50 protein-coding genes (1 of these 50 cut by a window edge) are annotated in these 54,807 nt (G+C 73.7%); 14 read left to right on the forward strand and 36 right to left on the reverse strand.

Annotation, left to right across the window (positions count from 1 at the left end):
- The 5 genes from ACGFI9_RS33090 to nadD form a co-directional block, all read right to left on the reverse strand.
- Positions 1–720: the 5' portion of an SDR family NAD(P)-dependent oxidoreductase gene (locus ACGFI9_RS33090; protein ID WP_393184401.1), read on the reverse strand. It extends 39 nt beyond the left edge of the window; the window shows 720 of its 759 coding nt (coding positions 1–720); it begins with the start codon at positions 718–720; the stop codon falls past the left edge of the window.
- An 88-nt stretch (positions 721–808) separates the two neighbouring features.
- Positions 809–1,663: a DegV family protein gene (locus ACGFI9_RS33095; protein WP_393184321.1), complete on the reverse strand. Its 855-nt coding sequence runs from the start codon at positions 1,661–1,663 to the stop codon at positions 809–811.
- A gap of 35 nt (positions 1,664–1,698) precedes the next feature.
- Positions 1,699–2,328, reverse strand: a complete 630-nt coding sequence (locus tag ACGFI9_RS33100; RefSeq protein WP_393184323.1) for a histidine phosphatase family protein — start codon at positions 2,326–2,328, stop codon at positions 1,699–1,701.
- Positions 2,325–2,729: a ribosome silencing factor gene (gene rsfS, locus ACGFI9_RS33105; protein ID WP_393184325.1), complete on the reverse strand. Its 405-nt coding sequence runs from the start codon at positions 2,727–2,729 to the stop codon at positions 2,325–2,327. Before rsfS ends, ACGFI9_RS33100 begins: the two co-directional genes overlap by 4 nt.
- Positions 2,730–2,839: 110 nt before the next feature.
- Complete coding sequence (gene nadD / locus ACGFI9_RS33110; RefSeq protein WP_393184326.1) at positions 2,840–3,436, reverse strand: nicotinate-nucleotide adenylyltransferase; 597 nt, start codon at positions 3,434–3,436, stop codon at positions 2,840–2,842.
- 141 nt (positions 3,437–3,577) lie between these two features.
- Between nadD and ACGFI9_RS33115 the strand changes: the two genes are divergently transcribed.
- Together ACGFI9_RS33115 and ACGFI9_RS33120 are read left to right on the forward strand one after the other, a co-directional pair.
- Positions 3,578–4,216: a PadR family transcriptional regulator gene (locus ACGFI9_RS33115; protein WP_393184328.1), complete on the forward strand. Its 639-nt coding sequence runs from the start codon at positions 3,578–3,580 to the stop codon at positions 4,214–4,216.
- Positions 4,217–4,382: 166 nt separating this feature from the next.
- Positions 4,383–5,579 (forward strand): FAD-dependent oxidoreductase, encoded by a 1,197-nt coding sequence (locus ACGFI9_RS33120; RefSeq protein WP_393184329.1) that lies wholly within the window; start codon positions 4,383–4,385, stop codon positions 5,577–5,579.
- 52 nt (positions 5,580–5,631) lie between these two features.
- On the opposite strand, the gene pepN is transcribed toward ACGFI9_RS33120, so the two are convergent.
- Positions 5,632–8,148 carry an aminopeptidase N gene (gene pepN / locus ACGFI9_RS33125; RefSeq protein ID WP_393184331.1) on the reverse strand — a complete coding sequence of 839 codons (2,517 nt, stop codon included), beginning with the start codon at positions 8,146–8,148 and terminating at the stop codon, positions 5,632–5,634.
- A 65-nt stretch (positions 8,149–8,213) separates the two neighbouring features.
- Here pepN and ACGFI9_RS33130 point away from each other — a divergent pair, with 65 nt between their 5' ends.
- Positions 8,214–8,432 (forward strand): DUF397 domain-containing protein, encoded by a 219-nt coding sequence (locus tag ACGFI9_RS33130; RefSeq protein WP_393184333.1) that lies wholly within the window; start codon positions 8,214–8,216, stop codon positions 8,430–8,432.
- 10 nt (positions 8,433–8,442) lie between these two features.
- Here the strand turns inward: ACGFI9_RS33130 and ACGFI9_RS33135 are convergent, their stop codons facing one another.
- Positions 8,443–8,838: a hypothetical protein gene (locus ACGFI9_RS33135; RefSeq protein ID WP_393184334.1), complete on the reverse strand. Its 396-nt coding sequence runs from the start codon at positions 8,836–8,838 to the stop codon at positions 8,443–8,445.
- A 263-nt stretch (positions 8,839–9,101) separates the two neighbouring features.
- Here ACGFI9_RS33135 and ACGFI9_RS33140 point away from each other — a divergent pair, with 263 nt between their 5' ends.
- Positions 9,102–10,349, forward strand: a complete 1,248-nt coding sequence (locus ACGFI9_RS33140) for a cytochrome P450 (protein ID WP_393184336.1) — start codon at positions 9,102–9,104, stop codon at positions 10,347–10,349.
- Between the two features lie 24 nt (positions 10,350–10,373).
- Here ACGFI9_RS33140 and ACGFI9_RS33145 read toward each other — a convergent pair whose 3' ends face one another.
- From ACGFI9_RS33145 to ACGFI9_RS33165, 5 genes are all read right to left on the reverse strand, one after another.
- Positions 10,374–10,832, reverse strand: a complete 459-nt coding sequence (locus tag ACGFI9_RS33145) for a hypothetical protein (protein ID WP_393184338.1) — start codon at positions 10,830–10,832, stop codon at positions 10,374–10,376.
- A 2-nt stretch (positions 10,833–10,834) separates the two neighbouring features.
- The gene (locus tag ACGFI9_RS33150; protein WP_393184339.1) at positions 10,835–13,282 is read right to left on the reverse strand and encodes a molybdopterin oxidoreductase family protein; all 2,448 of its coding nucleotides are present in this window, start codon (positions 13,280–13,282) and stop codon (positions 10,835–10,837) included.
- A 3-nt stretch (positions 13,283–13,285) separates the two neighbouring features.
- The gene (locus ACGFI9_RS33155) at positions 13,286–13,816 is read right to left on the reverse strand and encodes an HPP family protein (protein ID WP_393184341.1); all 531 of its coding nucleotides are present in this window, start codon (positions 13,814–13,816) and stop codon (positions 13,286–13,288) included.
- 63 nt (positions 13,817–13,879) lie between these two features.
- On the reverse strand, positions 13,880–15,058 hold the full coding sequence (locus ACGFI9_RS33160; RefSeq protein WP_393184343.1) for a zinc-dependent alcohol dehydrogenase: 1,179 nt from the start codon (positions 15,056–15,058) through the stop codon (positions 13,880–13,882).
- Positions 15,055–15,693 carry a cyclase gene (locus ACGFI9_RS33165; protein ID WP_393184345.1) on the reverse strand — a complete coding sequence of 213 codons (639 nt, stop codon included), beginning with the start codon at positions 15,691–15,693 and terminating at the stop codon, positions 15,055–15,057. The genes ACGFI9_RS33160 and ACGFI9_RS33165 overlap by 4 nt, the downstream gene beginning before the upstream one ends.
- Positions 15,694–15,844: 151 nt before the next feature.
- Here ACGFI9_RS33165 and ACGFI9_RS33170 point away from each other — a divergent pair, with 151 nt between their 5' ends.
- Complete coding sequence (locus ACGFI9_RS33170) at positions 15,845–16,159, forward strand: hypothetical protein (protein WP_393184347.1); 315 nt, start codon at positions 15,845–15,847, stop codon at positions 16,157–16,159.
- Between the two features lie 176 nt (positions 16,160–16,335).
- Here ACGFI9_RS33170 and ACGFI9_RS33175 read toward each other — a convergent pair whose 3' ends face one another.
- Genes ACGFI9_RS33175 through ACGFI9_RS33185 form a run of 3 tightly spaced genes read right to left on the reverse strand, consistent with a single transcriptional unit; the run spans position 16,336 to position 18,258 of the window.
- Positions 16,336–16,986 (reverse strand): DUF3618 domain-containing protein, encoded by a 651-nt coding sequence (locus ACGFI9_RS33175; protein ID WP_393184348.1) that lies wholly within the window; start codon positions 16,984–16,986, stop codon positions 16,336–16,338.
- Positions 16,983–17,447 carry a phage holin family protein gene (locus ACGFI9_RS33180; protein ID WP_393184349.1) on the reverse strand — a complete coding sequence of 155 codons (465 nt, stop codon included), beginning with the start codon at positions 17,445–17,447 and terminating at the stop codon, positions 16,983–16,985. The genes ACGFI9_RS33175 and ACGFI9_RS33180 overlap by 4 nt, the downstream gene beginning before the upstream one ends.
- A gap of 31 nt (positions 17,448–17,478) precedes the next feature.
- Complete coding sequence (locus ACGFI9_RS33185) at positions 17,479–18,258, reverse strand: hypothetical protein (protein ID WP_393184351.1); 780 nt, start codon at positions 18,256–18,258, stop codon at positions 17,479–17,481.
- 200 nt (positions 18,259–18,458) lie between these two features.
- Here ACGFI9_RS33185 and ACGFI9_RS33190 point away from each other — a divergent pair, with 200 nt between their 5' ends.
- Both ACGFI9_RS33190 and ACGFI9_RS33195 read left to right on the forward strand, forming a co-directional pair.
- Complete coding sequence (locus ACGFI9_RS33190; RefSeq protein WP_393184352.1) at positions 18,459–18,941, forward strand: DUF4383 domain-containing protein; 483 nt, start codon at positions 18,459–18,461, stop codon at positions 18,939–18,941.
- Positions 18,942–19,057: 116 nt separating this feature from the next.
- On the forward strand, positions 19,058–19,717 hold the full coding sequence (locus ACGFI9_RS33195; protein ID WP_393184354.1) for a DUF6766 family protein: 660 nt from the start codon (positions 19,058–19,060) through the stop codon (positions 19,715–19,717).
- Positions 19,718–19,770: 53 nt separating this feature from the next.
- Here the strand turns inward: ACGFI9_RS33195 and ACGFI9_RS33200 are convergent, their stop codons facing one another.
- The 14 genes from ACGFI9_RS33200 to ACGFI9_RS33265 all read right to left on the reverse strand — a co-directional run bounded on the left by ACGFI9_RS33200 (position 19,771) and on the right by ACGFI9_RS33265 (position 35,858).
- On the reverse strand, positions 19,771–20,220 hold the full coding sequence (locus ACGFI9_RS33200) for a GNAT family N-acetyltransferase (RefSeq protein WP_393184356.1): 450 nt from the start codon (positions 20,218–20,220) through the stop codon (positions 19,771–19,773).
- Positions 20,221–20,290: 70 nt separating this feature from the next.
- The gene (gene obgE / locus ACGFI9_RS33205) at positions 20,291–21,751 is read right to left on the reverse strand and encodes a GTPase ObgE (protein WP_393184358.1); all 1,461 of its coding nucleotides are present in this window, start codon (positions 21,749–21,751) and stop codon (positions 20,291–20,293) included.
- Between the two features lie 91 nt (positions 21,752–21,842).
- Entirely contained in the window at positions 21,843–22,097 is a 255-nt protein-coding gene (gene rpmA / locus ACGFI9_RS33210; protein WP_073838295.1) for a 50S ribosomal protein L27, read from the reverse strand.
- A gap of 11 nt (positions 22,098–22,108) precedes the next feature.
- Positions 22,109–22,423, reverse strand: a complete 315-nt coding sequence (gene rplU, locus ACGFI9_RS33215) for a 50S ribosomal protein L21 (protein ID WP_089005670.1) — start codon at positions 22,421–22,423, stop codon at positions 22,109–22,111.
- Positions 22,424–22,587: 164 nt separating this feature from the next.
- A complete protein-coding gene (locus tag ACGFI9_RS33220; protein WP_393184359.1) occupies positions 22,588–23,055 on the reverse strand; it encodes a hypothetical protein in 468 nt (155 codons plus the stop codon).
- A gap of 120 nt (positions 23,056–23,175) precedes the next feature.
- On the reverse strand, positions 23,176–26,244 hold the full coding sequence (locus ACGFI9_RS33225; RefSeq protein ID WP_393184361.1) for an Rne/Rng family ribonuclease: 3,069 nt from the start codon (positions 26,242–26,244) through the stop codon (positions 23,176–23,178).
- A gap of 131 nt (positions 26,245–26,375) precedes the next feature.
- Entirely contained in the window at positions 26,376–27,095 is a 720-nt protein-coding gene (locus ACGFI9_RS33230; protein WP_393184402.1) for a TIGR03936 family radical SAM-associated protein, read from the reverse strand.
- Positions 27,096–27,340: 245 nt separating this feature from the next.
- The gene (mycP, locus tag ACGFI9_RS33235; RefSeq protein WP_393184363.1) at positions 27,341–28,774 is read right to left on the reverse strand and encodes a type VII secretion-associated serine protease mycosin; all 1,434 of its coding nucleotides are present in this window, start codon (positions 28,772–28,774) and stop codon (positions 27,341–27,343) included.
- A gap of 10 nt (positions 28,775–28,784) precedes the next feature.
- Complete coding sequence (locus ACGFI9_RS33240; protein ID WP_393184365.1) at positions 28,785–30,194, reverse strand: hypothetical protein; 1,410 nt, start codon at positions 30,192–30,194, stop codon at positions 28,785–28,787.
- Between the two features lie 13 nt (positions 30,195–30,207).
- Positions 30,208–30,648, reverse strand: coding sequence for a hypothetical protein (locus ACGFI9_RS33245; RefSeq protein ID WP_393184367.1), 441 nt, complete (start codon positions 30,646–30,648; stop codon positions 30,208–30,210).
- A 181-nt stretch (positions 30,649–30,829) separates the two neighbouring features.
- Entirely contained in the window at positions 30,830–32,815 is a 1,986-nt protein-coding gene (locus ACGFI9_RS33250; protein WP_393184369.1) for a TIGR03960 family B12-binding radical SAM protein, read from the reverse strand.
- Positions 32,816–32,875: 60 nt separating this feature from the next.
- Positions 32,876–33,547, reverse strand: coding sequence for a TMEM175 family protein (locus ACGFI9_RS33255; protein WP_393184371.1), 672 nt, complete (start codon positions 33,545–33,547; stop codon positions 32,876–32,878).
- Positions 33,548–33,627: 80 nt separating this feature from the next.
- Positions 33,628–34,962, reverse strand: coding sequence for an FAD-binding oxidoreductase (locus ACGFI9_RS33260; protein ID WP_393184373.1), 1,335 nt, complete (start codon positions 34,960–34,962; stop codon positions 33,628–33,630).
- On the reverse strand, positions 34,959–35,858 hold the full coding sequence (locus ACGFI9_RS33265; protein WP_393184375.1) for an LLM class flavin-dependent oxidoreductase: 900 nt from the start codon (positions 35,856–35,858) through the stop codon (positions 34,959–34,961). Before ACGFI9_RS33265 ends, ACGFI9_RS33260 begins: the two co-directional genes overlap by 4 nt.
- A gap of 64 nt (positions 35,859–35,922) precedes the next feature.
- Here ACGFI9_RS33265 and ACGFI9_RS33270 point away from each other — a divergent pair, with 64 nt between their 5' ends.
- From ACGFI9_RS33270 to ACGFI9_RS33280, 3 genes are all read left to right on the forward strand, one after another.
- Positions 35,923–36,282, forward strand: a complete 360-nt coding sequence (locus tag ACGFI9_RS33270; protein WP_393184376.1) for a winged helix-turn-helix transcriptional regulator — start codon at positions 35,923–35,925, stop codon at positions 36,280–36,282.
- Positions 36,283–36,389: 107 nt separating this feature from the next.
- A complete protein-coding gene (locus tag ACGFI9_RS33275; RefSeq protein WP_393184377.1) occupies positions 36,390–38,336 on the forward strand; it encodes a hypothetical protein in 1,947 nt (648 codons plus the stop codon).
- Between the two features lie 85 nt (positions 38,337–38,421).
- The gene (locus ACGFI9_RS33280) at positions 38,422–39,891 is read left to right on the forward strand and encodes a cryptochrome/photolyase family protein (protein ID WP_393184378.1); all 1,470 of its coding nucleotides are present in this window, start codon (positions 38,422–38,424) and stop codon (positions 39,889–39,891) included.
- 103 nt (positions 39,892–39,994) lie between these two features.
- On the opposite strand, the gene ACGFI9_RS33285 is transcribed toward ACGFI9_RS33280, so the two are convergent.
- From ACGFI9_RS33285 to ACGFI9_RS33295, 3 genes are all read right to left on the reverse strand, one after another.
- Positions 39,995–40,684: a lysophospholipid acyltransferase family protein gene (locus ACGFI9_RS33285; RefSeq protein ID WP_393184380.1), complete on the reverse strand. Its 690-nt coding sequence runs from the start codon at positions 40,682–40,684 to the stop codon at positions 39,995–39,997.
- Between the two features lie 134 nt (positions 40,685–40,818).
- On the reverse strand, positions 40,819–43,965 hold the full coding sequence (ileS, locus tag ACGFI9_RS33290) for an isoleucine--tRNA ligase (RefSeq protein WP_393184382.1): 3,147 nt from the start codon (positions 43,963–43,965) through the stop codon (positions 40,819–40,821).
- Positions 43,966–44,372: 407 nt separating this feature from the next.
- On the reverse strand, positions 44,373–45,929 hold the full coding sequence (locus ACGFI9_RS33295) for an alkaline phosphatase D family protein (protein ID WP_393184384.1): 1,557 nt from the start codon (positions 45,927–45,929) through the stop codon (positions 44,373–44,375).
- Between the two features lie 252 nt (positions 45,930–46,181).
- On the opposite strand from ACGFI9_RS33295, the gene ACGFI9_RS33300 reads away from it, so the two are divergent.
- Positions 46,182–46,622, forward strand: coding sequence for a carboxymuconolactone decarboxylase family protein (locus ACGFI9_RS33300; RefSeq protein ID WP_393184385.1), 441 nt, complete (start codon positions 46,182–46,184; stop codon positions 46,620–46,622).
- Positions 46,619–47,503, forward strand: a complete 885-nt coding sequence (gene sigJ, locus ACGFI9_RS33305) for an RNA polymerase sigma factor SigJ (protein ID WP_393184386.1) — start codon at positions 46,619–46,621, stop codon at positions 47,501–47,503. The genes ACGFI9_RS33300 and sigJ overlap by 4 nt, the downstream gene beginning before the upstream one ends.
- A gap of 51 nt (positions 47,504–47,554) precedes the next feature.
- Here the strand turns inward: sigJ and ndk are convergent, their stop codons facing one another.
- Complete coding sequence (gene ndk / locus ACGFI9_RS33310; protein ID WP_393184387.1) at positions 47,555–47,980, reverse strand: nucleoside-diphosphate kinase; 426 nt, start codon at positions 47,978–47,980, stop codon at positions 47,555–47,557.
- A 144-nt stretch (positions 47,981–48,124) separates the two neighbouring features.
- On the opposite strand from ndk, the gene ACGFI9_RS33315 reads away from it, so the two are divergent.
- The gene (locus ACGFI9_RS33315) at positions 48,125–49,372 is read left to right on the forward strand and encodes a VOC family protein (protein WP_393184388.1); all 1,248 of its coding nucleotides are present in this window, start codon (positions 48,125–48,127) and stop codon (positions 49,370–49,372) included.
- A gap of 30 nt (positions 49,373–49,402) precedes the next feature.
- Here ACGFI9_RS33315 and ACGFI9_RS33320 read toward each other — a convergent pair whose 3' ends face one another.
- The 3 genes from ACGFI9_RS33320 to ACGFI9_RS33330 form a co-directional block, all read right to left on the reverse strand.
- Complete coding sequence (locus ACGFI9_RS33320; RefSeq protein ID WP_393184404.1) at positions 49,403–49,813, reverse strand: DUF4233 domain-containing protein; 411 nt, start codon at positions 49,811–49,813, stop codon at positions 49,403–49,405.
- Positions 49,814–49,941: 128 nt separating this feature from the next.
- On the reverse strand, positions 49,942–51,276 hold the full coding sequence (locus ACGFI9_RS33325; protein WP_393184390.1) for a bifunctional folylpolyglutamate synthase/dihydrofolate synthase: 1,335 nt from the start codon (positions 51,274–51,276) through the stop codon (positions 49,942–49,944).
- Positions 51,273–53,891: a valine--tRNA ligase gene (locus ACGFI9_RS33330; protein ID WP_393184392.1), complete on the reverse strand. Its 2,619-nt coding sequence runs from the start codon at positions 53,889–53,891 to the stop codon at positions 51,273–51,275. Before ACGFI9_RS33330 ends, ACGFI9_RS33325 begins: the two co-directional genes overlap by 4 nt.
- 69 nt (positions 53,892–53,960) lie before the next feature.
- On the opposite strand from ACGFI9_RS33330, the gene ACGFI9_RS33335 reads away from it, so the two are divergent.
- Complete coding sequence (locus tag ACGFI9_RS33335) at positions 53,961–54,641, forward strand: hypothetical protein (RefSeq protein ID WP_393184394.1); 681 nt, start codon at positions 53,961–53,963, stop codon at positions 54,639–54,641.
- The last annotated feature ends 166 nt before the right edge of the window (positions 54,642–54,807 follow it).

The raw sequence follows: 54,807 nt of genomic DNA on the forward strand, positions 1-54,807 counted from the left end.
CCCGTCCACCGGCAGGGTCGCCCCGTTGACGAAGGTGGCCTGCCCGGACAGCAGGAACGCCACCACGTCGGCCACCTCCCCGGTACGCCCGATCCGGCCCACCGGGTGCAGCCGGGCCAGTTCCGCCTCGACCCGGTCGGCCTCGCCCGGTGCCAGGCCGGCCAGGAAGGCGGCGTGCCGCTCGGTGTGGATCGAACCGAGCGCGACGGCGTTGGTCCGGATCCCGTGCCGGCCGTACTCCACGGCGAGCGCCCGGGTCAGACCTTCCACGGCCGCCTTCGCGGTCGCGTACGGCAGGGCTCCCGGCACCGCCCGGCGGGCCTGGTGGGAGGAGACGTTGACGATCGCGCCGCCGGCGCCGGCGGCGAGGAAGCGGCGTACCGCCGTGGCGGCGCCGACCACGGCGGGGCGCAGGTTCCGGTCGATCAGCGCGCACACCTCGGCGGCGGGGGCGGTGTGCAGGGCGGCGTCCCGGAAGACGGCGGCGTTGTTGACCCAGCCGGCCAGCGGCGCGGCCGCCTCGGCCTGGTCGGCGGCCCGCCCGGCGACCTCCTCGTCGGACGCGTCGCCAGCGAGCGGGAGCAGCCGGTCGGCAGCCGGGTGGTCGGCGAGCCAGGCCAGCGCCGCACGGTCGTGCTCGATCACGACCACGGTGCCGCCGTCGGCGGCGAGCCGTTCGACGACCGCCCGGCCGACGCCCCGGCCCCCGCCGGTCACCACGTAGGAACGCCGGCCGTCCCGGCCGCCGCCGAGCAGCCCGGAGGAAGGTTCGGCGCCGGGACCGCCGCCAGGTGCGGACGACACCGGATCACCCGGCCGGGCGGCGGTGGATGACCACGCAGGCCAGGCCCGGTCCGGCGTGCGCGGCGACCACCGCCCCGGCCTCGGTGACGTACGTGTCGTGCAGGCGGTCGCCGAGCCGCTCGGTGAGCGCCGCCACCAGTTGCTCGGCGCGTTGCGGCGCGGCCAGGTGGTGCACCGCGAGGTCCACCTGGGCGTCGCCGGCCGCCTCGACCGCCAGGTCGACCAGGCGGGCCACGCCCCGGCCGGCGGTACGCACCTTGTCCCGGACCACGATCGCGCCGTCCGGCATGTGCATGATCGGCTTCACCGACAGGGCGGTGCCGAGCAGCGCCTCGGCCGCGTTGATCCGGCCGCCCCGGCGGAGGAACTCCAGGGTGTCCACGTAGAAGAATATGGTGGTCCGCGCGATCGCGTCGACCGCCGCCCGGCGTACCCCGTCGAGGTCGGCGCCGCCGTCTGCGGCCGTGGCGGCGGCGAGCACCGGGAAGCCGAGGCCCATCCCGGTCGAACGGCTGTCGACCACGGCAACCCGATCGCCCAGCTCGGCGGCGGCCAGCCGGGCCGCCTCGACCGTGCCGGAGAGCTCGGCCGACAGGTGCACCGAGACCACCGCGTCGGCGCCGCCTGCGAGGAGCGTGCGGTAGACCTCGGCGAACTGTTCGGGCGCGGGCCGGGAGGTGCTCACCGAGACCCGCCGGCCGCGGAGCACCCGGGTGGCGTCGTCCGGGAACGTCTCGACGCCCTCCAGCCCCTCCGCGCCGTTGAGCACGACGGTCAGCGGGACGACGGTGAGCCGGTGCGCGCGCACCAGCTCGGGCGGGAGGTAGGCGGTGGAGTCGGTGACGACCGCGACGGGCATGCCCGGCACGCTAGCCGATGTCGGGGCGGCGCGCCTCAGACGGCGTCGGCCGGCGCGGGCTGCGTGACGAGGCCGACATTGTGCGCCCGCAGGTGCCAACCCCGGACGTCGTCGTGGCGCAGCTCGCTCCAGTGGCAGTTGGCCAGCGACCCGATGGTGCGCAGCACCGCGTGGTCCCAGCCGAGCAGGTGACCGACGCCCTGCCGGGCCCCACCGCCGTGCGTGGTCACCACGACGGTGCCGCCGGCGGCCAGGTCGGCCGCGTCCTGGAACGCGGCACCGAGCCGCTTGCCCAGGTCGTCGAGGGTCTCGATGCCGGCGCCCGGGTCGGGGTCACCGGCGCGCCAGCGGGCGTACTCGGCGGGGAAGCGGTCGGCGACCTCGGTGAGGGTGAGGCCCTGCCACTGGCCGAAGTGCCGCTCGCGCAGCCGGGCGTCGGTGCGGACCGGCAGGCCGGTGAGCGCGGCGAGGGCCGCGGCGGTGTCGGCGGCCCGGCGCAGGTCGCTGGCGACGATGGCGTCCGGGCGCAGCGCGGCCAGCACCGGCGCGGCGGCGTGGGCCTGCTCCCGGCCGAGGTCGTTGAGGGGTACGTCGGTCTGCCCCTGGACCCGGTTGGCGGCGTTCCAGTCGGTGTTGCCGTGCCGCCAGACGATCAGGCGGGTCATTCGGCGCTGGCGGTGCCGGCGGCCGAGTCGGCCAGGTCGCGGTCCACGAACGGGATCTGCGGGCAGTCCTTCCAGAGCCGGTCGAGGGCGTAGAACTCGCGCTCCTCGGTGTGCTGCACGTGCACCACGATGTCGACGTAGTCGAGCAGCACCCAGCGGCCGGCGCGCTCGCCCTCGCGGCGGACCGGCTTGGCCTTCTCCGGCAGCTCCAGCAGGCGCTCCTCGATGGCGTCGACGATGGCGAGCACCTGACGCTCGTTCGGAGCGGCGGCCAGCAGGAACGCGTCGGTGATGGCGAGCTGGTCACCCACGTCGATGATGACGATGTCCTGCGCCTTCTTGTCGGCCGCCGCCTGGGCCGCGGCCATCGCCAGCTCGTGCGCGCGTTCGGAAACTGTCACCGTTCTCCTTCGATCAACCGTGCGACCCTCCAAGCCTCTCACACCCGACGGGGCGACGACTTGTCAGTTCTGGTCGATTACGCGGACAAACGCTCGCATCACGGGCGGAATCACCGCTGGTAGAGCCGCCGTTTGGCGATGTACTGCACCACACCGTCCGGCACCAGGTACCAGACCGGCTCACCCCGGGCGACCCGCGCCCGGCAGTCGGTGGACGAGATCGCCATGGCGGGGACCTGGACCAGGCTGACCGTGTCGGCGGGCAGGTGCTTGTCGGAGAGCTCGAAGCCGGGGCGGGTCACCCCGATGAAGTGGGCCAGCTCGAACATCCGGTCCACCTCCTTCCAGGACAGGATGCGCTCCAGCGCGTCCGCCCCGGTGATGAAGAAGAGCTGGACCTTCGGGCCGTACTCGTCGTGCAGGTCCTGGAGGGTGTCGACGGTGTAGGTCGGGCCGCCCCGGTCGATGTCGACCCGGCTCACCTGGAAGCGCGGGTTGGAGGCGGTGGCGATCACCGTCATCAGGTAGCGGTCCTCGGGTGAGCTGACCGGTTCGTCCGCCTTCTGCCAGGGCTGCCCGGTGGGGACGAAGACCACCTCGTCCAGGCCGAACCGGTCGGCCACCTCGCTGGCGGCGACCAGGTGCCCGTGGTGGATCGGGTCGAAGGTGCCGCCCATGATGCCGATCCGCCGGATGTCTTCCTCCACCCCGCGATCGTAGGCGGCGCTCCCGGCGGCGACCGGCGGGGCCCGGACGCGGCCCAGGCTCCGGAAGGGGCTTCCCCGGCGGCCCGCACGGCCCTATACTCGTCTACGAGTAATCGGAAACGAGCATTGAGGGAGCACGACATGCCGGGGCGGAGGAAGGTCGGCAACCTGCTGGCGCTGGCCGTGCTCTCCGTCCTCGTCGAGCGGCCGATGCACCCGTACGAGATGGCCACCACCCTCCGCGACCGGGGCAAGGACCAGGACATGGGGATCAAGTGGGGGTCCTTCTACACGGTCGTCCGCAACATGGAACGGCACGGGTTGATCGCTCCCGTGGAGAGCGTCCGGGAGGGCCGGCGCCCGGAGCGCACCGTCTACCGGATCACCGACGACGGCCGGGCCGAGCTGGTCGACTGGGCGCGCGAGCTGGTCTCCACCCCGGTCACGGAGCACCCCCGCTTCCGGGCCGGGCTGTCGGTGCTCGGCGCGCTCCACCCCGACGAGGCCACGGCCCTGCTGCGCCAACGGCTGGGCCGGCTGGAGGACGAGATCAGGAGCGAGCGCGCGGCGCTCGCGGAGCACGCCCGCGTGGTGCCCCGCCTGTTCCTGGTCGAGAGCGAGTACGACCTGACGATCCGGGAGGCGGAAGTCGCCTGGATCCGCTCCCTGCTGGCCGAGTTCACCTCGGGCAGCTACCCGGGGCTGGACGAGTGGCGGGCCTACCACGAGGCCGGCGCACCCGAGCCGGGCCCGACGGGAGGGGGCGGCCCCACCACCTGACGAACGGCCCCGGCGCGGTGCGCCAACACCGCGCCGGGGCCCTTACCTCGAACCGACACCTGAAGGCGCCCGGCCCGAAGCGGCAACCACGAGGATACCGGCGCTCCCTCCAGGTGGGTTCGGCACGCACGACCACCGACGACCCCAGGGAGGGACCGTGTCCAGAGTGAGCACAGCGATCGTCATCGGCGGCGGCATCGCCGGTCCGGTGACCGCGTTGGCCCTGCGCCGCGCGGGCATCAGCGCCACCGTGCACGAGGCGTACCCGAGCGCCGCCGACGGCATCGGCGGCACCCTCGCGCTCGCCCCGAACGGCATCGCGGCGCTGCGCCTCGTCGACGCCGACGAGGCCGTCACCGCCATCGCCACCCCGATCCACCGGATGGTGACGGCCCTCGGCCACCGGCGCATCGACATGCCGATGCTGGCCGGCGTGCCACCGCTGCAGGTGGTGCACCGCCACGAGCTGCATCGGGCGTTGCACGACCGCGCCCAGGCCGCGGGCGTGGTCATCGAACACGGCAGGCGCCTGGTCGACGTACGGGAGACGGAGGCCGGCATCACCGCCCGGTTCGCCGACGGCAGCACGGCCACGGCCGACGTGCTCATCGGGGCCGACGGCATCCGGTCGACCGTACGCACCCTGATCGACCCCGACGCCGTCGGGCCGCGCTTCACCGGGCTGCTCGGCTTCGAGGCGGTGGCCCGGCACGAGGTCGACGTGGAACCCGGCACGATGACCTTCGCCTTCGGCCGGCGGGCCTACTACCTCTACTGGCCGGAGCCGGGCGGCGGCACCCGGTGGGGCGCCAACCTGCCGCAGGAGCGGCCGATGAGCCTCGCCGAGGCCCGCGCGGTGCCCAGGGCCGACTGGATGCGGACGCTGCGGGCCACGTACGCGGACGACGACCCGGGCCGCCAGCTGATGCTGACCAGCCCCGACGACGACCTGCGGTCGGTGGGCTCGATGCACATCATGCCGCCGGTGCGGCACTGGCACCGCGGACGGATGGTGCTGGTCGGCGACGCGGCCCACGCCCCGTCCAACAGTTCCGGGCAGGGCGCCTCGCTGGCCATCGAGAGCGCGGTGCAGTTGGCCCGCTGCCTGCGCGACCTGCCGGACGTCCCGTCCGCGTTCGCCGCGTACGAGCGCCTGCGCCGGGAGCGGGTGGAGAAGATCGCCGCGCGGGCGGCGCGGATCAACCAGGTCAAGGCTCCCGGCCCGGTGGCCCGGGCGCTGATGCCGGTGCTGATGCCGCTGCTGATGAAGACCGCGATGAACCCGGAGAAGACGCTCGGCCCCGAGCAGCGCTACGTCATCGACTGGGACGCCCCGGTGACGGCGAGCGCGTCGGTGGGCTGAGCCGGCGTGCCGGGGTGGCGTACCCGGAGCGGGTGCGCCACCCCGGCGCCGGTCAGGCGCCCGCGGCGGCCACCGCCGTCCGGGCCACCAGCGCGCGGCGCAGGTCGTCGTCGAGGTCCACGACCCGCCGGCGCAGCCCGGGCGTGAGGTCGTCCCGGGCCAGCAGCGCCGCGGCCAGCTCCCGGGTCGGCTCCGCCACGGCGTAGCGGGGGAAGGCCAGGGTGGCCACCCGGTCGGCTGTCCAGGGCGTACGCAGCCGCGCCGCCGCCGGCATGTCGGCGAAGTACCGCGCCACGTACCCGGCGGTCAGCTCGGCCTGCTCCGGCTGCCAGAAACCCTCCGCGGTGGCCTCCACGAGGCGGTTGGAGAGTTCGGCGTTGCTGGTGATGATCTCCCAGGCGACCCGCTTGGCGTCGGCGTCGGGCAGCGCGGCGCGGCAGCGCGCGGCCTGCTCGGCACCGGTGGCGCTGCGGTCGGCGGCCGCCTCGGCGGCGATCTCCGGCGCACCGGCCGCGCCCAGCACCACCAGTCGGTAGAGCAGCGCCCAGCGCAGGTCGGCGTCGACGGCCAGGCCCTCCGGGACGCCCTCGCCGGCCAGCCAACCGGCGAGCAGCCCGGCGTCGGCCGTGGCGCCGATCAGGCCCCGGGCCGCCGCGAGCTGCAGCGACCCGCCGGCCGGGGCGGTGGCGAGCAGCGCGGCGCAGGCCCCGGCGATCCGGAGCAGGGCCGCGTCCCGGGCCAGCGGTTCCAGGTAGCGGTCGACCAGGCTCCGGCTCAGGGTGAGCACGTCCTCCGCGATGATCACCTCGGTCTCGGCGGGCAACGCCGCCGCGATGAGCGCGACCACGGCGGCGACCGGCCGCTCGCCGTCGGTGGCGGCGTCCAGCGCCTCACCCCAGAGCAGCGCCCGGGCCAGCGGGTCGTCCAGGCCCGGGAGCACCATCGGGACCGCGTCCGCGGAGGCGGCATCGAGCCGGATCTTGGCGAAGGTGAGGTCGCCGGCGTTGGGCAGCAGCAGGCCGGTGGCCGGCTGCCCGACCAGCTCGGCCAGCGCGGTACGGCCGTGGTCGGTGTCCGGGTCGAGGTCCACCTCGAAGCGGTGCGCCGGGGTGTCGGTGCCGTACCGGGCGACGCCGATGCGGTGCGGGCGCAGCACCGGGTACGCCTCCGGCGCGGTCTGCACCACCGCCGCCTCGGTCCACCGGCCGTCGGCGTCCACCGCGGTCACCATCCGCAGCGTGTTGACCTGCGGACGGCGCAGCCAGCGCTCGGCCCAGTCGCTGAGGTCGCGGCCGCTCGCGGCACCGAGGCTGTCGAGCAGGTCGGCGAGGGTGGCGTTGCCGAACCGGTGCTTGGCGAAGTGCGCGTTCAGGCCGGCGAGGAAGGCGTCGTCGCCGAGCCAGGCGACCAGCTGGCGCAGCACGCTGGCGCCCTTGGCGTAGGAGATGCCGTCGAAGTTGAGCAGCCCCTGGGCGGCGTCGGCCACCTCCTCGGGGGCGACCGGGTGGGTCGAGGGACGCTGGTCGGCCGCGTACCCCCAGGCCTTGCGGCGCATGGCGAACGTGGTCCACGCCTGGCCGAAGCGGGTCGCCTCGGCGGTGACCCGCGTGCCGAGGTACTCCGCGAAGGACTCGTTCAGCCAGAGGTCGTCCCACCAGCGCATGGTGACCAGGTCACCGAACCACATGTGCGCCATCTCGTGCGCGATGGTGGTGGCCCGCAGCTCCCGCTGGGTGTCGGTGACGGCCGAGCGGAAGACGTAGTCGTCGCGGATGGTGACCAGGCCCGGGTTCTCCATGGCGCCGGCGTTGAACTCCGGCACGAACGCCTGGTCGTACTTGCCGAACGGGTAGCGCTCGGCGAAGAGCTGGTGGAAGCGGTCGAGGCACTGCCGGGTGACGGTGAAGATCTCGTCGGCGTCGGCGTCCAGGTGCGCGGCGAGCGAGCGCCGGCAGTAGATGCCGAGCGGGATCCCGTCGTGCTCGTCCTGCCGGACGTGCCAGGGGCCGGCGATCAGGCTGAAGAAGTACGTGGCCAGCGGCGCGGTGGTGGCGAACTCCCAGCGGCCCGGGGCGGGCCGGGCGGCGACCGCGCCGTTGGCCGCCACGGTCCACTCCGGCGGGGCGGTGACCGAGAGGGTCACCGGGGCCTTCAGGTCGGGCTGGTCGAACGCGGCGAAGATCCGCTGCACGTCGTCGAGGAAGGACATGGCGTAGAGGTAGGTCTCGCCGTCGGCGGGGTCGACGAACCGGTGCACGCCCTCGCCGGTGTTCGAGTACGCCATCTCGGCCTCGACGGTGAGCGTGTTCGTCGCGGCCAGCCCGGTCAGCGGCAGCCGGTTGTCGTCGAGCGCGGCCGGGTCGAGGTCGCGGTCGTTGAGGCGTACCCGGAGCAGTTTCGCGGGTTTGACCTCGGCGAAGGTCTCGGCGCCGGGGGTCGCCCGGAACCGGATGGTGACGGTGGAGCGGAACCGCTCGTCGGCACCGGTCAGGTCGAGGTCCACCTGGTAGGACTCGACGGTAATCAACGCGCCACGCGCGGTCGCCTCTACACGGGTCAGGCTCGGCATCCGCTTATCCTGCCCGATAGGGCCCGTACGGGCTCCCCCGGCAACGTGGCGATGGAGGAACAGCGATGGGTCAGCACCCCAAGGGCGACTTCGACCTCTCCCGGGCGGTCTGGCAGCGGGCCGAGGGGGACACCTCGGACAGCGCCGTCGAGGTGGCCTTCGTCGACGATCTGATCGGCATGCGCAACTCGGCCCAGCCGGACGGCCCGGTGCTGGTCTTCACCCAGGCCGAGTGGGACGCCTTCGTGGCGGGCGCCCAGGACGGCGAGTTCGACCTGGACTGAGCGGCGGGGGTCAGTCACCGTCGCCCCAGCCGAGCCCGCCCAGGCCCGGGGCATGGTGGAAGCCCGGATGGCCCGCCACGTCCGCGCAGCGCTCGCCGTCGGGCCCGGGCGCCCCGCAGAAGAGCCGCTCCGCTCGGTGCCAGGCGTCGGCCGGCGAGAGCGCCGCCGCGCCGAGCGCCAGCTCCGGGCGGAGCAGGCTCAGCGCCTCGGCGTACGCGACGGCCACTTCCCGCGCGACGGACGGGTCGGCCGCCTCGAAGCCGAGGTGCACGGTGAAGTAGCGGGCCGGCCGGGCCGGGTGCCGTCGGGGTGGCACGATCAGCGCCTCCTCCCGGCCGCCCCGGCCCGCGTCGAGTCCGGCCACCACCCGGCGCTGCCGCCAGTGCGCCGCCCTGTTGTCCCGCATCCGCCCTCCGTCTCCGCTGCCGCCGGCCCCGGGCCGGCCCGATGGCCCCGCCCGCCGGCGGTGTTCCACGACCGGCCGGGCGCCGGTCCGGAGCTGAGCCAACCAGCTTCCGCCGTCCTGGGAGGGGCCAGCTCCGGCGCCGAGGCTGGGCCCCTCCCCCGGCCGACGGAATCTGCCAGGTCGTCCCGGGACGGGGATTCACCCGCCCTGACCCGGGTAGAAGCGGACGTACGTGCCGCGTCGCCGCCGTCAGGAGCAAGCCGATGAGCGTCATCCCCACCGACCGCAGCCCGGAGAGCACACTGGCGTTCCTCCGCGCGGGCTACCGGTTCGTCGGCGACCGCTGCGACCGCCACGGCGGCGACATCTTCCTTACCCGGCTGCTGCTGGAGCCGACCATCTGCCTGCGCGGCCGGCCGGCCGCCGAGCTGTTCTACGACAACGACCGCTTCGTCCGCCGGGGCGCGATGCCGATGCGGGCGCAGCGCACGCTCACCGGGGTCGGCGGCGTCCAGGGGCTCGACGACGCGCCGCACCGGGACCGCAAGGCGATGCTGATGTCGATCATGACGCCCGCCGGGATCCGCCACCTCGGGCAGCTCGTCGACGACGAGTGGCGGGCCCGGATCCCGGTCTGGGCGGCGGACGGTCCGGTGGTGCTCTACGACGAGGTGGCCCGGATCCTGACCCGGGCGGTCTTCGCCTGGGCCGGGGTGCCGCTGGCCGAGTCGGAGGTGGCGCGGCGCACGGTCGAGCTGCACGCCATGATCGAGGCCCCCACCGCGGTGGGCCTCCGGCACTGGCGGGGCGTGGTCGCCCGGCGGCGCGCCGAACGCTGGACCGGGGAGCTGATCGAGCGGGTCCGTTCGGGCGACCTGCCCGCGCCGGAGGGCAGCGCGCTGCGGGTGATCGCCGAGCACCGCGACGAGCGGGGCCAGCCGCTGCCCCGCCGGATCGCGGCGGTCGACCTGCTGAACGTCCTGCGGCCGACGGTCGCCGTCGACCGCTTCGTGGTCTTCGCGGCGCTGGCCCTGCACGACCACCCGGGCTGGCGGGACCGGGTCCGCGGCGACGACACCGCCACCGAGTGCTTCGTGCAGGAGGTACGCCGCTACTACCCCTTCTTCCCGGTGGCCGCGGCCCGGGTCCGGCGCTCGTTCGAGTGGCAGGGGTACCCGTTCCCGCAGGGCCGCCGGGTGCTGCTCGGCCTGTACGCGACCAATCACCACCCGGAGCTGTGGCCCGAGCCGGAGCGGTTCCGGCCGGAGCGGTTCGCCGGCTGGCGGGGCGACCCGTTCGGCCTGATGCCGCAGGGCGGCGGGGACCACCTCACCGGCCACCGCTGCGCCGGCGAGTGGATCACCATCGAGCTGATGAAGCGGGCCGTGACCAAGCTGACCTCCGCGATGAGCTACCAGGTGCCGCCGCAGGACCTGTCGCTCGACCTCAGCCGGATGCCCACCCTGCCGCCCAGCGGGTTCGTGATCGACGCGGTACGCCGCACCGAGTGACCCGCTGGGCGTACGCCGGTCGGGTCACTCCGCCACCACGAGGGCCTGCGGGGCGGCCTGCTTCATCCGGGTCCGCAGCCACTTGAGCTGGATCGCGGTCTGCTGCTCGCAGGCCTTCACCACCCCGAGCAGTTCCTCGTCCCGCGCGCCGTACGCGGCCTGTCCCACCAGGGTCCAGCAGATGTCGCACTCGGCGGCCATCAGGTAGAGGTCCTGGAGGTCGCGGAGCAGCCCGATCGGGCCGGTCCGGGAGCCGGAGAAGAGCTCCGAGTGCAGCCGGTCCGGCTCGGCCGGGGCCTCCTCGGCGTACCGGCGGGCGAACGGGGCCAACTGCTCCGCGTGGCGGTGGCACTGGCCGGCCAGCCGCTCGCAGGTGTGGAAGACGTCCGGCTCGTCCCGGTGCGCCGCGCCGACCTCGGTGAACGCGTCGCCGAGGCGGTCCTGGGCCTTGTGCAGCAGCCCGAGATAGTGCGCCAGGTGCATGTTCACTCCTCCCTCGACGGCGCCTCGGCGGCCGGCCCGCCGACCGTGGCCGGGATGCCGGAGCCCGCCGGCGGGGCGCAGCCGCCCACCGTCGGCGCGGGCGACGGCCGGCCGCCCGAGTCGGCCTCCTTCACCACCCGCACCGCCGCCACCTTGAAGATCGGTTGCTTGGAGACCGGATCCCAGGCGGTGATGGTCAGCTCGTTCGCCGCCCGGTCGTGCCGCCCCTGCCCCGGGGCGGCGCCGTCGGCCGTGTCCCAGTAGCCGTAGTGGAAGGGCACGAAGACCACCCCGGGGCGTACCCCGCAGATCCGGGCCCGGCCCCGGACGGCGCCGCGCGGCGACTCGACCCGGACCAGGTCCCCCTCACCGACGCCGAGCCGTTCGGCGTCGGCCGGGTTGAGTTCGACCCACGACTCGGGGGCGGCGTGCACCAGTTGGGTGGCCCGCCCGGTCTTGGTCCGGGTGTGGAACTGGTAGACCGTCCGGCCGGTGGTGAGCAGCAGCGGATAGTCCTCGCTGGGCACCTCCGGCGACGGCTGGTACGGCGCCGCGTGCAGGAACGCCCGCCCGCCGGGCTGCTTGGCCCGGTACTCCTCGGGCAGCAGCTCCGCGCCGGTGGTCAGGTCCTGCCCGTACGTCTCGCAGTAGTCCGGGTCGGTGTTGAAGACCCCGTTGGTGTAGAGCCGTTCGGTGCCGTCCGGGTGTTCGGAGTTGCACGGCCACTGGATGCCGCCGCTGCGCAGCTTCTCGTACGTGATGCCGGTGTAGTCGCAGGGCCGCCCGCGCGAGCACTCCTGCCAGGCGCGGAACGCCGACTCCGGGTCGGTCCACCTGATCAGCGGGTTCCCGTCCTTGTCGCGGAAGTCCATCCGGCGCGCGTAGTCGAGGAAGATGTCCAGGTCGGGGCGGGCCTCGCCGGGCGGCTCGACCGCCTTCTCGGAGATGTGCACGGTCCGGTCCACGCTGGTGAAGGTGCCGGTCTTCTCGCCCCAGGTCGCCGCGGGCAGCACCACGTCGGCCAGCTCGGCGGTCTCGGTCAGGAAGAGGTCCTGCACCACCACGAACAGCTCCGGTTTCGCCAGGATCCGGCGGATCCGGGCCAGGTCGGGCAGGGAGACCGCCGGGTTGGTGGCCGAGATCCAGAGCAGCTTGATCGAGCCCTGCTCGGCGTACCGGAAGATCTGCATGGCGTGGGTCGGCGGCGCCCAGTGCGGGATGGTGTCGACCTCGACGTTCCAGAGCCGGGCCAGCTCGGCCACGTGCTCCTCGTTCTCCCAGTTGCGCAGGCCGGGCAGGTCGCCGTCGGCCCCGCACTCGCGGTTGTTCTGCGCGGTGGGCTGGCCGTTCATCTGGTAGAGGCCCGCGCCCGGCCGCCCGATCATGCCGCGGATCAGGTGCAGGTTGTTCACCTGGCAGCTCGCCGCGGTGGCCTGGTTGGACTGGTAGAAGCCCTGGAGCAACGTGGAGAGCAGCCGCTCCGAGTGGCCGAGCAGCTCGGCGGCCCGCTCGACGTCCCGGGCCGGCAGGTCGCAGATCTCGGCGACCTTCGCCACCGGGTAGTCCGCCACCACCCGGCACAGCTCGTCGAAGCCGAGGGTGTGCGCCCGGACGTACTCCTCGTCGTACCAGCCGCGGTGGATCAGCTCGCGGAGCAGGCCGTTGAGCAGCGCCAGGTTGGTGCCGTTGCGCAGCGCCAGGTGCACGTCGGCTTCCCGGGCCACCGGGGTGGCACGCGGGTCCACCGCGAGCATCGCCGGCGGGTTCGGCCCGCGCCGGCGGTCCAGCATCCGCATCCACAACACGGTCTGCGTCTCCGCGACGTTGTGCCCCCAGAGCGCGATGGCGTCGCAGTGGTCCACGTCGGTGTACGACCCGGGCTGGCCGTCGGTGCCGAAGGACGCCTTCAGCGCGGAGGCGGCGGTGGCGGTGCAGAGCCGGGTGTTGCCGTCCATGTGCGGGGTGCCGATCCCGGCCTTCCCGATCACGCCGAGCGTGTAGTACTCCTCGAGGAAGAGCTGCCCGGTGGTGTAGAAGCCGAAGTGCCCCCAGCCGCCCGGGCCGCCCAGCAGCTCCTTCGAGCGGGCCACGATCCGGCCCATCGCGGTGTCCCAGTCGGTCTCCACGAGGCGGTCGCCGTCGCGGACCAGCGGCCGGCGCAGCCGGTCCGGGCTGTGGTTGGCCTGCCAGCCGTACAGGTCCTTCGGGTCGACCCGGCCGTGGTTGATCCGGTCCCCGGCCCGGCCGCGTACGCCGACGATCCGGTCGTCGATCACCGCGATGTCCATGGCGTCGCCGTTGGAGTGCAGGATCGAGGCGCTGGGCACCCAGCGCTGCACGTCCGCCTCGGTGTGCCCGTCGGCGAGGAAGCTGTCCACCCGCACCGGCCAGCGCTCGCCCGGCCCGTACGGCGTGCGCGGCCCCCACGGGTCGGCGATCCGATCGACCATCGTTCACCCCTCCCTCGGTGCGGACCACAGCGGCATCTGCCGGCCGGTGGCCCGGTTGAACAGCAGGTCCACCACCGTCACCAGCAGCACGGCGGCGAACGCGACCACCAGCTGGGTCGGGGTGTGCAGCAGCCCGAGGCCCACGATCAGTGTGGTCGCGCCGGCCGGCGGGTGCGGGGCCTTCAGCAGGACCAGCACCCCGGCGGTGATCGCCAGGGAGCCGGCGGCGGCCACGATCCGCGACCCGCTGACCCCCTCCTGCAGCGCGGAGGGGTGGTCGGCGAGGCCGGTGACCAGCAGCATCAGGTAGCCGGCGAGCAGCGCCACCAGGTGCCCGACGAGGGTGTTGCGGGGCGAGGACTCCGGCTTGCCGGGCTGTTCGACGTGCAGCATGATCGCCGGCCCCAGGCTGGGGAAGAGCCAGGGCTGCCGGGTGAGCAGGGCGACCGTACCGGCCACCACCACGGCGATCGCGCTGCCGGCGAAGGCCCGGGCGGCGGGCCGGGACGGCGGGTCATCGATCTCGGCGGACATGTGGGGAGCTGTACCCCACCGGGAAGATTCGAACCGACCCGCGCCCCGGCGTCGCCTCGGCGCTCAGGCCGGCTGCGGGTGCAGGACGGTGCGCAGGCAGCCGTCCTCCTTCTTCTGGAAGATCTCGTAGCCCCGGGCCCCCTCCTCCAGCGACATCGGATGCGTCGCCAGGTAGCCCGGGTCGATCTCGCCGACCGCGATCCGGTCCAGCAGCATCGGGATGTAGCGCTGGGCGTGCATCTGCCCCATCCGCAGCACCAGGGCCTTGTTCATGGCCGCGCCGAGGGGGAACTTGTCGACCAGGCCGGCGTACACGCCGACGATGCTCACCGTGCCGCCCTTGCGGCACGCCATGATCGCCTGCCGCACCGAGGTCGGCCGGTCGGTGGTCAGCCGGGCCGTCTGCTTCGCCTGGTCGTACGCGTAGACGGGCCCCACGTCGTGCGATTCCATGCCGACCGCCTCGATGCAGGCGTCCGGCCCCCGTCCGGCGGTCAGCTCGCGCAGCGCCTCCAGCACGTCGGTCTCCGCGTAGTTGATCGTCTCGACGCCGAGCCGCCCGGCGGCGGTGGCCAGCCGCTCCGGCAACCGGTCGATCACGATCACCCGCTCCGCGCCGAGGATCTGCGCCGACCGGGCGGCCATCTGGCCCACCCCGCCGGCGCCCCAGACGGCGACCACCTCGCCGCCCTTGAGCCCGCAGAAGTCGGCGGCCATCCAGCCGGTCGGCATGGCGTCGGAGGCGAAGACCACCGAGTCGTCCGGCACCCCGTCCGGCACGGTGAACGCGCCGACGTCGCCGAACGGCACCCGGATGTACTCGGCGTGGCTGCCCGAGTAGCCGCCGGCCGCGTGCGAGTAGCCGAGGATGCCGGCCGGAGCGTGGCCCCACAGCTTCTCGGTGACGACGGGTTGCGGGTTCGAGTTGTCGCAGAGCGAGTACTGCTCGGTGCGGCAGTACCAGCAACCCCCGCAGGCCACCACCGAGCCGACCACCACCCGGTCGCCGACCTTGATCCGCTGGACGTCCGGGCCGGTCTCCACCACCTCGCCCATGAACTCGTGACCGAGGATGTCCCCCTCCCGCATGGCCGGCAGGTACCCGTTGATCAGGTGCAGGTCGGAGCCGCAGACGCTGCTGGACCGGACCTTCACGATGATGTCGCGCGCGCCGCGGATGGTCGGCTCCGGCACGTCGCGCACGGCCAGCTTGCCCACGCCCTCCCAGCACAGCGCCCTCACGGCCGGCCTCCCACCATCAGCTTCTCCCGGATCCGGTCGGTCGCCTGCTCCTGCTTCGGGCTGCGTCCGGACGGGTCGTGCCGGGTGTCGAGCACCTGACCGGTCTCGATGAGCGACTTGATCCGGCGCAGCGCGCTGCGCAGGACCAGGTCCGGGTCGTGCCCGCCGGCCAGGCCGATCATCCGGCGCACGGGGCCGGACCGCCAGCGCAGCTCGGCGCGGATCTCGGTGCCCCGGTCCTGCGGCGCGGGGAGCAGTTCCACCCGCCCCCGCTGGCGCACCGGCCCGTCGGTCACCCGCCAGCTCAACCGCCCCGGGCCGTCGACCGTGATCTCGGCCCGCCACTCGATGCCGCCGCCGGCCGGGTCGCTGGCCACGCAGCGCCACCGGTTGTCGCCGAGCCGCTCCAGCGTCGCCCACTCGGCCAGCCCCCGGTCCAGCCGTTCCCGGTCGGTCCAGAAGCCGATCACCGCGTCCATCGGCCGGTCCACCGTGATCCCCCGGTGGACGACGTACCAGCCGTCCTCCCGCTCGGGTTGGTGCCGGCGCCGCCGGCGGGCCACCGCCCGGCCGACACCGAGTGCCGTCACCGTGGCGGCGCCGGCCAGGGCCCACCTCGTTCCGTTGCTGGTCATCACGTCTCCTCCACCCGGGCGTCCGGCTTGGACCGCCCGTATCCCGGTGCGCTACCCGGCGCCGGTCCAGTGAAACGGGAAAACGGTTTGATCGCTGGAATTTCGGGCAGGCTGGGCCACCGATCCCGTCCCTGGAGGAGGCAAGGACCTGATGCGTGCGTACCAGGAGCGAGCCCGGCCGGCGCGGCTGCTGGCCGCGCTGTCGGCGGGTGCGGCGGTGGCCGCCGCGCTCACCAGCCGGCGGCGGGGGCCGTGGTCGCGGGCGGTCGCGGCGACGGTGGCCGGGGCCCTGGTGGGTCGGCGGCTGGCCAACGCGCTCGCCGGTCCGACCGGGGGCGGGGCCGGACCCGCCCGCCCGGCGCAGCCGCGGCAGGACGGGCCGGACGAGCTGCGGCTCTGGGTGGCTGCGGGCGACCTCGCCGTCCGGGTACGTCCGGACCCGGCCACCGACCCGCTGTCGAGCTGAGGCGTCCCCGGCGTCACCGTCGGGCCGGGCCCGCCGGCCCGACCGGCCGAGTCCCACCATCAACTCCACGCGCCGCGAGCGCCCCGGGCGTACGGCCCCGACCCCGCGCACGCGACAGCTCGCGGCCACTCTCCGGCGTCCGCCGGTGGTGGCCGCGAGCTGCGGCGTACGAGGAATCAGTACCGGACCTGTTCGCGCGACTGCTGCGCGGTGTCCTTGACGTCGTGCGTGGCGGCGCGGGTGTCGTCCTTGACCGTCTGCGCGGCGTCCTGCGCGGTCGACTTCACCGACTGGGCGGCCTGCTGGGCCGGCCCGCGCAGCTCGTCCCGGAGCTCGCCGGCGACCTCGCCGAGCTTTTCCTTCACCTCGCCGCCGTGCTCGGCGGCCTTCTCCTTGACCTGGGCGGCGACCTGCTGCTCGCGGCGGGTGGCCGGGATCAGCGAGGAGACCAGCATGCCCACGCCGAAGGCGATCACGCCGGCGGCGATGGGGTTGCCCTCGGACTTCTGCCGCAGCACGTGCGGGGCCCGGTGCGCGGCGTCACCGACGGTGGAGGCGGCGGCGTGCGCCTTGTCGCCCACCGTGGAAGCCGCCGAGGAGGCGTGGTCGCCCGCCGCGTGGGCGGCGTGGCCGGTGCTGTGGCCGAGGTCGGATGCGGTTCCCATCACCTTGTCCTTCACGTTCGACAGCGCACTGCGGACGCGCTGCTTGCGGTCGTCGACGATGCGGCTCGGGCTGACCTTGTACGCCAGGGCGTCCACGTCCGAGCTCAGGTTGTTGCGGGTGGCTTCGATCTCCCGGCGGATCTGGTCGGGATCGGTGCTCATCGGGTCACTCCCTCCGGGTGCGGCTTGAGCGCGTCGGGGATGCGCTGCACGCTGTCGTTGGTCTGCTTCAGGCCGCGGATCCGCTCGGCGTTCTTCTTCGCCATCGAGTAGAGGACCGCGGCGATCACGGCCCAGACGACGGCCACGATCAGCGCGGCCAGCCCCGAATCCAGCACGTTGTCCAGGGCCTGCCACAGCGCGATGGAGAGGAAGAGGGCCACCATGTAGCCGCCGAAGCCGGCGCCGCCGAAGAGGCCGGCGGCCCTGCCCGCCTTCTTCCCCTCCTGGCGGATCTCCGCCTTGGCCAGCTCGACCTCCTGCCGCAGGAGGGTGGAGAGGTCGGTGGTGACCTGGCGCATCAGCTCACCGATGGAGCTGCCCCGGACCTCGTCCGCGGTGTGCGGGGCGCCCGCCGGCTGGTAGCCGGAGTCCAGGCCGGGCCCCTGCGTCGGCGCGGTCATGCCGTCGCCTCCCTTTTGCCGGTTCGGCCGCTCACGGACGGTTCACGCCACTGGACGGGACGCCCGGCAGCGGGTCGGTCCGCTCCGGCGGGGGCAGCGGCCGGCCGGTGCCGCCGACCGGGTCGGCGTAGCCGCCGGCGGTGCCCTGGTCGGGGTAGATCGCACCCTGACCCGAGTAGCCCGGGGTCGGCTCGGCGTAGCTGCCGGGGGTCGGGTCGAGGTAGCCGCCCGGCGGGATCTGGTCCGGCACGGCCCGGTGAGTCGGGATGACCGCGGTCTGGTCCGGGTCGTACGCCCGCCGGCCGGTGTCGTCGCCGACGGCGGCGATGTTCCGGGTCAGCCGGCCGGCGACCACGCCGAGCAGCGCGGCCCCGATCAGGAAGGTGCCCGGGTTGCGGCGGGCGTAGTTCTTCACCTCGTCGAGGAGGTCGCCCGGCTCCCGCTGCTCCAGCCAGCCGGCGACCCCGTGCACCCGGTCGGCGGCCTGATGGGCCAGCTCGGTGACCGGGCCGGAGCCGCCGCCGTTCTGCGCCATCGCGCGCATCTCCTCGGCCAGCGAGCGCAGGCCGCTCGCGGCGCGCTGCTGCTGCTGGCCGGTCTGGACGGCCAGCTGGTCACGGGCCTCGCCGTAGAGGTTGCGGGCCTGCCGCGTCGCCTCGCCGACGACCTCCTTGCCCTGCTCCTTGGCGGTCTGGGCGACCGCGCCGCCCGCGTTCGCGGCCTCCGAGCCGACCTGGCGGGCCTGGTCGCGAACCCCGCCGCCATTGGTCGACTCGTACGTGGCAGACGTGGGTGAGAGATCGTAAGTCATGGTGTCCCTTCCGCTCGGATGGTCGTAGCGGTTGTGCTCAGGGGGATCACGCCGAATTACTTTCGGCGTGACAACTGACCTACCCCGAGTCGTCGGGTCCATGCCTGATTCGCCATTTCTCTGCGGAGGCGGCCCGCCCCGATCACACAATGGAGGGTCTGCCCGGCCCGGGCGGCCGATGATCCACGGAGGTGACAGCGATGGCACGTGACGTGCGCGGACGCGCTCCGGCCCGGTCCCGCCCGGCGATCCAGAAGGCCGCCCTCGCGGTGGCCGCCGTCTTCCTGCTGATCGGCGTGCTCGGGTTCGTCCCCGGCTTCACCACGCACTACGGGGACCTGGCGTTCGCCGGTCACCGCTCCGAGGCGAAGCTGATCGGCGTGTTCCAGGTGTCCGTGCTGCACAACCTGTTGCACCTGGTCTTCGGCCTGGCCGGGCTGGTGCTGGCCCGCAAGGTCTCCGGGGCGCGGCTCTTCCTGGCCGGCGGCGGCGCCGTCTACCTGGGCATCTGGCTGTACGGCTTCGGCATCGACCGGCACACCGCGGCGAACTTCGTGCCGTTCAACGACGCCGACAACTGGCTGCACCTCTTCCTCGGCTTCGGGATGCTCGTCCTCGGCCTGCTGCTCTCCAACGACGTGGGCACCGGCGGCCGGCTGGACACCCCGATGGACCGGCCCTGACCTGCGTCACCCACACGGGTGGTGACCACTCGCCCCGCCCGGGCCGGGTTTGGATGATCATCGCCCGGGGCACGGAGGACCACCACGGGGAGTGATCCTGACGAGGAGGTCCGGCGATGCCGCGGTGGTTGCGGGAGAACGCGCTCACGGTCGCCATGCTCGGCGCGTTCCTGATCTTCCTGCTGTTGCAGAGCGTGTTCGGCTGGCAGGTGCACAACGAGGAACTGGCCCAGTACGGGGCGGCCCCGGAGAGCTGGTGGGCGTACCTCGGCAGCGGGCACTTCGCCGAGGCGGTCTTCGAGAACTGGGAGTCGGAGTTCCTCCAGATGGGCGGCTACGTGCTGCTCACCGCGTACCTGGTGCAGAAGGGGTCGGCCGAGTCGAAGCCCGAAGGGCAGACCGACCGGCCCGAGGACGACGCGCGCCGGGCCACCCCGGACTCCCCCTGGCCGGTCCGGGCGGGCGGGCTGCCGCTGACCATCTACCGCAACAGCCTGTCGATCGCGCTGCTGCTGATCTTCGCCGGCGCGTTCCTCGGCCACCTGTTCGGCGGCGTGGTCGAGTACAACGAGGAGCAGGCGTTGCAGAGCGGGGCCGCCCCGATCAGCGCCTGGCAGTTCCTCGGCACCAGCGACTTCTGGTTCCAGTCGATGCAGAACTGGCAGAGCGAGTTCCTCGCCGTCGGGGTGCTGATCCTGCTGAGCATCGTGCTGCGGCAGCACGCCAGCCCGGAGTCGAAGCCGGTCACGGCCGCGCACGCCGAGACCGGCGCCTGAGCCGCGTCCAGCCGCGCCGGCCCGGCCACCGCCGGGCGCGACGGTCGCCGTCGTCAGGCGGCGACCGTCAGCCGCTTGGCGAAGCACACGCTGTACGGGTTGTCCACGTACTCGCCGTACACCGGGATGGGCTGGTAGCCGCAGGACCGGTAGAGGCCGATGGCGGCCGGCAGGTAGGTGCCCGTCTCCAGGCACACCGTGCTGTGCCCCTGCCGGAAGGCCAACTCCTCGAGCGCGGCCAGGAGGTGCCGGGCGATGCCCCGCCCTCGGTACGCCGGCCGCACGTACATCCGCTTGAGCTCGCCCGTCTCGGCGTCGAGAGCCTGGATGCCGCCGCAGGCGACCGCCCGCCCATCCGCCACCACGACGAGGTAGCGGATGTCGTCGTGGGTGACCGTCGCCTGGCCGTCCAGCCCACCGTCCGCCTCGCGCAGCTCGCGCTGCTGGGCGGTGACCAGGGCGGCGACTTCGGGATCGGTGGCGGGACGGGATTCGATCAGCATTCCGTCACGGTAGGTCGGCCGGATTTCGCGGAGGTTTCCGGCCAACGACCCGAACACGGACGCAGCGGGACTACTCCCAGTCCTCGTCGTCGGCGTCGTCCTGGGGGGCGGCCTCCAGCTCGTCCTCCGGCCGCCGCCGGCGCGCCTTGCGGGCGGCGAGCCGCTCGGCGGCCGTGGCGCGGGTCGGCTTCTCCTCCAGCCGGATGTCGGCACCACGAACGCTCGGGGTGAAGTCCACGCCCGCGTAGAGCGTGGGCTGCCAGTCGAACTCGCGGTCGCCGATCCGGACCAGGTCGCCGGCCTGGGCGCCGGCCTTGGCCAGCTTCTCCTCGACGCCCAGCCGGGCCAGCCGGTCGGCCAGGTAGCCGACCGCCTCGTCGTTGTCGAAGTTGGTCTGCTTGACCCAGCGTTCCGGCCGGTTGCCCCGGACGGTGTACGAGCCGTCCTCCTCCGCCTCGATGGTGAAGCCGGTGTCGTCGACCGCCTTCGGCCGGATCACGATCCGGGTCGGCTCGGCCGGCGGCGCCGCGCTGCGCGCCTGCTCGACCAGCTCCGCCATCGCGTACATCAGCTCCTTGAGCCCCTCCCGGGTGGCCGTGGAGACCTCGAAGACGCGGAAGCCACGGGCCTCCAGGTCGGGCCGGACGATCTCGGCGAGGTCCCGCCCGTCCGGCACGTCGATCTTGTTGAGCGCGACGAGGCGCGGCCGGTCGGTGAGACCGCCGTACTCGGTCAGCTCGGCCTCGATGGTGTCGATGTCGGCCAGCGGGTCGCGGCCCGGCTCCAGGGTGGCGGTGTCGACCACGTGCACCAGCACGGCGCAGCGCTCGACGTGGCGGAGGAACTCCAGGCCCAGGCCCTTGCCGGTCGCCGCGCCCGGGATCAGGCCCGGCACGTCGGCGACGGTGAAGGTGTGGTTGTCCACCCGGACCACGCCCAGGTTCGGCACCAGCGTGGTGAACGGGTAGTCGGCGATCTTCGGCTTCGCCGCGGAGATGACCGAGATCAGCGAGGACTTGCCGGCGGACGGGAAGCCGACCAGGCCGACGTCGGCGACGCTCTTCAGCTCCAGCACGACGTCCAGCCGGTCACCCGGCTCACCCAGCTCGGCGAAGCCGGGCGCCTTGCGCCGGGCGTTGGCCAGTGCGGCGTTGCCCCGGCCGCCACGGCCGCCCCGGGCCGCCTCGAAGGTGGTGCCCACGCCCACCAGGTCGGCCAGCACCTCGCCGTCGAGGGTCTGCACCACGGTGCCGTTCGGCACCTTGATCACCAGGTCCCGGCCGTTGGCGCCGTCCCGGTTCGAGCCGGCGCCACCCTTGCCGTTCTCGGCCTTCTGGTGCGGCCGGAAGTGGAAGTCGAGCAGCGTGGTCACCTGTGGGTCGACGACCAGCGTCACGCTGCCGCCGTGCCCGCCGTTGCCGCCGTCCGGCCCACCGAAGGGCTTGAACTTCTCCCGGTGGATCGAGGCACAGCCGTGCCCGCCGTCGCCGGCCTGCAGGTGCAGGACGACCCGGTCAACGAACGTCGTCACGCCGTCAATCCTTCCAGCGGGGCTCGCCCCGCACGTGAAAAAGCGAAGCGGGCCGGGACACGAGGTCCGCGGCCCGCTAGCGCCGGAGGTGTTACTGCTGCGGCACGATGCTGACGGTCTTGCGACCGCGCTTGGTGCCGAACTGGACCGCACCGGCGGCCAGCGCGAAGAGCGTGTCGTCGCCGCCGCGGCCGACCAGGTCACCGGGGTGGAACTTGGTGCCCCGCTGGCGAATGATGATCTCGCCGGCGTTGACGACCTGACCACCGAAGCGCTTCACGCCGAGCCGCTGGGCCGCGGAGTCGCGACCGTTACGCGAGCTGGACGCACCCTTTTTGTGAGCCATTGGAGGACGACCTACTTCCCGCTGGAGATGCCGGTCACCTTGACCTGGGTCAGCGGCTGGCGGTGACCCTGGCGCTTGTGGTAGCCGGTCTTGTTCTTGAACTTGTGGATCCGGATCTTCGGGCCCTTGGTGTGCGCGGCGATCTCGCCGGACACCGAGACCTGGGCAAGCTTCGCCGCGTCGGTCACCAGGTCGTCACCGTCGACGAGGAGCACCGCGGTGAGCTTCACCGCGTCGCCGGGGGCACCGGCGAGCTTCTCGACCTCGATCACGTCGCCCTCGGCGACCTTGTACTGCTTGCCGCCGGTCTTGACGATCGCGTACATCGGAGGCGGACTCCCTGTCGTTGAGGCTGCTGGCGGTCGTTCCCACGGCGTCTCGCCGGGAGTCGTGACACCGGCAGCGCGGGCACGCGGGAACTCGGCACACCAAAGTGCGCCGCAGGCAAGCGTACGCCATGGCGGGCCCGCTGCCCAAACCGGGCTGCCGGTCAGGCCGGGCAGAGCTCGTCGAGGCGCTGCTGGAGCCGGTCGAACTCCGTCTCGTCGATCGCCTGCACGTCCGTGCCGAGCCCACCCACCTCGGTGGCCAGGTCCGCCAACAGGGTACGCAGCCGCGGGTCGGCCGCCCGCGCGGACTGCTCCCGCAGGTCGTCCCGCCAGCCGGCCAGCGCGGCCTCCGCGTCCCGCCGGGCGGCGTCCCCCGTCCGTCGGTCGCCGACCGCGTTCGCGCGCAGCATCTCGGCCAGCTTCTGGACGTACGTCTGCACGGCCGCGGAGCCGGCCTGCTTGGCGGCGGCGCAGGCCCCCGCGTCCCCGGTGGCCGTCGGGGCCGCCGTGGCAGGTGGGGCCGGTGAGGCGAAGCCCACCGCGAAGGGGTCGCCGTCGCCCCGCTCGGCGCAGCCCGCGCCGGCCAGCAGCACCCCGGTCAGCGCGGTGACCGCGAACACGCGGCGCATGTCTCCTCCCGTCCGGGGCGCGCCGTCCCGACCGGGGGGTCGACGGGTACGGCAGGGCCCCTCCCTGCGGACTCTGTTGCCGAGGAAGGGGCCCTGTCAAACGCCGTGCCGGTCAGCGCCTCACGGGCGGGTACGCCGCCGCGCGCCACCCCGCCGGGAGCGGCGCCGGCCGGTGCCGGCCTCGGCGGCCTCCTCCTCGGTCTCACCCTCGCCGATCGCGTCCGGGTCGTCCGCCGCCGCCAGCCGGGCCGAGTCGCCCTCCTGGCTGTCGGCGACCGCCGGGGCGGCCGGCGTCTCGGTCTCGTACCGGGACAGGTCATAGCCCTGGGTGTCGTAGTAGTCGTCCGGGGTCTCGACCACCTCGGCGACGGTCCGCTCCGGGGCGGCCTCGGCGGCCGGCTGCTCCGGCGCCGCCTCCGCGGCGGGCTTCTCCGGGGCGGCCTTGCGGCCCCGGCGCCGGCCCTTCTCCTCGGCGGCCGGGGTGGTGACGGCCGAGGCGACCGCCTTGACCTTCTCCCCCGCACCGGCGCCGGCACGCGGCTTCTCCGGCACCGGCTCGGTGTGGATGATCACCCCGCGGCCCTTGCAGCACTCGCAGGTCTCGCTGAACGCCTCCAGCAGGCCCGCGCCGATCCGCTTGCGGGTCATCTGCACCAGGCCCAGCGAGGTGATCTCGGTGACCTGGTGCTTGGTGCGGTCCCGGCCGAGGCACTCGGTGAGCCGGCGCAGCACCAGCTCCCGGTTCGACTCCAGCACCATGTCGATGAAGTCGATCACCACGATGCCGCCGAGGTCGCGCAGCCGCAGCTGGCGCACGATCTCCTCGGCCGCCTCCAGGTTGTTCCGGGTGACCGTCTCCTCCAGGTTGCCGCCGGAGCCGGTGTACTTGCCGGTGTTGACGTCGATGACGGTCATCGCCTCGGTGCGGTCGATCACCAGCGAGCCGCCGGAGGGCAGGAAGACCTTGCGGTCCAGCCCCTTGAGGATCTGCTCGTCGATCCGGTACTCGGCGAAGACGTCGGCCGTGCCGGCGTGCCGGCGCAGCCGGGCGACCAGGTCCGGCGAGACGTGCGACAGGTACGACTCGACCATGTCGTACGACTGCTCGCCCTCGATCACCAGCTCGCGGAAGTCCTCGTTGAAGAGGTCCCGCACCACCCGGATGACCAGGTCCGGCTCCTCGTAGAGCAGCACCGGGGCGCCACCCTCGGCCGCCTTGGCCTGGATGTCCTCCCACTGCGCCTGGAGCCGCTTGACGTCCCGGGCCAGCTCGTCCTCGCTGGCTCCCTCGGCGGCCGTCCGGACGATCACCCCGGCGCCGTCCGGCACCAGCTTCTTGAGGATGTCCCGCAGCCGCTTGCGCTCGGTGTCCGGCAGCTTGCGGCTGATGCCGGAGGCGTTGCCGTTCGGCACGTACACCAGGTGCCGGCCGGAGAGCGCGATGTGGCTGGTCAGCCGGGCGCCCTTGTGCCCGATCGGGTCCTTGGTGACCTGCACCAGCACCGAGTCGCCGGACTTGAGCGCCTGCTCGATCGAGCGGGCCCGGCCTTCCAGGCCGGTCATGTCCCAGTTGACCTCGCCGGCGTAGAGCACGGCGTTGCGCCCGCGCCCGATGTCGACGAAGGCCGCCTCCATGCTGGGCAGGACGTTCTGCACCTTGCCCAGGTAGACGTTGCCGGCCATGGTGCCGGACGAGTTGCGGGTGACGTAGTGCTCGACCAGCACGCCGTCCTCGAGGACCGCGATCTGGGTCCGGTCGCCGCGCTGGCGGACCGCCATCACCCGGTCGACCGCCTCGCGGCGGGCCAGGAACTCCGACTCGCTGAGGATCGGCGGCCGGGTACGGCGCTGCTCGCGCCCGTCCCGGCGGCGCTGCCGCTTGGCCTCCAGCCGGGTCGAGCCGGAGACGCCCTGCACCTCGTCGACGGGCTTGCGCGGCTCCCGGATCTTGACGACGGTGGGGACCCCGTCCTCGGCGGCGGCCTCCACGTCCCCGGCGCCCCGGCGACGGCGACGACGACGGCGGCGGGTCAATCCGTCGCCCTCGGCCTCCTCCTCGGCGGCCTCCTCCTCGGCCTCGGCGTCGGCGGCCTCAGCCTCGATGGCCTCCTCGGCCTCCTCGTCCTCGATCTCCTCGGCGCCGCCCTTGCCCCGGCCACGGCCTCGGCGGCCCCGGCGACGGCGGCGACGGCCGGCGGCCGCCTCCTCCTCCTCGTCCTCTTCCGCCTCGGCGATCTCCTCGGCCTCGACGGTCGGCTCCTCGTCGACCTCGACCTCGACCTCGACCGGCTCCACCTCGCGGCGACCGCGCCGGCGGCGCCGGCCGGTCTCCACCGGCTCCTCGGCGGGCTCCTCGGCGGCCGGGTAGCTGACCCGGACGGTCGGCATCTCCTCGGGCTGGGGCGCCATGAACAGGACGGTCGGCGCGGAGAGCGCGGCGCGTCGACGGCGGGTCGGGGCCGGCTCCTCGGCCGGCGCCGGCACGGCGGCGCCCGGCGCGATCTCGCCGGTGCGGTCCTGCAGGCCACCGGCCCGGGCCAGGGTGGCCTCGTCGACCGGCAACTCGGACGCCCGCGCGCCGGACTCGTCCGGCGTCGGCTCGTCCTCGGCGTCCTCGCCCTCGGCGTCCTCGGCCGCGGGCTCCTCGGCCGGGGCGGCCGCCCCGGCGACGGCCGGGGGCTCGGCGCCCTCGGCGTCCGCCTGCGGCTCGGCGACCGCGTGCGGCTCGACGGCGGCCTCGGCCGGCGCCTCGGTCGCGGACTCCTCGATCGGGGTCTCGGCGGGCGGCGGGGTGGCCTTGCGCCGACGGGTACGGGTCACCTTGACCGGCGGGACCACCTCCTCGGTGGTGGCCGCCACCTCGCCGGCGGCCACCGGCTCCTCGACCGCCTTCGCGGGCGTGGCCTTGCGGCGCCGCCGGGTGGCCTTCGGCGCGGGCTCCAGGTCGCCGGCGACCGGGGCGAACACCTCGGCCTGGGGGGCCTCGCCGCTGGCGCCGCCGGCGTCGGTGGACGCCTCGGCCGGCGCGTCGATCTGCTCCGGCTGGTTGAGCGGGGCGGTCTTGCGCCGGCTGGCCCGCTTGCGGGCCGGCTTCTTGGCCTCGGAGGTGCTGTCGGTGCTGCTGGCGGCGGTTGCCTCGGCCGGTTCTGCGCCGGTCCGTTCGCCGCCCTCGGGCTCGTTCTCGAGCATGGACGTTCTCCAGTTCTGGCTGCCCCGGGCGCGGGTGAGCGCTGCCACGCAGGGTCGCCGCAAAAGGTGTTTCCGCCGGGCGCGCAGGCGCGCGACCGCCGAAGTCTGCCTGCCAGAGCGCTGACCGTCGGTCAGCGCTCTCCGATGGCTGCCCCGTCGCGATCCGCATCCAACGGATCGACGATCTCGCCCTGCGCGGTCAGCGTGCCCTGCGCCAGCCGGATCACCCGCGGGGCGACCGGCGGCTCCAAGGCGGCCACCACGCGGAGGCCGGAAAGGACGTCATCGGGCCGTACGGACGGGGTGACCTGCCGCACGACCACTTCGAGTATCGCACACGGTACGGCCACCACCCCGGAAGGCGTCTCCGACTCCGGCAGCACATCGATCGCCATGACGGCGGCCCGCGCGTCGAACGTCCGGCGCCCCTGCTTGGTCATCCGCTCGACCTGGATCTCCCCGGCGGCACGGAACGCCGCCACCGCCTGCTCCGCCAGGGCCGGGTCGACCTCGGGCAGCTCGATCCGCCACCGGGACGCCTCGATCCGGTCGGCGAGGCTGCCGCCGGTGGCCTCCACCGCGTCGAGCACGTCGAGCCCGGGCGAGAGGGCGGCGTCCAGGGCCTGCCGCAACTGCTCCGGCTCGACCGGCTCGCGCAGGCCGATCTCCAGGTATTCCGCCTCGCTGGCGACGCCCGTCGGCGCGGCGGAGGCGTACGAGATCTTGGGGTGCGGGGTGAAGCCCTGGGAGAAGGCGATCGGTACGCCGGCCCGGCGCAACGCGCGCTCGAAGGCCCGGGCGAAGTCCCGGTGCGAGGTGAACCGCAGCGGTCCACGCTTGGCGTACCGGATCCGGACCCGCTGGACGACCGGTGCCTGGCCGCCCTCGGGTTGAGGCTTTCTGGCGATCGTGAACTCCTCGGGTGCTACCTGCGTGTCCGCCCCATAGTGGCGCAGTGCCCCGGGCGGTACGCAGCCGGGGCCGTCGCGGCGACCCGGAAAGTCGGTCGAAACCGGTCGGCGGGGGCCTCCTCACCCGCCCCGGAGACGCTGGTGGCCGGCCGGCGACCCGCAGGTCACCCGGCCGGCCACGACGATCAGGACCGGTTCCCGCCCGGCGGCGGGTACGTCCCCGGCGGGGCGGGTGGCGCACCCGGTGGGGGCGCGTAGCCGGGAGGCGGGGCGTACCCGCCCGGCCCCGGCGGCGGGTAACCACCACCCGGAGCGGGCCCGGCGCCGGGCGGGCCGTAGCCGCCCGGGACGGGTGGCGCGCCCGGCGGGCCGTAGCCGGCCGGGACCGGCGGGTGCCCGCCGTCGGTCATCCGGTCGAGCACCTCGTCCGGGATGTCGGCCGCCCGGGCCGCGTCCCGGCGGTACCGGCGCCGGTTCCAGACCAGGAAGAAAGCCAGGGCCAGCAGGATCACCAGCACCACGGCGATGCCGATGCCGATGATCATGACCTGCTGGTCGGTCGGGCCGCCCCGGTCGCCGTACTGGGTCACGTCGAAGTCGTCGTCCTCGCCCGCCTGGGGCGGGGCCGGGCTGGCCGCCTTCGGGTCGAGGAGCGGGTTCGCCGACACCGTGGGCACATTCGCGGTCAGCGCGGCGAGCGCGTCGATCCGGCCGTAGCCGTACTGGGGGTCGCGGCCGGCCGGCCCGGCGTCCCGGGCCGTCCGGATGATCCGGTTGATCACGTTCGGCGCGTCGAGGTCCGGGTACTTCGACCGGATCAGCGCCGCGATCCCGGAGACGATCGCGGTGGCGTCGGAGGTGCCGTCACCCCAGCCGTAGCCGTGGTCCGGGCCGATGTTGTAGATGCTGTCGCCGGGGGCGGCGATCACCGCCTCCGGGCCTTCCACCGAGCCGGACCAGAAGGAGCCGCCCCTGGTCGTGCCGGTCACCGCGATCACGCCGGGGATGTTGGCCGGGTTGTTCACCTCGCTGTCGCCCCGGTCGGTGTTGCCGGCGGCGGCCACCACCACGGCGTCCCGTTGCAGGGCGTACCGGATCGCCTGCGCCTCTTCGTCCGAGGCGGCGCCCATGCTGCCGTAGGACAGGTTGATCACCTTGGCGCCACGGTCGGCGGCCAGCCGGATGCCGGCGGCGGACGCCGCGTTGGTGACGCCGCCCCGCTTCTTGGCGGAGATGCCGATCGGCAGGATCTTCGCGGCCGGGGCGATGCCCACCACCCCGTCCCGGGCGGCCTCGGTGGCGGCGATGATGCCGGCCATGTGCGTGCCGTGGCCGTCCGGATCGGTCCGGCCGTCCCCGCTGCGGCCGTCGGTGCGGGCCCCGGGCACGAGCCGGCCGGCGATGTCCGGGTGGCTGCCGTCGACGCCGGTGTCCACCACCGCCACCAGCACGCCCCGACCGGTGGCGAGCCTGTGCGCCTGATCGATGCGAAGCTCGTCCAGGTACCACTGCTCGGCCCGTCGGGGCGCGGCGGCCGCCGGTTGGGCGGCCCCCAGCACCAGGAGACCGGCCACCGCGGCGGCCACGACCGGCCGGAGCGCGCCGACGTTCAACCTCATCCGTCCGTCCTCATCGCAGGATGCCCGGGGACGCGGCGTCACCGGTGCCCCACGGATCGTCGTCCTCAGTCAACCACGACGAGTGCTCGGTGCCGGTGCCGCCGTGCCCGGCGCCGCCGTGACCGCCCATCATGCCGCCGCCCATCATCCCGGCCCCGCGCAGGCCGCCCTGCCCGGCACCGGTCGCGTTGCGCAGGGCGCTGGCCGCGCTGGTCATCGGCGGCACCTTGCCGTTGCCCCCGCCGACCATGCCGGGGATGCCGCCCACCCCGATGCCGCCGGCCGCGCCCAGGCCGCCGGCCGACCCGACGCCACCGCCGATCCCGCTGCTGAGGCCGCCCCCACCGCCGAGCCCGGGCGAGCCGCTGAGGCCGGGGCCGCCGCCGTACCCGTTGCCGATGGTGGGGGCGCCGGCGCCGGCCAGGCCGCTGCCGTAGTCGTGCCCACCGCTGCCCGGGGCACCGGCGGCCGGCGGGGTGTAGGAACCGGCGCCGCCGCCGCTGCCGAAGTTGCCGCCGGTGGAAGGCGGCGCGATGGACGAGTGGCCGCCGCCGAACGAGCCGCCGCCACCGCCGATGCCCGTGCTGCCGAGGTTGGGGGCGCCGCCCCCGCCGCCGATGCCGCCACCGCCACCCCCGCCGCCGCCGGGGTACCCGGACGGCGGGGTGCGGTCGTCCGGCCGGTAGCCGTCGCTCATGTCCTTGCCGTCCGGGCTCGGTACGACCAGCTTCGGCCGCTCGGTCTCCACCGCGGTGGGCAGCGGGGACATGGCGGTGTTGGCCGCCTGCTGGTTGTCCCGGTACCAGTTGTCCAGGTGGGACTTCGTGTCCCACCAGCCGCCCCGCTTGTGGTCCTCGGCGTTGCCGTCGACCTTCATGGTCGCCTCGAGGTCGTCGGCCTTGTCGCGGAACGCGCCGTCGGCGTACGAGGCGGGGTTGCTCTGGTAGTCCTTGCGCAGCGCGGCGAGGAAGCCGGACGCGCTCTCGCCGTCCCGGGCGTCGTCGAGCTCGGTGCCGTTGGGCAGGCTCCACTCGTTCCACCCGAAGTCGTCCATCAGCGGGATCGGGATGCTGGCGACCGCCTTGCGGATGTCGCCCTCGATCCGGGTCAACGCCCCGCTGACGTTGGTCGCGTGGGTGATCAGCTCCTCGATGTCCTTGCCGATGTCACCAAGGTGCTCCCGGTACGCGTCGCCGCCGCTGCCCTTCCAGCCGCCGAGCATGTCGCTGAGGCCGCCGGTGTGCGGGCGCTCCGTCCCGGGCGCGATCGGGCCGACGAACGACCGCCCGATGAGCGCGTCCCGCAGGTGCCCCAGGCCGGTGGAGAGGTTGTTCCACCCCACGCCGACCGAGCCCACGGTCTCCGGGTCCGCGGACAGCGTCACCTCGCGGACGCACCGCTCCCACGTTCCTCCTGCCATGACCGTCTCCCCCTCAGGCCGTGTACGGATAGGTGGGCTGGCCGCCCGTCGCCGGCGGCGGCGCGGCGGACTCCAGCATCCGCTCGATCTGCTTGCCGTTGGCGGCGTTGCGCGCCTCGGTGTCGCGGAACGCCTGGGCGATGTCCTCGGTGCCCTTCTTCAGCGCGGCGAGCTTGCCGGAGAGCGCCTTCAGGTGCGCCTCCATGTTGGCCGTCGACCGGGTCAGCGCCTGCCACTGCATGCGGGCGTCCTCGTAGGCGCCGAAGGGGGTGCCGTTCGGGACGGTCTGCGCGTTGTTGCTGTCGCCCTTCATCCGCTCCTTGATGCGCTCCATCTCGTAGCTGATGGTGTCGTCGACGTACTGCCGCAGGCGCTCGACGTACTCCGCCGCGGCGTCCAGATCCTCGACGCTGACGTGCAGATCACCGGTGTCCGGCGGCCTGATGTCACCCATGCTGCTGCCCTCCCCGCTGCCGACCGCAGTCGGTCCAATACGGACGCAGCGTATCGAGCGACGGCCAGTCGAGGCACCCCCACCCCACGTCGCGGGAACGCCGACGGGACTCCCGGCCCCGGAAACGACGGAGCGCGGGAACCCCACGGGTTCCCGCGCTCCGGACGGCTCGGCGGCGTTACTACTGCTGGGCGGCGGTCGGCAGCTTCAGGCCGTTGACCGGGGTCAGCGGCAGCAGCTTCTTGCCGGTCGGGCCGATCTGGATCTCGGTGTCCATCGCCGGACAGACCCCGCAGTCGAAGCACGGCGTCCACCGGCAGTCGTCCTGCTCGTACTCGGAGAGGGAGTCCTGCCAGTCCTGCCAGAGCCAGTCCTTGTCCAGGCCCGAGTCGAGGTGGTCCCAGGGCAGGACCTCCAGCTCGTCGCGCTCCCGGGTGGTGTACCAGTCGAGGTCCACCCCGAAGGCCGGCAGCACCTCGGCGGCGGCGTCGACCCAGCGCTGGAAGGAGAAGTGCTCGCTCCAGCCGTCGAACCTGCCGCCGTTCTCCCAGACCTTGCGGATCACCGCGCCGACCCGGCGGTCACCGCGGGACAGCAGGCCCTCGATCAGCGACGGCTCGCCGTCGTGGTAGCGGAAGCCGATCGCCCGGCCGAGCGAGCGGTCCGCGTTGATCGCCTGCTTGAGTAGCTTGAGCCGGCTGTCGATGACCTCCGGCCGCTCCATCGCCGCCCACTGGAACGGGGTGTGCGGCTTCGGCACGAAACCGCCGATGGAGACCGTGCAGCGGATGTCCTTGGAGCCGGTCGCCTCCCGGCCGGCCTTGATGACCTCGTGGGCCATCCGGGCGATCTGGAGCACGTCCTCGTCGGTCTCGGTGGGCAGGCCGCACATGAAGTAGAGCTTCACCTGCCGCCAGCCGTTGGTGTACGCGGTGACCACGGTGCGGATGAGGTCCTCCTCCGACACCATCTTGTTGATCACCTTGCGGATCCGCTCCGACCCGCCCTCGGGGGCGAAGGTCAGGCCGGTCCGCCGGCCGTTGCGGGACAGCTCCTGCGCCAGGTCGATGTTGAACGCGTCGACCCGGGTCGACGGCAGCGAGAGCGAGACGTTGGTGCCCTCGTACTGCTGGGCGAGGCCGGAGCACATGTCGCCGATCTCGGAGTGGTCGGCCGACGACAGCGACAGCAGGCCCACCTCGTGGAAGCCGGAGAACTCCAGCCCCTGCTGGACCATCTGGCCGACGGTGGTGATCGAGCGCTCCCGCACCGGGCGGGTGATCATGCCGGCCTGGCAGAAGCGGCAGCCGCGGGTGCAGCCACGGAAGATCTCCACCGCGTACCGCTCGTGCACCGTCTCGGCGAGCGGCACGAGGGGCTTCTTCGGGTACGGCCAGGCGTCCAGGTCCATCGTCGTGCGCTTGTGCACCCGGAACGGCACGTCCGCCCGGTTCGGCACGACCCGCTGGATCCGGCCGTCGGGCAGGTAGTCCACGTCGTAGAAGCGCGGCACGTAGACGCTCTCGGTGCGGGCCAGCCGCAGCAGCAGCTCGTCCCGCCCGCCGGGGCAGCCCTCGGCCTTCCAGTCCCGGACGATCGCGGTGATCTCCAGGACCGCCTCCTCGCCGTCGCCCAGCACGGCGGCGTCGACGAAGTCGGCGATCGGCTCCGGGTTGAACGCGGCGTGGCCGCCGGCGAGGACCACCGGGTCGGCGTCGGTGCGGTCGGCGGCGAGCAGCGGGATGCCGGCCAGGTCGATCGCGGTGAGCAGGTTCGTGTAGCCGAGCTCGGTGGAGAAGGAGACGCCGAACACGTCGAAGTCACGCACCGAACGGTGCGCGTCGACGGTGAACTGCGGCACGCCGTGGGCGCGCATCAGCTTCTCCAGGTCCGGCCAGACCGCGTACGTCCGCTCGGCGAGGACGTCGGGCAGCTCGTTGAGCACCTCGTAGAGGATCTGCACGCCCTGGTTGGGCAGGCCCACCTCGTACGCGTCCGGGTACATCAGCGCCCACCGGACGGTCGCCGCGTCCCAGTCCTTGACCACCGCGCCCAGCTCACCACCGACGTACTGGATGGGCTTGGTCACCTGGGGCAGCAGCGGCTCCAGCCGGGGCCACACGGAATTTGTCGCGACCGGGCGCGGCGTCGTGGACGGGGCACTCATGATGCCCAAGGGTACGCGGTGCTCCGCCGGTCACCACGCCGACCGCGCGAGCCCGGCGGGTCAGGCCCGCCTCCGGCGCCGGGGCCGCCTGCGCCGGACTCCCTCGCTGGTCAGCGCGTGGTAGACGATCATCACGCCGATGCCGACCAGGCCGAGCACCGGGCTGACGAGCCAGCCCAGCGCGCCACTGATCAGATAGAGCGCCATGCCGGTCACCGGGCGGGTCCGCTGCGCGGCGACGTGGGCGGCCGAGGTCCCGCCCGCCAGCAGGGCGGGGTGCCGCCGCAGGTAGGCGAAGAAGGCGAGCCAGGGGGCGGACATCGCGGCCGCGGTGAGCGCGTAGAGCGCCACGGCGACCCGCCGGTCGCCGTCGGTGCCGCCGTGCGCGAAGGCCGAGGCGAGCACCGTGGTCGGGAACGGGATGACCACCACGCCGAGCAGCAGCCACAGGTTGATCCAGTTGAGGGCGAGCGTGGCCCCGCGGACGAGGCGCAGCAGCGCGTGGTGGTTGAGCCAGATCACGCCGACGTACCCGAAGGAGAGCAGGAACGCGACGTACGCCGGGCCCTCCCCGAGCAGGGCGGGCAGCAGCTCTCCCGGCTCGTGCTCGGGCACCCGGAGCTCGATCACCAGCAGGGTGATCACGATCGCGAAGACACCGTCGCTGAATCCGGTCATCCGGCCGATCTCGCTCACCGGGGATGCGTCCTCCGGCGCGTCCGCGCTGGTCATGCGCCCGAGGGTAGAGGCGAGTGCGGGCCGAGCGACGGTGGCGCGCCGAGGGGGCGGCCCGGGCGGGCCGCCCGCCCCCGTCACCGTCCCTCGACCGGCACGTCACGCCAGCCGGCCGCGGTCCGGAAGACGCCGTCCGGGTCGTACCGCCGCCACACCTCGGCCACCCGCACACCGGTGGCACCGGGATAGGCCCGCGCGAACGCGGCGGGGCCGGGCCGGCTCTCGAAGTTGACGTACGCCCCGTCGGTGCGTCCGGCGAGTCCCCGCCAGGCCGCGTCCAGCCCGGCCGCGCCGTGCGGCGGGAACACCGAGGCGACGACCAGGGTCTCCTGGTGCCGGTGCGGATACGCGGTCGCGTCGGGCGCGACGTCGTTCACCGCACCGCCCACCGACCGGAGCTGGACCAGGGCCCGGTTCGGACCGCCCGCCGCGCGCATGATCGCCCGGGCGGTCGCGCCGTCCATCCCGGCGAGCAGGCCGTTGGTGGTGAGGCTGGGCTGCTGCCCGACGTTCGGGTGCAGGTGCGCGGTCGGCACCAGCGCCGGATACGGCACCAGGTCGACCCGGTGGTCCAGCAGGCCCCCGAGCTCCAGGAGCGGCGCGACGGCGGGGCGGACCCGGCGGAGGCTCGCCCCGGCGACCACCGCCGTCACCGACAGGACGGTGGACGACCCGTACGGCAGCAGCATGGCGGCGGCGGACAGCTCGCGGGGCGCCTGCCGCAGCACGTCCGCCCAACGACGCACGGTGCTGCCGTCCGGCCGGGCCTCGACCACGATCCGGGCCACCCCGACGTCGCGCGCCTCGACCGCCTCGATCTCGAAGGCGACCACGATGCCGACCCCGGCCCCGGCGCCTCGGACCGCCCAGAACAGCTCCGGTTCGGTCACCGCGTCCGCGCGCACCACCGTCCCGTCGGCCAGCACCACCTCGACGGCGCGGACGTGGTCGATGGTCAGTCCGTAGTGCCGGACCAGCCAGCCCACGCCGCCGCCGGTCGCCAGCCCGCCGACGCCGACGTTGCCGTGGTCCCCCGAGCTGATCGCCAGGCCGTACGGCGCGAGGGCCTGGGCGACCCGGGCCCAGCGGGCCCCGGCCTCCACCCGGACCAGCCGCGACGGGCGGTCGAGCACGTCGACCGCGTTCAGCGCGGACAGGTCGATGACCAGGCCCCCGTCGTTCGTGGCGGCGCCGGAGAGCCCGTGCCCGCCGCTGCGCACGGCGATCGGCGCGCCCTGCTCCCGCGCGTACCGGAGGGCGGTGGCCACCTCGGCGGTGTTCGCCGGCAGCAGCACGGCCGCCGGGTTCCCCCGGGTGGTGTACGTCGAGCGGAGCATCGGGTAGCGGCGGTCGCCGGGCCGCACGATCTTGCCGGTCAGCTCCTCGGGGACCGGCGCCGATACACGGCTCACCGCTGCCCCCGGATCTCCCGCACCCGGTCGCGGACGGCGGGGGCGACCTCGTGGGCGAAGAGTTCGACCTGCGCCGGGGCGTCCGCCACCGGCCAGAAGACGAAGGTGTCGAAGCCCAGTTCGACGGCCCAGCCGGTGAGCGTGTCGATCCACCGCCGCACGTCCCCGACGAGCCCGGTGCCGCCCCGGTACGGGCCGACGGCGCCGATGACGTTGTAGATCCGGCGGACCTGCTCCGGCTGCCGGCCGGCGGCACGGGCGGCGTCGTCGATGGCCTGCTGGCGGGCCGGCACCTCCGCCGGCGGCACGTAGATGTTCAGCGGGGAGATCCACCCGTCAGCGAGCCGGCCGGCGACCGCGAGCATCCGTGGCCGCTGACCGCCCAGCCAGAGCGGGACCGGAGCCGGCGGCACGGGACCCGCCGCGTACCCCTCGATGGTGTGCTGGTGGCCGAGGTGGCGAACCGGCCCGCCGGACAGCGCCCGGCGCATGATCGTCAGCGCCTCCTCGGTGTAGGCGATCGTCTGCCCGCCGGTCCGCCGCTGCCCGCCCATCGCGGCGATGGCGTCCGCGCTCGCGCCGCCACCGACCCCGAGGACGACCCGTCCGCCGGTGAGGACGCCGAGCGAAGCCGCCGCCTTGGCCAGCATGGCCGGCGGGCGCAGTTGCAGGTCCGCCACGTCGGTGAGGAACGAGATCCGGTCCGTCTCGGCGGCCAGGTGGCTGATCAGGGTCCAGGTGTCCAGGTGGCCGGGTTGGTAGGGGTGGTCCTGGACGGCGAGGAGCTCGAATCCGCCGGCCACGGCAGTCCGCGCGAGCTGTCTCGTCGCGGGCAGCGAGTCGGCGGACGGGTCCAGGCTCACGCCGAAGCTGAGTGGGTGTCCGTAATCGGTCATGGCTCCACGGTCCGCAGGGCGCCGCGGGTGGGCAAACGCCAGGTTAGTTACTAACCTTTGATAAGTGAGTAACGCAGCTCCCGGCCTCGTGCCGTACCAGCAGATCCCCGAGTCCGAGTGCCGCGGCTTCCAGGACGCCCTGGAGCTGGTCGGGCGGCGGTGGACCGGGGCGATCCTGCTCGCCGCCGCGCGCGGCGCACGCCGGTTCGGGGAGTACCGGGCCGCGGTGGCCGGCATCTCCGACCGGCTGCTGGCCCAGCGCCTTCGCGAACTGGAGGCCGACGGCCTGATCAGCCGGACGGTCATCCCGAGCACCCCGGTCCAGATCACCTACGCGCCCACGCCGGACGGCCGGGACCTGATGTCCGTCCTGCAACCCCTGGTCACCTGGAGCCACCGACGCCGGGCAGCCGGGACGGACTGAGCACCGACCGGCCGGCCAGGGGGCGCCCGGCGGGCGCAACCGGCGGATTCGTCGGCGGTGGCGCGGCGGTACTAACCTCGCATCGGGCGCGAGAGGAGATAGCCGCGATGCCGCAGCCGCAGCCGGGGGCCGACCGGCCGGCCGACGGGGACACCCCGGTCACGGGCCGGGATCCGGGCACCGACGAGCCGCGCTCCCCCGTACCCCCGTCGCCCGGCGACGAACGCGGCGCGGACGCCACGGACGACCTCGCCACCGGCCCTGCGGACCCACCGCCCGCCACCGACGTCGCCCCGGCCGACGCGCCGCCCGCGACCCGCGCCGTGGACGGCGGCGGCCACCAGCCGGATGCGCCCGACCGGCGTGACGCGCCCGACCGGGACGGCGCTCCCGACCGGGACGGGGTCGCCGACCGGGACGACGCAGTGGACGAGAGCGACGCGGTGGACACCGGGGACGCCGCGGCTGCGGCACCACCCGAACCCGCGGCCCCGGAACCGACCACCACCCAGGACGCCCAGCCCCGCGCCGACGCCACCACGCCCGGGAGCCCGTCGACCGCGACCATCGTCGACCAGACGGCCGCGGAGCGGGCAACCGCAACCGCCGACGGCGCGCCCGAGGACCCGCCGGCCACCACCGACCGCGCAGCCGAGGTCCCGGCGACCACCGGCGACGGGGCAACCGGGGCGGCGGCCGCGACCGGGCCGGACCGGGCACCCGAGGACCCGGCCGGCGAGGCGCCCACCGAGCGCCAGCCCGACGCCCCCGCCGACGCAACGCCCGGGGACGGGTCGGCCGGCGCCGCCACGATCACCCCGGCCCGCGGCTCCGCCCCGGTACGCCCGACCGGTTCCGCCGCCGTCCCGGGCCGCCCGACCGTGCCGAGCCGCCCGACCGGTTCGGCCGCTGTGCCGGGCCGCCCGGCCGGCGCGGCCGGCGTGCCGGGTCAGCCGCCCGAGGCCACGCCGCTGCCCGGCCGACCCGACCCGACCCGGGTCGCCGGGCAGCCCGACCCCACCCGGGTGGAGACCCGCGCCGAACCCCCCGCGCCCCGGTGGAGCGGCTCGGCGCCGGTCCCGCCCCCGCCGCCGCGAAAGCGTGCCTGGGGCGAGTCCGCCGAACCCACCCCGGTGCCGCCGCCGGACTCGCCGGAACACCTGGTCCCGGTCGACCCCTGGGAGGGCGTGGACACCAGCGGCTGGGACCTGCACTCGGTCGAGCTCCCGGCGCTGCCGCCGACGCTCCCCTACCCGACGCCGCCGCACACGCTGCCCTATTCGGCGCCGCCGGTGAGCCCGTCGCCGGCCCCGCCGCCACCGCCGGTCGCCCGTCCGGTCCTGCCGGCGCCGCCGGTGGCCCGGCCGGTGTCCCCGCCGCCGGCGTCCCCGCCCCGGCCGGTGCCGCCGCCGCCGAAGCAGCGCCGCGGCCGGCCCGCGCCGCCGGCCACGGCGCCGCCCGGGTGGCGGCCACCCAAGGGGTACGTGGCCGTGCCGGTCCGCCGCCGGCGCCGCTGGCCCTGGGTGCTGCTGCTCTCCGTCGCCTGCTGCTGCGGCCTGCCACTGTGGTGGGCCCAGCCGATGTCCAACCAGTACCCGGCCAGCGCGGCCCTGCCCGAGCAGGTGGGCGGGCTGCGGCTGCGGGACGACGAGCGCAGCCAGGCCACCGCCGAGAAGCTGAAGACCGAGGTACGCCAGGCGCACCTGCTCAGCGAGGACGTCTTCGCCGGGGTCTACGGCACGAGCGACGGCAAGCGGGTGACCCTCTTCGGCGGCACCGGGTTCCGGCTGACCCCGGAGTCCGACGCCGACGCCGAGATCGCCCGCCTGAAGGACCAGTACGCACTGGCCGACGCCGTGCCGATGGAGACCGGCGTCCGGGGCCGCTACGAGCGGTGCGCGGTGGGCCGGGTGGACGGTGACGCGGTGGTGGTCTGCACCTCGGTCGACCACGGCAGCCTGACCACCGGCGTGTTCACCCGCCTCTCCGTCGACGACAGCGCCCGCCTGCTCGACGAGTTGCGCGCCGAGGTGGTGACCGCGAAGCAGTCCTGACTGGTCACACAGAGCAATGTCTCGAACACGTAAAGGTCTTACGTGCCTCCCTCACACTTTGGGCGTTTCAGGGGAGAATCGGGACATGTCGCGGCGTTGGCTGTTCGCCGATCAGCTGGGGCCGCACTTCCTCGACGACCGGGGGCAGCCGGTCCTGCTGATCGAGTCGAAGGCGGTCTTCCGCCGACGCGTCTACCACCGGCAGAAGGCCCACCTGATCCTGTCCGCGCTGCGCCACCGCGCCGCCGAACTCGACGACCAGGCGGTCTTCGTGCGGGCCGAGACGTACGGGCAGGCGCTGAAGAAGGTCCGCGAGCCGCTTGAGGTCTGCCACCCGACCTCGCGCGCCGCCCTGGCGTTCGTCCGCGGCCTGGACCGGGTCACCGTCCTACCCGCCCGGGGGTACGTGACCAGCCTGGAGGACTTCGCCGACTGGGCCGACGGCCGCCGGGGCGCGCTGCGGATGGAGGCGTTCTACCGGTTCGCCCGGGAGCACCACGGGGTGCTGCTGGACGGATCCGACCCGGTGGGCGGCCGGTGGAGCTACGACACCGAGAACCGCGAGCCACCGCCGAAGGACGGGAAGCTCGACGTACCGGCCCCGCCGATGCCGCAGGAGGACGACATCGACGCGCAGGTCCGGGCCGACCTGGACCAGTGGGAGCGGGAGGGCATCCGGTTCGCCGGCCGGGACGGACCACGCCGCTTCCCCGCCACCGCCGAGGAGGCCACGGCGCGGTTGCGGCACTTCCTCCGGCACCGGCTGGCCGCGTTCGGCCCGTACGAGGACGCCATGCTCGCCACCGATCCGTGGCTGGCGCACAGCATGCTCTCCGCGGCGTTCAACCTTGGCCTGCTGGACCCGATGGCGGCGGTCCGCGGCGCCGAACAGGCGTACCGGACGCAGGGCGCGCCGCTGGCCAGCGTGGAGGGTTTCATCCGGCAGGTCATGGGCTGGCGGGACTACGCCTGGCACACCTACTGGTACTTCGAGCCGACCTGGCGCACGAGCAACGGGCTGGCCGCGCGACGGTCGCTGCCGGGCTGGTGGAACGACCTGGACGCGGACGCGGTCGACGCGCACTGCCTCCACGACGTGCTCGGCGGCGTCCGGGACCGGGCCTGGGTGCACCACATCCCGCGGCTGATGGTGCTCGGCAACTACGCCCTGCAACGGGGCTGGCGCCCGGCCGAACTGGTCGAGTGGTTCCGGACCCGCTTCGTGGACGGCTACGAGTGGGTGATGACCGGCAACGTGGTCGGCCTGAGCCAGTACGCCGACCTGGGCCGGACGACCACCAAGCCGTACGTCTCCGGGGGCGCGTACATCAACCGGATGAGCGACTACTGCGGCGGTTGCCGGTACGACCCGAGGCACCATCTCGGCGAGAAGGCCTGCCCGTTCACGGCCGGCTACTGGGCGTTCCTGGCCACCAACCGCACCCGGATCCCGGCCAACGCCCGGATGGCCCGCACCATGAAGCAGCTGACCCGCCTCACCGACCTGGACGCCGTGGTCGCCCAGGAGAAGCAGCGCGGCAGCGACCCGCCATGATCCTGTTGATCAAGGAATTCGCGTCACGACACGCCGGGCCGCCGACGCAAACTCCTTGATCAACGCCGCAGGGCCGGGAGGCCGGGAGGCGGGAGCGGGCGGGTCAGGCGGTGGGGTCGGCAGTGGGTTCGGTGCGCTTGGGGGCGTAGCGGGGGACGTACTCCTGGCCGGTGAGCTTCTGGATCTCGGCCATCACCTCGTCGGTGATCTCGCGCAGCGAGGTCCGGTCGTCCGACCGGCCGGTGAAGTCCAGCGGCTTGCCGAACCGGACGATGATCTCGGCCTTGCCCGGCCGGGGCACCCGCACGCCGATCGGCTGCGCCTTGTCGGTGCCGATCATGCCGACCGGGATGATCGGCACGCCGGCCGCCAGGGCGAGCCGGGCAGCCCCGGTGCGCCCCCGGTAGAGCCGGCCGTCCGGGGAGCGCGTCCCCTCCGGGTAGACGGCGACCAGGTCGCCGGCCTTGAGCACCGGGATCGCCGAGTCGAACGCGGAGAGCGCGGCCCGCCCACCGGCCCGCTCGACCGGGATCGCGCCCAGCCCGGTGAGCACGAACTTGGAGAACGCGCCCTTCACGCCGGTGCCCGTGAAGTACTCCGACTTGGCCCAGAAGGCCAGGTGCCGGGGCACCACGGTGCCGAGGAAGAGCTCGTCGGCGACGGAGAGGTGGTTGCCCGCGAAGATCGCGCCGCCGGTCGCCGGAATGTGCTCCAACCCCTCCACGGTCGGACGGAAGGCCAACCGGAGCGTGGGCGCCACGGTGAGCTTGCCGATGGTGTAGAGCAGCGGCACGGGTCCTCCGGCGGTCGTACGTGAACAGGCGGTGTCACGGTAGCGGACGGGTCCACGCCGGGCAGATCGGGTGGTCGGCTGCCCGGAGGGTGGTCCGGCGGCGCGCTCGCCGCCGGACCACCCCGGTCAGGACCTCATACCCGCCGGACGGACACCGTCACCCGCTCGCCCTCGCCGACCTCGCCGGCGAAGCCGTCGATGCCCTCGGCGAAGTCGATCGTGTCGGCCAGCACCTCCCGGGCCACGAAGTCGGTGTACGCGGCCACCGCCGCGCGGACCTCCTCCGAGGCCGAGACCGCCACCGCGATCCGGTCCGAGACGTCCAGGTCGGCGTCCCGGCGGGCCTGCTGCACCACCCGGACCACGTCCCGGGCCAGCCCCTCGGCGGCCAGCTCCGGGGTGACCTCGGTGTCCAGCACGACCACGCCCTCGCCGCCAGGCAGCGGCGCGGAGTGCTCGGCGTCGGCGGCGACCAGGCGCAGCTCGTACTCGCCCTCGGCCAGGGTGACCCCGGCGGCGACCGGGGCGCCGTCGACCAGCTCCCACTCCCCCGCCTTGACCGCCTTGATCACCTGCTGGACCGCCTTGCCGACCCGGGGGCCGAGCGCCCGGGGCACCACGGTCAGCACCTGCTGGCAGTACGCGGACACCTCGTCGGAGAAGACGACCTCCTTCACGTTGACCTCGTCGGCGACCAGGTCGGCGAAGGGCCGCAGCTGGGCGGCGACCGGCGAGGCCACGGTCAGCTTCGACAGCGGCAGCCGGACCCGCAGCCCCTTGGCCTTGCGCAGGGACAGCGCCGCCGAGGCGACGGCCCGCACGTTGTCCATCGCGGCGACCAGTTCGTGGTCGGCCGGGAACTCGTCCGCCGACGGGAAGTCGGTCAGGTGCACCGACCGCTCGCCGGTGAGGCCGCGCCAGATCTCCTCCGCGGTCAGCGGCGCGAGCGGCGCCACCACCCGGCAGAGCGTCTCCAGCACCGTCCAGAGGGTGTCGAACGCGTCGGCGTCCCCGGACCAGAACCGGTCCCGCGAGCGACGCACGTACCAGTTGGTCAGCGCGTCCAGGTAGGACCGGACGGTGGCGCAGGCGCCCGAGATGTCGTACGCGTCGAGCTGCGCCTGGACCGTCGACACCAGCTCGTTCGTCTTCGCCAGCACGTACCGGTCGAGCAGGTGGGTGGAATCCACCCGCCGCTTCGCGGTGTAGCCGTCCGCGTTGGCGTAGAGCGAGAAGAAGTACCAGACGTTCCAGAGCGGCAGCAGCACCTGACGCACCGCGTCCCGGATGAGCGTCTCGGTCACCGCCATGTCGCCGCCGCGCAGCACCGGCGAGGACATCAGCATCCAGCGCATCGCGTCCGACCCGTACGAGTCGAAGACGTGGTACACGTCCGGGTAGTTGCGCAGGCTCTTGGACATCTTGCGCCCGTCCGAGCCGAGCAGGATGCCGTGGCTGAGGCAGTTGCGGAACGCCGGCCGGTCGAACAGCGCGGTGGCCAGCACGTGCATGGTGTAGAACCAGCCGCGCGTCTGTCCGATGTACTCGACGATGAAGTCGCCCGGGTAGTGGTGCTCGAACCACTCACGGTTCTCGAACGGGTAGTGCACCTGGGCGAACGGCATCGAGCCGGACTCGAACCAGCAGTCCAGCACCTCCGGCACCCGGCGCATCATCGACTTGCCGGTCGGGTCGTCCGGGTTCGGGCGGACCAGGTCGTCCACCGCCGGCCGGTGCAGGTCGGTCAGGCGTACGCCGAAGTCCCGCTCGAGGTCGGCCAGCGAGCCGTACACGTCGACCCGCGGGTAGTTCGGGTCGTCCGACTTCCACACCGGGATCGGCGAGCCCCAGAACCGGTTCCGGCTGATCGACCAGTCCCGGGCGTTGGCCAGCCACTTACCGAACGAGCCGTCCTTGATGTGCCCCGGCGTCCAGTTGATCTGCTGGTTGAGCTCGACCATCCGGTCCTTGAACCGGGTGACCGCGACGAACCACGACGACACCGCCTTGTAGACCAGCGGGGTGTCGCAACGCCAGCAGTGCGGGTACGAGTGGGTGTAGGTGTCCTGCTTGAGCACCACCCCCCGCTCCTTCAGCTCCCGGATCACCGGCTTGTTGACGTCGAAGACCTGCTCGCCCTGGTACGGCGGGACGAGCGCGGTGAACCGGGTGTGGTCGTCCACCGTGACGATGGTCGGGATGCCGGCCGCGTTGCAGGTGTTCTGGTCGTCCTCACCGAAGGCCGGGGCCAGGTGCACGATCCCGGTGCCGTCCTCGGTGGTGACGAAGTCCGCGCCGAGCACCTGGTACGCGTTCTCGCCGGCCTGCTCGACCAGGAAGTCGTAGAGCGGGGTGTAACGGCGCCCGACCAGGTCCCGGCCGGACACCGTGCCGACCTGCTCGTACCCCTCCAGCTCCTTGGCGTACGCGCCGAGCCGCGCCGCGCCGACCACGTAGCGGGCGCCGTCCCGCTCCAGCACCGCGTACTCGATGTCCGGGCCGACGGCGAGCGCCAGGTTCGACGGCAGGGTCCACGGCGTGGTGGTCCAGACGCCGAGCCGCACCGGCCCGCGCACCGGCTCGGGGGCCGACTCGTCCGCGGTCAGCTCGAACCAGACGGTCAGCGTCGGGTCGTGCCGGTCCTTGTAGACGTCGTCCATCCGGGTCTCGGTGTTCGACAGCGGGGTCTCGCACCGCCAGCAGTACGCCAGCACCCGGAAGCCCTCGTAGACCAGACCCTTGTCGTGCAGGGTCTTGAAGGCCCACATGACGCTCTCCATGTAGTCCAGGTCGAGCGTCTTGTAGTCGTTGGCGAAGTCGACCCAGCGGGCCTGCCGGGTGACGTACCGCTCCCAGTCCTGGGTGAACTCCAGCACCGAGGTGCGGCAGGCCTCGTTGAACCGGGCCACGCCGAGGTCGAGGATCTCCGCCTTGCTGGTGATGCCGAGCTGCTTCTCGGCCACCACCTCGGCCGGCAGGCCGTGGCAGTCCCAGCCGAACCGGCGCTCGACGTGCTTGCCGCGCATGGTCTGGTAGCGCGGCACCACGTCCTTGACGTACCCGGTGAAGAGGTGGCCGTAGTGCGGCAGGCCGTTGGCGAACGGCGGGCCGTCGTAGAAGACGAACTCGTTCTTGCCGTCCTCCCCGGCGGGGCGGGCCTCGACCGACGCCTCGAAGGTCTTGTCGGCCGTCCAGTGCTCCAGGACCCGGCGCTCGACCGCGGGCAGGTCCGGGCTCGCCGGCACGCCGGCGGCGGTCGGGTCGTGCAACGGATAGGCCATCGGGGGTCGCTCTCCTCAGCAGCTCACTCGTCGTGTGGGTCTGCGAGGACGAGCCCTTTTCCGGTACGCCGTGACCGGCGTGCCCGGGGCCAGGCCCGCGGTACCACCCCGCTTGGCGGCCAAGGTGCGACCGCCCGCTCGTTGGCCGGCTGTGACGGGCCGGTCCCGTCCGGTTCTACTGGGCCGGTCACCCGGCTGTTCTTCCGGAGGCTCGCCGGTGATGGCCGGGTCGTCGCCTGTGTGGCGTCAAGCGTACTCGACCCGGCGGCTGCCCCGCCGCCGAGTATCCGCGCGAAAGGAAGGGCCACCCTCCCTCGACACCAGGTAACCCCACCCCACCCGGTGATCATGGAGTTGACGGCGACTGCGGAGATCCACATCGCCGTCAACTTCATGATCGACAAGGGTCAGGGGGTGGGGGCGGGGAGGGTGGTGGTCCAGAGGGAGGTGCCGGCGCGGTCGCGCAGGTGCACGGTCAGGTCACCCGACGCGCCGTCGATGGCGACCTCGCCGAAGTGCTGGAAGCCCTCGGCGGGCGAGGTGTTCGCCCGCGGCGGGGCGTGGGTGAACACGGCCTCCGGACCGAACGTGCCGTCCAGCTTGTTCGGGCCGAACGCGCCGGCGTGCGCCGGCCCGGAGACGAACTCCCAGAACGGGGTGAAGTCACCGACCGCCGCCCGCGCCGGGTCGTAGTGGTGCGCGGCGGTGTAGTGCACGTCGGCGGTGAGGAAGACGATCCCGGTCACGCCGGCCCGGTGCGCGGCGCGCAGCACCTCGGCGAACTCCAGTTCCCGTCCGGCGGGCGCGCCGTTGTCGCCCTGCGCCACCCCCTCCTGCGCGCCCGGACCGTCCGGCACGACCAGGCCGAGCGGCAGGTCGTTGGCGATCACCTTCCAGGTCGCCCGGGAGCCGGTCAGCTCCCGGATCAGCCACTCCCGCTGCTCCCGGCCGAGCAGGCCCCGCCCCGGGTCGGCGTACGTGTTGCCGTCGTTGGCGTCCTTGTAGGTGCGCATGTCGAGGACGAAGACGTCCAGCAGCGGCCCGTACGACAGCTTGCGGTAGAGCGGCCCACCGGCGGCGACCGGCAGCCACTCGTGGAACGCCTGCCGGGCCCGGGCGGCGAGCACGTCCACCCGCTTCTCGGTGTACCGGGCGTCGGTGAGGATCTCCCCCGGGTACCAGTTGTTCAGCACCTCGTGGTCGTCCCACTGGTTGACCTGCGGCACCTCCGCCGCGAACGCGCGCAGGTGCTCGTCGAGCAGGTTGTACGCGAACTGCCCGCGGTACTCGGCCAGCGTCTCGGCGACCTTGCTCTTCTCCGGCGTGACCAGGTTGCGCCAGATCCGCCCGTCGGGCAGCGTCACGCTCTCGGTGAGCGGGCCGTCGGCGTAGACGGTGTCCCCGCTGCACAGGAAGAAGTCGGGGCGGCGTTCCCGCATGGCCCGGAAGATCGCCAGGCCGTCGAAGTCCGGGCTGATGCCCCAGCCCTGCCCCACGATGTCGCCGGTCCAGACGAACCGCACGTCCCGCCGGTCGTGCCGGCCGGGGGCGGTGGTGAACGAGCCGACCAGGGGCTCGCTGCGGACCCCGTGCCGGTCCAGGCTCTCCACGCTCACCCGGTAGTACAGCCGCTCGCCCGACGGCAGGCCGCGCAGCCACATCCGCCCGGTGCAGTCGGTCGACGGGTCCACCACCGGGCCGCGCAGCAGCCGGGCGCCGCGCAGGTCGGGCCCGCGGCTCACCTCCACGTACATCCGGCCGGGCCGGTCCGCGCGGGTCCAGACCAGCGCGGACTCCGCGGTCACGTCGCCGCTCTGCACACCGTGGGTGAGCACCGGCCGGTCGGCCGGCCGCCAGGCCGGCGCCGCGAGCACGCCGGGCGCGCCGAACAGCGCGCCGCCGGTGACTCCCGCACCGGCGACCAGGCCGGCGCGGAGCAGCGTACGTCGGTCGAGTTGCGTCATGGGTCCTCCAGGTTCCCGAGGTCGGCCAGGCTGGTCTATCGGGCGGAGATGACCGGCGGTGCCGAGAGAGGTGGCCGCCACCTCAACGACGGCTGTCGAAACCCGCGCCGGCCCTCGCGCGGGTGATCCGGATCCACCTGGACGGCGCGACGGTGGCCCGCACCCGCCATGACGACCGTCACAGCTCCGCACCGTCACACCGCACCGGTCGGGTTCCGTCGTACGGGCGAAGTACCGACCGAGGGAGGAAAGATGAGCCGGATCAACATGCCAGCGGTGGTGCCGGAGGCGTACCAGGCGGTGCTCGGCCTGGAGAAGTACATCCGGAGCAACGTGGACCACACCGTGCTGGAGCTGGTGAAGCTGCGGGCGTCGATGCTCAACGGCTGCTCGTTCTGCGTCGACATGCACAGCCGGGAGGCGCTGGCGGCCGGGGAGTCCAGCCGGCGGCTCTTCGCCGTCGCGGCGTGGCGGGAGGCGCCGTTCTTCGACGAGCGGGAGCGGACCGCGCTGGCACTGACCGACGCGGTCACCAAGCTCGGCGAGCACGGCGTGCCGGACGAGGTGTGGGACGCCGCCGCGAAGGTCTGGTCGGAGAAGGAACTGGCCGACCTGGTCGTCGCGATCGCCACAATCAACGTGTGGAACCGGATCTCCGTGACCAGCCAGACGCAGCCGCCGGTCGAGGTGTGACCCCACCCGCGGCGGCGCAGGCGGCCGGTGCGCTCATGGCGCACCGGCCGATGCTGCTCGGGCTGGCCTACCGGCTGCTGGGCAGCCTGCACGACGCCGAGGACGTGCTCCAGGAGGCGTACCTGCGCTGGCTCGACGTCGACCGGGAGTCGGTCGCCGAGCCGCGCCGCTACCTGTCCCGGGTGGTGACCCGGCTGGCGCTGGACCGGCTGCGCGCCCGGCAGGCCGCCCGGGAGACGTACGTCGGCCCGTGGCTGCCCGAACCGGTGCCGACCGATCCGTCGCCGTTCGGGCCGCTGGACACGGTCGAGCTGCGGGAGACGCTCTCCACCGCCCTGCTGCACCTGCTGGAACGGCTCACCCCGCCGGAGCGGGCGGTGTACGTGCTGCACACCGCCTTCGCCCTGCCGTACGCCGAGATCGCCGAGGTGCTGGACCGGTCGGCGGCGGACTGCCGCCAGCTGCACCACCGGGCGGTGGCCCGCCTCGCCGACGAGCGGCGGCGCTTCACCGCCGGCCCGGCCGAGCAGCGGCGCCTGCTCGACGCCTTCCTCGCCGCCGCGCGCGACGGTGACCTGGCCCGGCTCACCGAGCTGGTCGCCGCCGACGCGACCGCCTGGAGCGACGGCGGCGGCCGGGTCAAGGCGGCCCGCAACCCAGTGCACGGCGCGGACCGGATCGCCCGCTTCTTCGCCGGCGTCTACGGCCGCCCCCGGCCCGGGGTCCGGGCCGCCCCGGTCGAGCTGAACGGCGCGCCCGCGCTGGTGCTGACCTGGCCGACCGGCGTGCGCTACACGCTCGCCGCCACCGCCGCCGACGGCCGGATCACCGGTCTCTACCTGGTCGGCAACCCCGACAAGCTGACCCGCCTCCCCGGCTGAGCGCGCGACGGCCCCGACCCCGCGTCGGGGCCGGGGCCGTGGACGACGAGGTCAGCCCAGCTCGGGGAACCAGAGCGCGATCTCGCGCTTGGCGCTGTCGACCGAGTCCGAGGCGTGCACCAGGTTCTCCCGGTTGGACAGGGAGAGGTCACCCCGGATGGTGCCGGCGGCGGCCTTGCGGCCGTCGGTGCTGCCGATCATCCCGCGGACCACGTCGATCACCTGGTCACCGGAGAGCACCAGGGCCACCAGCGGCCCGCCGGTCATGAACGCCTTCAGCGGCGGGTAGAACGGCTTGTCGACGTGCTCGGCGTAGTGCTGGTCGGCGAAGTCACCCTCCAGCGTCCGCGTCTCCATGGCGTCGATCCGCAGGCCCTTGCGCTCGAAACGGGAGATGATCTCGCCGACCAGGCCGCGGCGGACCGCGTCGGGCTTGATCAGTACGAGCGTGCGCTCGTCCGGGCTGCTGCTGGACACGCTGGGTTCCTCCTGTGCGCGGAAGCGGGTCGGGCTGGGTACGGTCAGCGTAGCGACCCGGTCCCGGCGCCGGCTCGGCGGCTGCTCTTTCCCTCGGTCACCGATCCGGCCTAGCCTGGCCCTGGAACCCCTGGGAGGTCCACTGTGGCGAATGGCGGGAACCGACCCATCGCGCCGGTGCGCAAGCTGATCGGCGCGGTGCTGGGCACGGTGGCGACCTTCATCACCCTGTTCGGGTTGGGGATGACGAGCTGGGCGATCGTCGCGCTCGGCGTCGCGCTGCTGGTGCTCGCGATCGCGCTGGCCACGGTACGCGGCGGTGGCCGCACCTGGGTGGTCGGGCTGGGCCACGTGCACAGCGCCTCCGAGCCGCCCACCCAGTACGCGTTCGGCCGCTGCGAGCTGCAACTGGTGATCGACGCGCCGGGGCTGCCGCCCCGCTCCAAGAAGATCATCGAGCCCCGGGTCCCGGTCGCCAAGTGGCCGTCGCTGGGCCAGGCCCTGCCCGTCCGGGTCGCCCTCGACGACCAGCGGCACGTCCGGGTCCTCTGGGACGAGGTGCCCACCCACGCCGAGAGCGCCGCCGCGGTCGCCGACCTCCCGCCCGAGTACGCCGGTCCGGACCCGGTCGAGGAGGTCCTGATCGCGCAGGAGGCCCCGCCGTGGGCCGACCGGGCCCCCGAGGACGACTTCCGCGAGGACTTCCCGCCCGCGCCGGACCCGCTCCTCGACGGCGTTGGCGGGCTGCCCGAGGAGCGCGAGCCGGTGGTGGTGCACCAGCGGCCCGGCGGCCCCAAGGTGTTGGAGGGCGAACTGGTCGAGCCGGTGGGCGCGGGCCCACTGCCGCGCCGCGCCCCGGCCCCGCGGCCGCCCGCCGAGGAACGGTTCGACACCCTGCCGGTCGACTCGGTCGACGTCCCGCTGGACGAGCCGGCCGCCGAGGCGCCGCCGACCCCGGAGGAGCTGGACGAGGCGATCTTCGGCCCGGCCGGTGACGAGGCCGCCGAGGTGGCCGACAGCCCGATCAGCGGCGTCGGGATCACCCTGCTCGTCACCGACCTGGACCGGTCCCTCGACTTCTACCGGGACCTCGGCTTCACGGAGCTGGATCGGGGCGCCGGCAACGCCGTCCTCTCCTCCGGGCCGACCCGCCTGGTGCTGCGCCAGGTCACCGGGGCCGCCCCGATCAGCCGCCGGCTGGTCCACGTCAATCTGGAGGTCGACGACATCCAGGCCGCGTACGAACGGCTGCGCGGCTCCGGCGTCCGGTTCACCTACGCCCCCCGGGTGGTGAACCGGGGCAGCAAGCTGGAGGTGTGGGCGGCGGCGTTCCGCGACCCGGACGGGCACGGCGTCGCGCTCACCCAGTGGCGTACCCTCGCCGACGCCTGACCCCCACCGCCGGACGGCGGCGGGGACCGGTCAGCCGAGGATGACCCGCCGCACGTGCAGCGCGTACGCCCACACCAGGGCGAACATGACGCCCAGCACGAGCAGTGACCAGTGCAGCAGCCCGGCGAGCATCAGCACACCCTGCAGGACGCTCCCCCCGTGCCAGGCCCACGGCCGCTTCATCTGGCCGGCCAGCAGCACGCAGGCCACCGCCAGCGCCACGATCACGGCGATGGCCGAGCCGCTGAGGTCCCCGCCGACCACCCGGATCGGCTGGATGGCCAGCAGCAGCACCAGCGCCTCCAGCCCGAGGATGCCCCCGCCGAGCCCCCGGACGGCCCGCTCCGGGTTGCGCAGCCCGGAGCGCCGCTCCCCCGGCCCGGCCGGCCCACCAGCGGCAGCCGGCCCACCGGAGCCGGACGGTTCACCGGAGCCGGACAGGCCACCGGAACCGGACGGGCCGGCAGAGCCGGTCGACGTGTCGGCCGCCGGGGGGCGCACGTCCGGGGACGCCTCGGCGTCCGGGATCGGCCGGTCTCCGGTGCCGGGGCGCTCCTCCGCCGGGCCGGTCATCGCTTGAGCAGCCGGCGGGCGTCGGCCACGGTCACCACCGACCCGGTGATCAGCACCCCGACGCCGGCCAGCTCGCCGGGCACGTCGGACTCGGCCTCGGCGACGGCCGCCTCGATGGCGTCCGGCATCTCCCCGGCGACCTGCACCCGCTCCGGCCCGAAGACCTCCCGGGCCAGCGCGGCCAGCTCGTCGACCGGCATCGCCCGGGGCGAGCTGTTCTCGGCGACCACGATCGAGTCGAGCACCGGCTCCAGCAGCTCCAGCAGGCTGGCCGCGTCCTTGTCGCCGAGCACGGCGAGCACGCCGACCAGCTTGCTGAACGCGAACTCCTCCTGCAGCGCGGTGACCGTCGCGGTCATCCCGTGCGGGTTGTGCGCGCCGTCGAGCAGGATCGTCGGCGCGGTACGCACCTTCTCCAGCCGGCCGGGCGAGCTGGCCGCGGCGAAGCCCTCCCGGACCGCCTCGATGTCGAGCTGCCGCCGCGCCCCCGCCCCGAGGAACGCCTCCACCGCGGCGAGCGCCACTGCCGCGTTCTGCGCCTGGTGGGCGCCGTGCAGCGGGATGAAGATCTCCTCGTACACCCCGCCGAGGCCCTGGATGGTGAGCACCTGGCCGCCGACCGCGACCGCCCGGCGCAGGACGCCGAACTCGGAGCCCTCCCGGGCGATGGTCGCGCCGACCTCGGCGCAGCGCTCCAGGATCGGCCGCGCGGCCTCCTCCTCCTGCGCCGCCGCGATCACGGTGGCGCCCTTGTGGATGATCCCCGCCTTGTGCAGCGCGATGTCCTCGATGGTGTCGCCGAGCCACTCGGTGTGGTCCAGCCCGATCGGGGTGATCACCGCGACCCCGGCCTGGATCACGTTGGTCGCGTCCTCGGCGCCGCCGAGGCCGACCTCCACCACGGCGACGTCGACCGGCGCGTCGGCGAACGTGGCGAAGGCCAACGCGGTGGTCAGGTCGAAGTAGGTCAGCGGCTCGTCGAAGCGGTGGTCGACCAGCTCGGCCAGCGGCGCCACCTCCCGGTACGTGGCGACGAAGCGCTCCTCGCTGACCGGCTCGCCGTCCAGGCTGATCCGTTCCCGGACGGTCTCCAGGTGCGGGCTGGTGTAGCGGCCGGTGTGCAGCCCGAACGCCCGCAGCAGCGAGTCGACCATCCGGGCCGTCGAGGTCTTGCCGTTCGTCCCGGTCAGGTGGATCGACGGATACGCCCGCTGCGGGCTGCCGAGCAGGTCGAGCAGACTCTCGATCTTCTCCAGCTCGAAGTGCATGCGGGTGAAGCCGCGCGCGTTGAGCGCGGCCTCCACCTCGGCGAATTCGGTACGGTCGGTCACGAGGGCAGCGCCTCCAGGGCGGCGTCGATGCGGACCAGGTCGGCCTCGGCCACCGCGAGCCGCTCCCGGATCTTGGCGACCACCGGTTCCGGCGCCTTGCCGACGAACGCCGGGTTGTCCAGCTTCGCCCGCGCCTGCGCGGCCTCCTTCTCGGCGGCCGCCCGGTCCTTGGTCAGCCGGGCCCGCTCGGCGGCGACGTCGATCGACCCCCGGGTGTCCAGCGCGACGCTCACCTCGCCCGGCATGGCGAGGGTGGCGCTGGCCTGGAAGTCGTCGCCGGCGGAGTCGAGGCGGACCAGCGAGCGGATCAGCGGCTCGTGCGCGGCGATGCCCGCGCCGGCGAGGCCGTCGAGCCGGGCCGACACCCGCTGGGTCGGGCGCAGCCCCTGGTCCGAGCGGAACCGCCGGATCTCGGTCACCACCCGCTGCAGGGTGCCGACCTCGCCCTCCGCGGCGTCGTCGACGAGGGTACGGTCGGCCACCGGCCAGGCCGCCTTCATCACCGTCTCGGCGCCGGTCAGCGCGGTCCACAGCTCCTCGGTGACGAACGGGATGACCGGGTGCAGCAGCCGCAGCAACTGGTCCAGCACATGCCCGAGCACCCGGCGGGTGGCCTCGGCCGCCGGGCCGCCCTCGGCGAGCACCGGCTTGCTCAGCTCCACGTACCAGTCGCAGACGTCGTCCCAGGCGAAGTGGTACAGCAGGTCGCAGACCTTCGCGAACTCGTACGCCTCGAACTGCTCGTCCACCTCGGCGGTGACGTGCGCCAGCCGGGACAGGATCCACCGGTCGACGGTCGACAGGGTGGCCGCCTCGGGCAGCGGGCCGTCGGTGTGCGCGCCGTTCATCAGGGCGAACCGGGTGGCGTTCCAGAGCTTGTTGCAGAAGTTGCGGGAGCCCTGGCACCACTCCTCGCTGACCGGCACGTCCTGGCCGGGGTTGGCGCCCCGGGCCAGGGTGAACCGGGTGGCGTCCGCGCCGAACCGGTCGATCCAGTCCAGCGGGTCCACCACGTTCCCGAACGACTTCGACATCTTCTTGCCGTGCTCGTCCCGGACCATCCCGTGCAGGGCGACCACGTCGAACGGCTGGACGCCGTCCATCGCGTACAGGCCGAACATCATCATCCGGGCGACCCAGAAGAAGAGGATGTCGTAGCCGGTGACCAGCACGCTGGTCGGGTAGAACTTGGCCAGGTCCGGGGTCCGCTCCGGCCAGCCCAGGGTGGAGAACGGCCACAGGCCGCTGGAGAACCAGGTGTCCAGGACGTCCTCGTCCTGCCGCCAGCCCTCGCCGGTCGGCGGCTGCTCGTCCGGGCCGACGCAGACGATCTCGCCGTCCGGCCCGTACCAGACCGGGATGCGGTGGCCCCACCAGAGCTGCCGGGAGATGCACCAGTCGTGCATGTTGTCGACCCAGGCGAAGTAGCGCTTGGCCAGCTCGGCCGGCTCGATCTTCACCCGGCCGTCGCGGACCGCGTCGCCGGCGGCCTTGGCCAGCGGGCTGGTGTTGACGAACCACTGCAACGACAGCCGCGGCTCGACCGTGGTCTTGCACCGCGAGCAGTGCCCCACCGCGTGCACGTACGGCCGCTTCTCGGCGACGATCAGGCCCTGCTCGCGCAGCGCGGCGACGATCGCCGGGCGGGCCTCGTACCGGTCCAGGCCCTGGAACGGGCCGGGCGCGGTGATGATGCCCCGCTCGTCCATGATCGTCAGGGACGGCAGGTCGTGCCGCTGGCCGATCTCGAAGTCGTTCGGGTCGTGCGCCGGGGTCACCTTGACCATGCCGGTGCCGAAGCTCGGGTCGACGTGCGCGTCGGCCACGATCGGGATCCGCCGGTCGGTCAGCGGCAGCGCCACCTCGGTGCCGATGAGGTGCTGGTAGCGCTCGTCGTCCGGGTGCACCGCGACCGCGGTGTCACCGAGCATCGTCTCCGCCCGGGTGGTGGCCACCACGACCTCGTCGCTGTAGCGGATCGAGATCAGCTCGCCCTCGTCGTCGGTGTGCTCCACCTCGATGTCCGACAGTGCGGTGAGGCAGCGCGGGCACCAGTTGATGATCCGGTTCGCCCGGTAGATCAGGCCGTCGTCGAAGAGCTTCTTGAACATGGTCTGGACGGCGCGGGACAGGCCCTCGTCCATGGTGAAGCGCTCGCGGTCCCAGTCGACCGCGTCGCCGAGGCGTCGCATCTGGCCCAGGATCGCGCCGCCGGACTCGGCCTTCCACTGCCAGACCCGCTCGACGAACTTCTCCCGGCCGAGGTCGTGCCGGGACAGGCCCTCGCCGGCGAGCTGCCGCTCGACCAGGTTCTGGGTGGCGATGCCGGCGTGGTCCATGCCGGGCAGCCAGAGCGCCTCGTAGCCCTGCATCCGCTTGCGCCGGCTCAGGGCGTCCATCAGCGTGTGCTCGAACGCGTGGCCCATGTGCAGCGAGCCGGTGACGTTCGGCGGCGGGATGACGATGGTGAAGGGGGGCTTGTCGCTCTCCGCCGACGCCCGGAAGTGGCCGGCGGCTACCCACTGCTCGTACCGTCGCTGCTCTACCTCGCCGGGCTGGTACTGGCCGGCAAGGGTCGGGGCGTCGGGGCGTCGGGCATCCAGTCTCTCGGTCACCCTGAAAGTCTACGGAGCGCTTTCGGAGACCCGACGTGCGCCACCTCCTGTTCGCGTACGGTGGCGGACATGTCCGACGCACATCTCACCGAACGTCACGTCGGCGAGGGGCCCGAGCCCGTCGATCTGACCGACGAGCCGATCCAGCTGAGCCGCCGCGACCCGGCCCTGGAGGCCGACGCGCGGCGCCCGGCCTCCCGTCGGCGCCGGATCGCGCTCGCCGCCGCCCTGGCCGTCGGCGTCGCCGGCCTGGGCGCGCTCGGCATCGGTGGATGGCGGATCCTGGCGCAGCAGGACACCTCGCTGAACCCACCGGCCAAGGCCGCCGGGCTGACCCGGGACGACAGCGAGCGCGCCCGCACCACCGCGGACTACCTGCGGGACGGCTTCGCCGCCGACATCGACCTGGACCACAGCTTCGGCACGGTCTACAGCGACCCGGCGGACGCGAAGCGGGCGGTGCTCGTATTCGGCGGCACCACCCTGCTCTGGCAGCCGGAGCGCGACCTGGACAGCCTCTTCGGGCTGATGGCGGACGAGACCGGCAAGGTGACCGGCCTGCGCGAGGTCGACGCCGGGCGCCTGGGCGGCGTGATGAAGTGCGGTACGACCAGCGGCGACGGCGGCGACTTCGCGGTCTGCGGCTGGGCCGACCACGGCAGCGTGGTGATGGGGATGTTCCCAGGGCGGTCCGTCGACGACTCCGCCGCCCTGTTCCGCCAGCTGCGCGAGAGCATCCAGCGTCGCTGAGGCTTTTCGTTCCCGCGGGAACGCCGCTCGCGGGCGGCGTTCTCCGCGGGGACGACTGTCGAAAAGACGCTCAAACGCAGTCAGGGTCACCCCGATTGGGGTGACCCTGACTGGAAAGATTGTCCGGCGGTGTCCTACTCTCCCACACCCTCCCGAGTGCAGTACC

It is taken from the genome of Micromonospora sp. NPDC048930, from assembly GCF_043197935.1.
In the GTDB taxonomy this organism is placed as follows: domain Bacteria; phylum Actinomycetota; class Actinomycetes; order Mycobacteriales; family Micromonosporaceae; genus Micromonospora.

Excerpts from the sequence above, each read along its gene's own strand:
- ACGFI9_RS33240 (WP_393184365.1), bottom strand. The coding sequence starts at position 30,194 with ATGGCAGGAGGAACGTGGGAGCGGTGCGTCCGCGAGGTGACGCTGTCC.
- ACGFI9_RS33265 (WP_393184375.1), bottom strand. The coding sequence starts at position 35,858 with ATGACCGATTACGGACACCCACTCAGCTTCGGCGTGAGCCTGGACCCG.
- ACGFI9_RS33150 (WP_393184339.1), bottom strand. The coding sequence starts at position 13,282 with ATGGTCGATCGGATCGCCGACCCGTGGGGGCCGCGCACGCCGTACGGG.
- ACGFI9_RS33280 (WP_393184378.1), top strand. The coding sequence starts at position 38,422 with ATGTCGCGGCGTTGGCTGTTCGCCGATCAGCTGGGGCCGCACTTCCTC.
- rpmA (WP_073838295.1), bottom strand. The coding sequence starts at position 22,097 with ATGGCTCACAAAAAGGGTGCGTCCAGCTCGCGTAACGGTCGCGACTCC.
- ACGFI9_RS33175 (WP_393184348.1), bottom strand. The coding sequence starts at position 16,986 with ATGAGCACCGATCCCGACCAGATCCGCCGGGAGATCGAAGCCACCCGC.
- ACGFI9_RS33255 (WP_393184371.1), bottom strand. The coding sequence starts at position 33,547 with ATGACCAGCGCGGACGCGCCGGAGGACGCATCCCCGGTGAGCGAGATC.
- ACGFI9_RS33225 (WP_393184361.1), bottom strand. The coding sequence starts at position 26,244 with ATGCTCGAGAACGAGCCCGAGGGCGGCGAACGGACCGGCGCAGAACCG.
- ACGFI9_RS33155 (WP_393184341.1), bottom strand. The coding sequence starts at position 13,816 with ATGTCCGCCGAGATCGATGACCCGCCGTCCCGGCCCGCCGCCCGGGCC.
- ACGFI9_RS33165 (WP_393184345.1), bottom strand. The coding sequence starts at position 15,693 with ATGACCAGCAACGGAACGAGGTGGGCCCTGGCCGGCGCCGCCACGGTG.
- pepN (WP_393184331.1), bottom strand. The coding sequence starts at position 8,148 with ATGCCGAGCCTGACCCGTGTAGAGGCGACCGCGCGTGGCGCGTTGATT.
- ACGFI9_RS33295 (WP_393184384.1), bottom strand. The coding sequence starts at position 45,929 with ATGACGCAACTCGACCGACGTACGCTGCTCCGCGCCGGCCTGGTCGCC.
- ACGFI9_RS33135 (WP_393184334.1), bottom strand. The coding sequence starts at position 8,838 with ATGCGGGACAACAGGGCGGCGCACTGGCGGCAGCGCCGGGTGGTGGCC.
- ACGFI9_RS33145 (WP_393184338.1), bottom strand. The coding sequence starts at position 10,832 with ATGCACCTGGCGCACTATCTCGGGCTGCTGCACAAGGCCCAGGACCGC.
- ACGFI9_RS33195 (WP_393184354.1), top strand. The coding sequence starts at position 19,058 with ATGCCGCGGTGGTTGCGGGAGAACGCGCTCACGGTCGCCATGCTCGGC.
- ACGFI9_RS33220 (WP_393184359.1), bottom strand. The coding sequence starts at position 23,055 with ATGCGCCGCGTGTTCGCGGTCACCGCGCTGACCGGGGTGCTGCTGGCC.
- ACGFI9_RS33115 (WP_393184328.1), top strand. The coding sequence starts at position 3,578 with ATGCCGGGGCGGAGGAAGGTCGGCAACCTGCTGGCGCTGGCCGTGCTC.
- ACGFI9_RS33140 (WP_393184336.1), top strand. The coding sequence starts at position 9,102 with ATGAGCGTCATCCCCACCGACCGCAGCCCGGAGAGCACACTGGCGTTC.
- ACGFI9_RS33130 (WP_393184333.1), top strand. The coding sequence starts at position 8,214 with ATGGGTCAGCACCCCAAGGGCGACTTCGACCTCTCCCGGGCGGTCTGG.
- ileS (WP_393184382.1), bottom strand. The coding sequence starts at position 43,965 with ATGGCCTATCCGTTGCACGACCCGACCGCCGCCGGCGTGCCGGCGAGC.
- ACGFI9_RS33095 (WP_393184321.1), bottom strand. The coding sequence starts at position 1,663 with ATGCCCGTCGCGGTCGTCACCGACTCCACCGCCTACCTCCCGCCCGAG.
- ACGFI9_RS33180 (WP_393184349.1), bottom strand. The coding sequence starts at position 17,447 with ATGACCGCGCCGACGCAGGGGCCCGGCCTGGACTCCGGCTACCAGCCG.
- ACGFI9_RS33335 (WP_393184394.1), top strand. The coding sequence starts at position 53,961 with ATGTCCGACGCACATCTCACCGAACGTCACGTCGGCGAGGGGCCCGAG.
- ACGFI9_RS33100 (WP_393184323.1), bottom strand. The coding sequence starts at position 2,328 with ATGACCCGCCTGATCGTCTGGCGGCACGGCAACACCGACTGGAACGCC.
- ACGFI9_RS33170 (WP_393184347.1), top strand. The coding sequence starts at position 15,845 with ATGCGTGCGTACCAGGAGCGAGCCCGGCCGGCGCGGCTGCTGGCCGCG.
- mycP (WP_393184363.1), bottom strand. The coding sequence starts at position 28,774 with ATGAGGTTGAACGTCGGCGCGCTCCGGCCGGTCGTGGCCGCCGCGGTG.
- rplU (WP_089005670.1), bottom strand. The coding sequence starts at position 22,423 with ATGTACGCGATCGTCAAGACCGGCGGCAAGCAGTACAAGGTCGCCGAG.
- ACGFI9_RS33300 (WP_393184385.1), top strand. The coding sequence starts at position 46,182 with ATGAGCCGGATCAACATGCCAGCGGTGGTGCCGGAGGCGTACCAGGCG.
- ACGFI9_RS33200 (WP_393184356.1), bottom strand. The coding sequence starts at position 20,220 with ATGCTGATCGAATCCCGTCCCGCCACCGATCCCGAAGTCGCCGCCCTG.
- ACGFI9_RS33245 (WP_393184367.1), bottom strand. The coding sequence starts at position 30,648 with ATGGGTGACATCAGGCCGCCGGACACCGGTGATCTGCACGTCAGCGTC.
- ACGFI9_RS33185 (WP_393184351.1), bottom strand. The coding sequence starts at position 18,258 with ATGACTTACGATCTCTCACCCACGTCTGCCACGTACGAGTCGACCAAT.
- ACGFI9_RS33275 (WP_393184377.1), top strand. The coding sequence starts at position 36,390 with ATGCCGCAGCCGCAGCCGGGGGCCGACCGGCCGGCCGACGGGGACACC.
- ACGFI9_RS33250 (WP_393184369.1), bottom strand. The coding sequence starts at position 32,815 with ATGAGTGCCCCGTCCACGACGCCGCGCCCGGTCGCGACAAATTCCGTG.
- ACGFI9_RS33190 (WP_393184352.1), top strand. The coding sequence starts at position 18,459 with ATGGCACGTGACGTGCGCGGACGCGCTCCGGCCCGGTCCCGCCCGGCG.